The organism is Streptomyces sp. NPDC059897 (assembly GCF_042730865.1).
GTDB lineage: Bacteria > Actinomycetota > Actinomycetes > Streptomycetales > Streptomycetaceae > Streptomyces.
In genome coordinates this window covers 1-54,294 of the sequence record NZ_JBHWKQ010000025.1, presented here as the reverse complement: position 1 = coordinate 54,294, position 54,294 = coordinate 1, and the positions used below count along the sequence as shown (strand labels likewise).

56 protein-coding genes are annotated in these 54,294 nt (G+C 72.1%); 27 read left to right on the top strand and 29 right to left on the bottom strand.

Features of this window, described 5'->3' with window-relative positions:
- Both ACFV9W_RS25555 and ACFV9W_RS25550 read right to left on the bottom strand, forming a co-directional pair.
- Positions 1 to 876: a polysaccharide deacetylase family protein gene (locus tag ACFV9W_RS25555; RefSeq protein WP_385764803.1), complete on the bottom strand. Its 876-nt coding sequence runs from the start codon at positions 874 to 876 to the stop codon at positions 1 to 3.
- Positions 877 to 1,049: 173 nt separating this feature from the next.
- Positions 1,050 to 1,232: a hypothetical protein gene (locus ACFV9W_RS25550; RefSeq protein ID WP_385764801.1), complete on the bottom strand. Its 183-nt coding sequence runs from the start codon at positions 1,230 to 1,232 to the stop codon at positions 1,050 to 1,052.
- Between the two features lie 30 nt (positions 1,233 to 1,262).
- Between ACFV9W_RS25550 and ACFV9W_RS25545 the strand changes: the two genes are divergently transcribed.
- On the top strand, positions 1,263 to 2,933 hold the full coding sequence (locus ACFV9W_RS25545) for a putative glycoside hydrolase (RefSeq protein WP_385764799.1): 1,671 nt from the start codon (positions 1,263 to 1,265) through the stop codon (positions 2,931 to 2,933).
- 61 nt (positions 2,934 to 2,994) lie between these two features.
- Here the strand turns inward: ACFV9W_RS25545 and ACFV9W_RS25540 are convergent, their stop codons facing one another.
- From ACFV9W_RS25540 to ACFV9W_RS25530, 3 genes are read right to left on the bottom strand one after another with little or no spacing between them, the layout of a single operon-like run.
- Positions 2,995 to 3,423 carry a nuclear transport factor 2 family protein gene (locus ACFV9W_RS25540; protein ID WP_385764797.1) on the bottom strand — a complete coding sequence of 143 codons (429 nt, stop codon included), beginning with the start codon at positions 3,421 to 3,423 and terminating at the stop codon, positions 2,995 to 2,997.
- Between the two features lie 48 nt (positions 3,424 to 3,471).
- Positions 3,472 to 5,016, bottom strand: a complete 1,545-nt coding sequence (locus ACFV9W_RS25535) for a class I adenylate-forming enzyme family protein (RefSeq protein WP_385764795.1) — start codon at positions 5,014 to 5,016, stop codon at positions 3,472 to 3,474.
- Between the two features lie 28 nt (positions 5,017 to 5,044).
- The gene (locus ACFV9W_RS25530; RefSeq protein WP_385764793.1) at positions 5,045 to 6,163 is read right to left on the bottom strand and encodes a hypothetical protein; all 1,119 of its coding nucleotides are present in this window, start codon (positions 6,161 to 6,163) and stop codon (positions 5,045 to 5,047) included.
- A gap of 161 nt (positions 6,164 to 6,324) precedes the next feature.
- On the opposite strand from ACFV9W_RS25530, the gene ACFV9W_RS25525 reads away from it, so the two are divergent.
- From ACFV9W_RS25525 to ACFV9W_RS25515, 3 genes are all read left to right on the top strand, one after another.
- The gene (locus ACFV9W_RS25525) at positions 6,325 to 6,897 is read left to right on the top strand and encodes a VOC family protein (RefSeq protein ID WP_385764791.1); all 573 of its coding nucleotides are present in this window, start codon (positions 6,325 to 6,327) and stop codon (positions 6,895 to 6,897) included.
- A 4-nt stretch (positions 6,898 to 6,901) separates the two neighbouring features.
- Positions 6,902 to 8,407, top strand: coding sequence for a class I adenylate-forming enzyme family protein (locus tag ACFV9W_RS25520; RefSeq protein WP_385764789.1), 1,506 nt, complete (start codon positions 6,902 to 6,904; stop codon positions 8,405 to 8,407).
- An 88-nt stretch (positions 8,408 to 8,495) separates the two neighbouring features.
- Positions 8,496 to 9,164, top strand: a complete 669-nt coding sequence (locus tag ACFV9W_RS25515; protein ID WP_385764787.1) for a TetR/AcrR family transcriptional regulator — start codon at positions 8,496 to 8,498, stop codon at positions 9,162 to 9,164.
- Between the two features lie 80 nt (positions 9,165 to 9,244).
- On the opposite strand, the gene ACFV9W_RS25510 is transcribed toward ACFV9W_RS25515, so the two are convergent.
- A complete protein-coding gene (locus ACFV9W_RS25510) occupies positions 9,245 to 10,096 on the bottom strand; it encodes a ketose-bisphosphate aldolase (protein ID WP_385764785.1) in 852 nt (283 codons plus the stop codon).
- 34 nt (positions 10,097 to 10,130) lie between these two features.
- Positions 10,131 to 11,033 carry an SIS domain-containing protein gene (locus ACFV9W_RS25505; protein ID WP_385764783.1) on the bottom strand — a complete coding sequence of 301 codons (903 nt, stop codon included), beginning with the start codon at positions 11,031 to 11,033 and terminating at the stop codon, positions 10,131 to 10,133.
- 156 nt (positions 11,034 to 11,189) lie between these two features.
- Here ACFV9W_RS25505 and ACFV9W_RS25500 point away from each other — a divergent pair, with 156 nt between their 5' ends.
- The 3 genes from ACFV9W_RS25500 to ACFV9W_RS25490 all read left to right on the top strand — a co-directional run bounded on the left by ACFV9W_RS25500 (position 11,190) and on the right by ACFV9W_RS25490 (position 14,068).
- Positions 11,190 to 11,969 (top strand): DeoR/GlpR family DNA-binding transcription regulator, encoded by a 780-nt coding sequence (locus ACFV9W_RS25500; RefSeq protein ID WP_385764781.1) that lies wholly within the window; start codon positions 11,190 to 11,192, stop codon positions 11,967 to 11,969.
- A 62-nt stretch (positions 11,970 to 12,031) separates the two neighbouring features.
- A complete protein-coding gene (locus tag ACFV9W_RS25495) occupies positions 12,032 to 13,249 on the top strand; it encodes an MFS transporter (protein ID WP_385764779.1) in 1,218 nt (405 codons plus the stop codon).
- Between the two features lie 72 nt (positions 13,250 to 13,321).
- Positions 13,322 to 14,068 carry a maleylpyruvate isomerase family mycothiol-dependent enzyme gene (locus ACFV9W_RS25490; protein ID WP_385764777.1) on the top strand — a complete coding sequence of 249 codons (747 nt, stop codon included), beginning with the start codon at positions 13,322 to 13,324 and terminating at the stop codon, positions 14,066 to 14,068.
- 2 nt (positions 14,069 to 14,070) lie between these two features.
- On the opposite strand, the gene ACFV9W_RS25485 is transcribed toward ACFV9W_RS25490, so the two are convergent.
- On the bottom strand, positions 14,071 to 14,445 hold the full coding sequence (locus ACFV9W_RS25485; protein WP_385764775.1) for a DUF6223 family protein: 375 nt from the start codon (positions 14,443 to 14,445) through the stop codon (positions 14,071 to 14,073).
- 222 nt (positions 14,446 to 14,667) lie between these two features.
- Between ACFV9W_RS25485 and ACFV9W_RS25480 the strand changes: the two genes are divergently transcribed.
- Entirely contained in the window at positions 14,668 to 15,798 is a 1,131-nt protein-coding gene (locus tag ACFV9W_RS25480) for a sensor histidine kinase (RefSeq protein ID WP_385764773.1), read from the top strand.
- Positions 15,799 to 15,829: 31 nt separating this feature from the next.
- Entirely contained in the window at positions 15,830 to 16,513 is a 684-nt protein-coding gene (locus ACFV9W_RS25475; RefSeq protein ID WP_385764771.1) for a response regulator, read from the top strand.
- A 10-nt stretch (positions 16,514 to 16,523) separates the two neighbouring features.
- Here ACFV9W_RS25475 and ACFV9W_RS25470 read toward each other — a convergent pair whose 3' ends face one another.
- The 3 genes from ACFV9W_RS25470 to ACFV9W_RS25460 form a co-directional block, all read right to left on the bottom strand.
- Positions 16,524 to 17,189, bottom strand: coding sequence for a response regulator (locus ACFV9W_RS25470; protein WP_385764769.1), 666 nt, complete (start codon positions 17,187 to 17,189; stop codon positions 16,524 to 16,526).
- Positions 17,186 to 18,433 carry a sensor histidine kinase gene (locus ACFV9W_RS25465; RefSeq protein ID WP_385764767.1) on the bottom strand — a complete coding sequence of 416 codons (1,248 nt, stop codon included), beginning with the start codon at positions 18,431 to 18,433 and terminating at the stop codon, positions 17,186 to 17,188. The genes ACFV9W_RS25470 and ACFV9W_RS25465 overlap by 4 nt, the downstream gene beginning before the upstream one ends.
- Before the next feature lie 113 nt (positions 18,434 to 18,546).
- The gene (locus ACFV9W_RS25460) at positions 18,547 to 19,272 is read right to left on the bottom strand and encodes a TetR/AcrR family transcriptional regulator (RefSeq protein WP_385764765.1); all 726 of its coding nucleotides are present in this window, start codon (positions 19,270 to 19,272) and stop codon (positions 18,547 to 18,549) included.
- Positions 19,273 to 19,417: 145 nt separating this feature from the next.
- On the opposite strand from ACFV9W_RS25460, the gene ACFV9W_RS25455 reads away from it, so the two are divergent.
- Entirely contained in the window at positions 19,418 to 19,870 is a 453-nt protein-coding gene (locus ACFV9W_RS25455; protein WP_385764763.1) for a nitroreductase family deazaflavin-dependent oxidoreductase, read from the top strand.
- Between the two features lie 3 nt (positions 19,871 to 19,873).
- Here ACFV9W_RS25455 and ACFV9W_RS25450 read toward each other — a convergent pair whose 3' ends face one another.
- The gene (locus ACFV9W_RS25450) at positions 19,874 to 21,112 is read right to left on the bottom strand and encodes a geranylgeranyl reductase family protein (RefSeq protein WP_385764761.1); all 1,239 of its coding nucleotides are present in this window, start codon (positions 21,110 to 21,112) and stop codon (positions 19,874 to 19,876) included.
- A 143-nt stretch (positions 21,113 to 21,255) separates the two neighbouring features.
- Here ACFV9W_RS25450 and ACFV9W_RS25445 point away from each other — a divergent pair, with 143 nt between their 5' ends.
- Positions 21,256 to 22,617, top strand: a complete 1,362-nt coding sequence (locus ACFV9W_RS25445; RefSeq protein ID WP_385764759.1) for a dipeptidase — start codon at positions 21,256 to 21,258, stop codon at positions 22,615 to 22,617.
- A 74-nt stretch (positions 22,618 to 22,691) separates the two neighbouring features.
- Positions 22,692 to 23,447, top strand: coding sequence for an MBL fold metallo-hydrolase (locus ACFV9W_RS25440; RefSeq protein ID WP_385764757.1), 756 nt, complete (start codon positions 22,692 to 22,694; stop codon positions 23,445 to 23,447).
- Here ACFV9W_RS25440 and ACFV9W_RS25435 read toward each other — a convergent pair.
- Entirely contained in the window at positions 23,417 to 24,412 is a 996-nt protein-coding gene (locus ACFV9W_RS25435; protein ID WP_385764755.1) for an NUDIX domain-containing protein, read from the bottom strand. The genes ACFV9W_RS25440 and ACFV9W_RS25435 overlap by 31 nt on opposite strands.
- Before the next feature lie 640 nt (positions 24,413 to 25,052).
- Here ACFV9W_RS25435 and ACFV9W_RS25430 point away from each other — a divergent pair.
- On the top strand, positions 25,053 to 25,481 hold the full coding sequence (locus tag ACFV9W_RS25430; protein ID WP_385764753.1) for an STAS domain-containing protein: 429 nt from the start codon (positions 25,053 to 25,055) through the stop codon (positions 25,479 to 25,481).
- A gap of 72 nt (positions 25,482 to 25,553) precedes the next feature.
- On the opposite strand, the gene ACFV9W_RS25425 is transcribed toward ACFV9W_RS25430, so the two are convergent.
- Positions 25,554 to 26,516: an ROK family protein gene (locus ACFV9W_RS25425; protein WP_385764751.1), complete on the bottom strand. Its 963-nt coding sequence runs from the start codon at positions 26,514 to 26,516 to the stop codon at positions 25,554 to 25,556.
- Between the two features lie 105 nt (positions 26,517 to 26,621).
- Between ACFV9W_RS25425 and ACFV9W_RS25420 the strand changes: the two genes are divergently transcribed.
- Positions 26,622 to 27,704 (top strand): LacI family DNA-binding transcriptional regulator, encoded by a 1,083-nt coding sequence (locus ACFV9W_RS25420; protein ID WP_385764748.1) that lies wholly within the window; start codon positions 26,622 to 26,624, stop codon positions 27,702 to 27,704.
- 509 nt (positions 27,705 to 28,213) lie between these two features.
- On the opposite strand, the gene ACFV9W_RS25415 is transcribed toward ACFV9W_RS25420, so the two are convergent.
- The 5 genes from ACFV9W_RS25415 to ACFV9W_RS25395 all read right to left on the bottom strand — a co-directional run bounded on the left by ACFV9W_RS25415 (position 28,214) and on the right by ACFV9W_RS25395 (position 32,843).
- A complete protein-coding gene (locus tag ACFV9W_RS25415) occupies positions 28,214 to 29,512 on the bottom strand; it encodes a DUF6986 family protein (protein WP_385764922.1) in 1,299 nt (432 codons plus the stop codon).
- Positions 29,513 to 29,692: 180 nt separating this feature from the next.
- Positions 29,693 to 30,655, bottom strand: a complete 963-nt coding sequence (locus ACFV9W_RS25410) for an electron transfer flavoprotein subunit alpha/FixB family protein (protein WP_385764746.1) — start codon at positions 30,653 to 30,655, stop codon at positions 29,693 to 29,695.
- 59 nt (positions 30,656 to 30,714) lie between these two features.
- Positions 30,715 to 31,503 carry an electron transfer flavoprotein subunit beta/FixA family protein gene (locus ACFV9W_RS25405; RefSeq protein WP_385764744.1) on the bottom strand — a complete coding sequence of 263 codons (789 nt, stop codon included), beginning with the start codon at positions 31,501 to 31,503 and terminating at the stop codon, positions 30,715 to 30,717.
- Between the two features lie 260 nt (positions 31,504 to 31,763).
- Positions 31,764 to 32,270 carry a flavin reductase family protein gene (locus ACFV9W_RS25400; protein ID WP_385764742.1) on the bottom strand — a complete coding sequence of 169 codons (507 nt, stop codon included), beginning with the start codon at positions 32,268 to 32,270 and terminating at the stop codon, positions 31,764 to 31,766.
- 252 nt (positions 32,271 to 32,522) lie between these two features.
- Positions 32,523 to 32,843 (bottom strand): TlpA family protein disulfide reductase, encoded by a 321-nt coding sequence (locus ACFV9W_RS25395; RefSeq protein ID WP_385764740.1) that lies wholly within the window; start codon positions 32,841 to 32,843, stop codon positions 32,523 to 32,525.
- Positions 32,844 to 33,029: 186 nt separating this feature from the next.
- On the opposite strand from ACFV9W_RS25395, the gene ACFV9W_RS25390 reads away from it, so the two are divergent.
- Positions 33,030 to 33,758 carry a lysophospholipid acyltransferase family protein gene (locus tag ACFV9W_RS25390; protein ID WP_385764738.1) on the top strand — a complete coding sequence of 243 codons (729 nt, stop codon included), beginning with the start codon at positions 33,030 to 33,032 and terminating at the stop codon, positions 33,756 to 33,758.
- 14 nt (positions 33,759 to 33,772) lie between these two features.
- On the opposite strand, the gene ACFV9W_RS25385 is transcribed toward ACFV9W_RS25390, so the two are convergent.
- From ACFV9W_RS25385 to ACFV9W_RS25360, 6 genes are all read right to left on the bottom strand, one after another.
- Positions 33,773 to 34,372, bottom strand: coding sequence for a transglutaminase domain-containing protein (locus ACFV9W_RS25385; protein ID WP_385764736.1), 600 nt, complete (start codon positions 34,370 to 34,372; stop codon positions 33,773 to 33,775).
- A 78-nt stretch (positions 34,373 to 34,450) separates the two neighbouring features.
- Complete coding sequence (locus ACFV9W_RS25380) at positions 34,451 to 35,521, bottom strand: threonine aldolase family protein (RefSeq protein WP_385764734.1); 1,071 nt, start codon at positions 35,519 to 35,521, stop codon at positions 34,451 to 34,453.
- A complete protein-coding gene (locus ACFV9W_RS25375; RefSeq protein WP_385764920.1) occupies positions 35,518 to 36,279 on the bottom strand; it encodes an SDR family NAD(P)-dependent oxidoreductase in 762 nt (253 codons plus the stop codon). Before ACFV9W_RS25375 ends, ACFV9W_RS25380 begins: the two co-directional genes overlap by 4 nt.
- A 32-nt stretch (positions 36,280 to 36,311) precedes the next feature.
- Positions 36,312 to 37,721: a DUF6421 family protein gene (locus ACFV9W_RS25370; RefSeq protein WP_385764732.1), complete on the bottom strand. Its 1,410-nt coding sequence runs from the start codon at positions 37,719 to 37,721 to the stop codon at positions 36,312 to 36,314.
- 81 nt (positions 37,722 to 37,802) lie between these two features.
- Positions 37,803 to 38,807: an alpha/beta hydrolase gene (locus ACFV9W_RS25365; protein ID WP_385764730.1), complete on the bottom strand. Its 1,005-nt coding sequence runs from the start codon at positions 38,805 to 38,807 to the stop codon at positions 37,803 to 37,805.
- 64 nt (positions 38,808 to 38,871) lie between these two features.
- Complete coding sequence (locus ACFV9W_RS25360) at positions 38,872 to 40,002, bottom strand: LLM class flavin-dependent oxidoreductase (protein WP_385764728.1); 1,131 nt, start codon at positions 40,000 to 40,002, stop codon at positions 38,872 to 38,874.
- Between the two features lie 109 nt (positions 40,003 to 40,111).
- On the opposite strand from ACFV9W_RS25360, the gene ACFV9W_RS25355 reads away from it, so the two are divergent.
- The 6 genes from ACFV9W_RS25355 to ACFV9W_RS25330 all read left to right on the top strand — a co-directional run bounded on the left by ACFV9W_RS25355 (position 40,112) and on the right by ACFV9W_RS25330 (position 43,551).
- Positions 40,112 to 41,218 carry a hypothetical protein gene (locus tag ACFV9W_RS25355; protein ID WP_385764726.1) on the top strand — a complete coding sequence of 369 codons (1,107 nt, stop codon included), beginning with the start codon at positions 40,112 to 40,114 and terminating at the stop codon, positions 41,216 to 41,218.
- Positions 41,187 to 41,366: a hypothetical protein gene (locus tag ACFV9W_RS25350; protein ID WP_385764724.1), complete on the top strand. Its 180-nt coding sequence runs from the start codon at positions 41,187 to 41,189 to the stop codon at positions 41,364 to 41,366. Before ACFV9W_RS25355 ends, ACFV9W_RS25350 begins: the two co-directional genes overlap by 32 nt.
- A 64-nt stretch (positions 41,367 to 41,430) precedes the next feature.
- On the top strand, positions 41,431 to 41,973 hold the full coding sequence (locus tag ACFV9W_RS25345; protein WP_385764722.1) for an FABP family protein: 543 nt from the start codon (positions 41,431 to 41,433) through the stop codon (positions 41,971 to 41,973).
- A gap of 26 nt (positions 41,974 to 41,999) precedes the next feature.
- Positions 42,000 to 42,602: a helix-turn-helix transcriptional regulator gene (locus tag ACFV9W_RS25340; RefSeq protein ID WP_385764720.1), complete on the top strand. Its 603-nt coding sequence runs from the start codon at positions 42,000 to 42,002 to the stop codon at positions 42,600 to 42,602.
- 77 nt (positions 42,603 to 42,679) lie between these two features.
- Positions 42,680 to 42,805 (top strand): hypothetical protein, encoded by a 126-nt coding sequence (locus ACFV9W_RS25335; RefSeq protein ID WP_385764718.1) that lies wholly within the window; start codon positions 42,680 to 42,682, stop codon positions 42,803 to 42,805.
- 62 nt (positions 42,806 to 42,867) lie between these two features.
- Complete coding sequence (locus tag ACFV9W_RS25330; protein ID WP_385764716.1) at positions 42,868 to 43,551, top strand: glycerophosphodiester phosphodiesterase; 684 nt, start codon at positions 42,868 to 42,870, stop codon at positions 43,549 to 43,551.
- Between the two features lie 57 nt (positions 43,552 to 43,608).
- On the opposite strand, the gene ACFV9W_RS25325 is transcribed toward ACFV9W_RS25330, so the two are convergent.
- The gene (locus tag ACFV9W_RS25325) at positions 43,609 to 44,145 is read right to left on the bottom strand and encodes a GNAT family N-acetyltransferase (protein ID WP_385764714.1); all 537 of its coding nucleotides are present in this window, start codon (positions 44,143 to 44,145) and stop codon (positions 43,609 to 43,611) included.
- A gap of 80 nt (positions 44,146 to 44,225) precedes the next feature.
- Here ACFV9W_RS25325 and ACFV9W_RS25320 point away from each other — a divergent pair, with 80 nt between their 5' ends.
- Both ACFV9W_RS25320 and ACFV9W_RS25315 read left to right on the top strand, forming a co-directional pair.
- On the top strand, positions 44,226 to 44,618 hold the full coding sequence (locus ACFV9W_RS25320; RefSeq protein ID WP_385764710.1) for a VOC family protein: 393 nt from the start codon (positions 44,226 to 44,228) through the stop codon (positions 44,616 to 44,618).
- A 239-nt stretch (positions 44,619 to 44,857) separates the two neighbouring features.
- Positions 44,858 to 46,288, top strand: coding sequence for an NAD(P)/FAD-dependent oxidoreductase (locus ACFV9W_RS25315; RefSeq protein WP_385764708.1), 1,431 nt, complete (start codon positions 44,858 to 44,860; stop codon positions 46,286 to 46,288).
- A 413-nt stretch (positions 46,289 to 46,701) separates the two neighbouring features.
- On the opposite strand, the gene ACFV9W_RS25310 is transcribed toward ACFV9W_RS25315, so the two are convergent.
- On the bottom strand, positions 46,702 to 48,102 hold the full coding sequence (locus ACFV9W_RS25310; protein WP_385764706.1) for an MFS transporter: 1,401 nt from the start codon (positions 48,100 to 48,102) through the stop codon (positions 46,702 to 46,704).
- Positions 48,103 to 48,460: 358 nt separating this feature from the next.
- Between ACFV9W_RS25310 and ACFV9W_RS25305 the strand changes: the two genes are divergently transcribed.
- The 3 genes from ACFV9W_RS25305 to ACFV9W_RS25295 are packed head-to-tail and all read left to right on the top strand — an operon-like array spanning position 48,461 to position 51,257.
- Entirely contained in the window at positions 48,461 to 49,576 is a 1,116-nt protein-coding gene (locus ACFV9W_RS25305) for a Gfo/Idh/MocA family protein (RefSeq protein WP_385764704.1), read from the top strand.
- Positions 49,573 to 50,508 carry a PmoA family protein gene (locus ACFV9W_RS25300; RefSeq protein ID WP_385764702.1) on the top strand — a complete coding sequence of 312 codons (936 nt, stop codon included), beginning with the start codon at positions 49,573 to 49,575 and terminating at the stop codon, positions 50,506 to 50,508. The genes ACFV9W_RS25305 and ACFV9W_RS25300 overlap by 4 nt, the downstream gene beginning before the upstream one ends.
- Positions 50,502 to 51,257: a cupin gene (locus ACFV9W_RS25295; protein ID WP_385764700.1), complete on the top strand. Its 756-nt coding sequence runs from the start codon at positions 50,502 to 50,504 to the stop codon at positions 51,255 to 51,257. The genes ACFV9W_RS25300 and ACFV9W_RS25295 overlap by 7 nt, the downstream gene beginning before the upstream one ends.
- A gap of 30 nt (positions 51,258 to 51,287) precedes the next feature.
- Here the strand turns inward: ACFV9W_RS25295 and ACFV9W_RS25290 are convergent, their stop codons facing one another.
- Entirely contained in the window at positions 51,288 to 51,824 is a 537-nt protein-coding gene (locus tag ACFV9W_RS25290; protein WP_385764697.1) for a MarR family winged helix-turn-helix transcriptional regulator, read from the bottom strand.
- A 56-nt stretch (positions 51,825 to 51,880) separates the two neighbouring features.
- Positions 51,881 to 53,545 carry an FUSC family protein gene (locus ACFV9W_RS25285; RefSeq protein WP_385764695.1) on the bottom strand — a complete coding sequence of 555 codons (1,665 nt, stop codon included), beginning with the start codon at positions 53,543 to 53,545 and terminating at the stop codon, positions 51,881 to 51,883.
- A 179-nt stretch (positions 53,546 to 53,724) separates the two neighbouring features.
- Between ACFV9W_RS25285 and ACFV9W_RS25280 the strand changes: the two genes are divergently transcribed.
- Positions 53,725 to 54,282: a DUF5134 domain-containing protein gene (locus ACFV9W_RS25280; RefSeq protein ID WP_385764918.1), complete on the top strand. Its 558-nt coding sequence runs from the start codon at positions 53,725 to 53,727 to the stop codon at positions 54,280 to 54,282.
- The last annotated feature ends 12 nt before the right edge of the window (positions 54,283 to 54,294 follow it).

Below are 54,294 nucleotides of genomic sequence, written 5' to 3'. Positions count from 1 at the left end.
TCAGTAGGGTCGGAGCTGGTCCTTCTTCGCCGTCTTCCCCGGCCGCGCGGCCGTGTCCTTCGGGTACGAGATGTGGTTCGGGTCGCCGTCGGACGTGTAGCGCGCGAGCTTCCCCGCGGCCAGCTGGTCGAGCCAGTGCTCGGAGCTGTACTTCGCGTCCTTGCCCTTGGCGGGGGCCGAGCGGACGCGCGGGATGCCGACGGGGTCGAAGTCGTCCGCGTACGGGGACGGGGCCGGGTTCGCGCCGACGAGGTAGACGCCCCGGTTCCTGTACTTGGTGCCGGAGGCGCTGCCGGTCAGGGCGAGGTCGGCGGGTTCGGGCCGGATGCCGTACGGGAGGGCGAGGGAGCGGACCCGCGCGCCGGGGACGTCGCGCTCGATGGAGCGCTGGCCCGCGGCGATCTGGGCGCGCGCCTTGGCGGGGCCGCTCTGCGCGAGGTTCGCGTGGTCGAGGGTGTGGTTGCCGATCTCGAAACCGTTCTTGTGCAGCCAGGTCAGGGCCTTCTTCTGGCCGGTGGCTGCGAAGGCGTCGCCGTTCACGAAGAGGGTGGCGCGGGCCTTGAAGTCGGGGTGCTCGCGGGCGACGGCGCGCAGGACACCGATCGCCGAGTTCTTGGTGGGTTCGCCGTCGGCGCCGAGGCGGAACTGGCTGTCGGTGGAGTCGTCGAAGGTGAGGACGACCGGGTGGGCGCCGGCCGGGATGTCGATCCTCCCGGTTTCGAAGTCGCCCGCGGTCACGGGCACGTATCCCTCGCGCGCCAGGCGTTCCAGTTCGGCGCGGAGGTCCTTGGGTGTCCGGTCGTAGGCGCTCTTCGGCTTCTCGAGTACCTGGTGGTACATGAGCACGGGCACGGCGCCGAGCTCGTTGGCGCGCACCTTGTCCGGGGCCGGAGGTTTGGCCGGTTTCGCTGCCCCGGAAGAGTGTCCCGAGGTCGGGGAACGGGAAGCCTGCCCGTCACCGGCGGACTCAGGGGACTCGGCCCCGTCATTGGGCGCACCACTCCCGGTACCGCCGCAGGAGACCGCGGCCATCGCAAGGACCAGAGCAGCTACGACAGTTGTGCCGGACCGCCGAACCCGACGGAGACGGCGCACTCGATCGAGACGGCGAACCCGACGGAGACGGTGAACCCGACGGAGACGGTGAACCCGACGAGGGCGGTGAAGTCGGTGACGGCGGTGAACCCGGCGAAGACGGTGAGCACGAAGAAGGCGCAGTAGACCACGACCACGACGCACGAGACCTCCTGGAGGATCTGCTGATGCGGCTCGACTGGAAGAACTGGCTCCGCTCCCCCACCTCCCGCACATCCGGTTCCGTTTCCGACCCTGCGGCCAGCTCTTCCCCGGCGGGCTTCCCGTACAGACGGCCGATCATCCTCGTCTGCGTACTGCTCGCACTGGTTCTCGCCATAGGCGGCACACTCTCGCTACGCGCCGCACACGGGACCGCCCTGAACCTCGTCGGCCTGCCGAACGACGGCAGGCTGGGCGCGCAGCTCCTGCGCACTGGCGAGTTCGAGGTCACCGGCGCCGAGGGCGCCGAACTCAAGGGCACCAACGTCACCCTCGACGGCGAGCCCCTGCGGACGCGGGCCGCGCACGGCGGCGCCGGCCCCCTCACCGTCGGCCTGGGTGACATCAAGGACGGCACACACGAACTGCGTGTCACCCAGCCCGGTTCCTGGCCCGCAGGTGACACCGAGGTCGTCCGAAAACTGACGGTCGACACCGAGGCACCCCGCCTCGAGGTGGCCGACACCAAGGCGGCCGGCTTCCGCGAGCCCGTCACCGTCAAGGGCACGGCGGCCGGCGCGCGGAAGATAACCGTCGCGGGGCGTACGGCGAAGCCCGCGAAGGACGGGGCATTCGCCGTCCGGCTCCCGCGTCCACCGGGGCGTACGACGGTCACCGCGACCGACGCCGCGGGCAACACCGCCCGCCACGAGGCCGAACTCACCGTGCACCGACCGGTGTTGAAGGCCGTGCACGTCAGCGCGCAGGGCTGGGCCTCCGACGCGCTGCGCGGGCCGGTCATGAAGATGCTGAAGCAGAAGAAGATCAACGCCGTGCAGCTCGACATCAAGGACGAGCTGGGCGAGATCGGCTACGCCTCGAAGGTGCCGCTCGCGAAGAGCGTCGGCGCCACCAAGGGGTACTACGACGCGAAGAAGGCCATCAAGGAGATCCACGCCGCGGGCGGCACGGTCGTCGGCCGCATCGTCGCCTTCCGCGACCCGATCCTCGCCACCAAGTCATGGAAATCCGGCCACCGCGACCGGGTCGTACAGACCCCGGGCGGGGGCGCCTACAACGGCGGCAGCTACGGCCAGCTGTCGTTCACCAACTTCGCGGACAAGGAGGTCAGGAAGTACAACATCGACCTGGCCGCGGAGGCCGCGAAGCTGGGCTTCGACGACATCCTCTACGACTACATCCGCCGCCCCGACGGCCCGATGTCGAAGATGTCCTTCCCCGGCCTCGGTGACACCAGCCCTGAGCAGTCCGTCGCCGATGTCGTCGGCGAGACCCGCGCCGCCGTGCGCAAGTACGACGCGTTCCTCGGTGTCTCGGTGTTCGGCATCGCCGTCGACCGGCCGAAGGAGATCGCCCAGGACGTCGGCCTGCTCGCGCAGGAGTCCGACTACATCGCGCCGATGATCTACCCCTCGCACTGGGCGAAGGGCGAGTACGGCGTGTCCGACCCCAACTCCCACCCGTACCCGATCACCAAGCGCTCCCTCGCCGCGTTCGCCAAGAAGACCCGGCACACCGACGCGCAGATCGTCCCCTGGATCCAGGACTTCTCCCTCGGTGTCTCCTACGGCGACAAGGAGGTCCGCGCCCAACTCGACGCGGCCCGCTCCGACGGCATCAAGGGATTCCTGCTGTGGAATCCGGGGGTTCAGTACCACGAGGGGGCGTTGGGCTGAGGCATGCGGGGGGGGGCGGTGCGGCTGCCCGCCCCCCGCGTTCATGTGACGCCCGGCCGCCTCATCCGCCCTGCGCCTCCCGCGCCGCCCGGATCGTGGCCCGGTGGGCCGAGTCCAGGTACTCGTCGATGCGGGTGATCCGGCCGTCCTCGACGCGTACGTACATGGCGGCGTGCAGGGTCACGGGGGCGCCGCCGGGCAATGTGCCGTGCAGGACGTGCTGTTGGAGTGCGCCGTCGTCGAAGTGGGCGCGGCGGACGATCTCGTAGTGGAGGTCGGTGACCGTGCGGTGCAGGCCGCGCAGGACCTTGAGGTTGTCCTCGACGGACTGTTCCACGAGGTCGTCGTTGTGCCAGATGACCGCGTGCGGCGCGTACAGCGCGCGCACGGTGTCGATGTCGCCGGCTTCGATGGCGGCGAGGAATCGGTCGATGAGGCCGTCGAACCGCTCCGCTGTGGGCTGGTCGATGCGCTGGGTGTTCATGTTCATGGGCGCTCCTCTGGAGGGGTGAGCGGTGGTTCCGTGCCGGGCGGTGGGTCAGCGGGCGGGGCGTCTGCCGCGCAGCTCGCGTTTGAGGACCTTGCCGGTCGTCGTGCGGGGCAGTTCGGAGGTGAGCTCCACGCTGCGGGGGCACTTGAAGTGGGCCAGGTGTTCGCGGGTGAAGGCGATGATCTCCTCCGCCGTCGGCGCCCGGCCCTCGGCCGGTACGACGACGGCGTGCACCGCCTCGCCCCAGCGTGCGTCGGGGCGGCCGACGACCGCGGCCTCCGCGATGCCGGGGTGGCGCGCGAGGACCGCCTCGACCTCGGCGGGGTAGACGTTCTCCTCGCCGGTGATGATCATGTCGGTGGCCCGGTCCAGGATGGTCAGGTAGCGGTCGGCGTCGAGGCGGGCGATGTCGCCGGTGCGGTACCAGCCGTCGTCGGTGAGGGCCTCGGCCGTGGTGTCCGGGGCGTTCCAGTAGCCGTGGAACAGGCAGTCGCCGCGGATCAGGAGTTCGCCCGCGTCGCCTGTGGGCACCGGCCGTCCCCCGGGGTCGACGATCGCCACCTCCCAGCCGAAGGAGATCCGCCCGGCCGTGGCCAGGTGCGGGTTGTCCGGCTGGTGGTCCTCGGGGGCCAGCAGGCTGATCATGCTCTGGCTCTCCGTGTTGCCGTAGATCTGCCGGAACCGGCAGCCGAAGGTGGCGAGGGCCGCCTCCAGCGAGTTCGGGGTGATGGGTGCGGAACCGTAGGCGATCTCCACCAGGCTCGACAGGTCGGGCGCGGGGTCACGGTCTCGTACCTCGGCCACCAGCATGTCGACGATGGACGGTCCTGCCGTGAAGAACTGGACGCGCTCGCGCTCGACCGTGTCGATCGCCTCCGCCGGGCGGAACGCCGTGGGCACCACCAACGTGCCCGCTGTGAGGAACACTTGGAGGGCCTGGCCGAGTCCGCCCAGGTGGAACAGCGGCATCAGTTGCAGGTGGCGCGCCCCCGCGACCTGGTCCCCGATCTCCAGGGCGAAGGCGGCGACGCTGGTGATGAGGGCCCCGTGGCGCAGCGGCACCGCCTTGGGCCTGCCGGTGGTACCGCTGCTGTGGACGAGGGCCATCACGGCGTCGGTTCGCAGCCGCTCGACCGGGCGGGGCGGCGCGGGGGCGTCGAGGGTGTCGCCGTCGTGCCATCCCCCGGGGAGCGGGCCGCCGCCGATGCGGACGCGGAGGGCGAGGTCGTGCGGCGCGGTGAACTCTGCGTCGGCGGCCACCGCGACCGGCTGGAGGAGGTCGAAGAGGTCCTTCAACTCCCCTGGCGATAGGCGCCAGTTGATGAGTGCCGGGATCGCGCCGGCCCGCATCAGCGCGAAGCAGTGGACGAAGAAGTCCGCGCTGTTGCGCGCGATCACCCCGACCACGTCCCCGGGCGCGATGCCCGCCCGCGCCCAGCCACCCGCCCGTCGTTCCACCGCCTCGAGCAGCTCGGCGTAGGTGAGTCGGGTGCCCCGGTCGTCGATCAGTGCGGGGATGTCCGGGCGGGTGGTGGCCCGCCATTCCAGGACATGGATCCAGCTCTGCATCCGTGCGCCTCCGTCCGTCTCCATCCGGCTCCGTGCGGGTACGTCCGTGGTGTCACGGGGTGCGCTGCGCCACCCAGTTCGCGATCAGGTCCGCCGCCACGGACCGGGTGTCGTCCGGCTCCTGGAGATAGTGGTCGGACTTCACGGTTTCGAGGCGCTTGTCCGTCGCGGCGAGATGCCGGAAGAGCGCGTCCGCGTCGCTGTCGTACACGCAGGCGTCGGCCGTGGCATGCACCACGAGGGACGGCACGGTGATCCGGGCCAGGTGCGGGGCGGCGATGCACTGCGAGGTGCGCAGGCTCCACATGGACAGCCAGGTGCGGAGCGTGGACTGCTTGCCGATGCCGAACACGCCGTAGTTGGCACGGGCCGGCTCGCCCAGATAGCACCAGTTGGGGCGGCGGTCCGACGGCTCGATGGCCGGGTCGATCATCCGCAGGTCGGCCCAGGTGCGGTGGAGCTGGAACAGCTCGTCGCGGGCGCGGGTGCCGCGCAGCTCGTCGAGCCGTTCGAGCGCCCAGTCGGTGATCCGCTCGTTGCGGGCCCGCTGCGCCGCCCGGTAGCGCCGCTGGAACTCGTCGTCGTACGGGGCCGGATTGCGCGGGTCGAAGGGGTCGAGGTCGGGGTCCACGGAGAGGGCGTCGGTCTCGTCCGTGACCGAGGGGTCCATCCAGTTCGTGAGCACCTCCGGCCGCCCGGAGTGCGCGGCGAGGGCCACGAACAGGTCGCCGGCGTCGAGGTGTTGGATCGCCTCGACGGGCCGGGCGCCGGCGGTGGGCAGCACGTTCGGCTCGACCGCCTGCGACTGGTAGGCCGCCATCAGCGAGCCGCCGCCGGAGTTGCCGAGGAGGACGACGCGTTCGACGCCCGCGACCTCCTTCAGCCAGCGCACGCCGACGCCGATCTCCGCCAGCGCGTGGTCGAGGAGGAAGTACGGCTCGTTGCCGCGGAAGCGGGTGTTCCAGCCGAGGAAGCCGTAGCCACGCTCGGCGAGATGGGACGCCAAGTAGTGCTCGGAGAAGTCCACGTTGTAGTGGGTGGCGATGAACGCCGTGGTCGGCCGGTGCCCCTTGGGATGGTGGTAGATGCCCTGGCAGGGATGACCTCCGGCCCCCGCCCGTCCCACCAGTGGGGATGCCGACCCGACGAATTCCCTGGCGATTTCCTGCACTGCGCTGCCTCCTCTGACGAGAACGGCTGACCGGTCCGGCTGCCCGGGAGCGGGTGACCACGCACCCCCGAACGCCTGGTGCGTCGGAACCCTAGCGCAGTTCTGAATCTGAGTTTAGATTCAGAACAGGATTCACCGGCCGACGACAGGAGGTCCGGCACATGACATGGCGGAACCCGAAGTACGAGCTGGGCGGGGTCAACCATCTCGCCCTGGTGTGCGCGGACATGGAGCGCACGGTGGACTTCTACACACGCGTCCTCGGCATGCGCCTGATCAAGACGATCGAGTTCCCGGGCGGCGCCGGACAGCACTTCTTCTTCGACATGGGCGGCGGCAACGCGCTGGCGTTCTTCTGGTTCGCGGACGCGCCCGACGCGGTGCCGGGGGTGTCCCGTCCGGTGACCGTGCCCGGCATCGGCGAGTGGACCTCGGCGGTCGGCACCATGAACCACGTCGCGATCAACGTGCCCGAGGAGCGGTTCCTGGAGTACCGCGCCAAACTCAAGGAGGACGGCGTCCGGGTCAGCCCGGTCATCGACCACGACGACAGCGAGGACGGGTACGCCGAGAAGCTGCACGACGGCGTCTTCGTGCGGTCCTTCTACTTCCAGGACCCGGACGGCATCCTGCTCGAATTCGCCTGCTGGCGAAGGGAGATGGACGCGCCCGGCGACGTCGCCCACACCCCGAAGACCGCGGCCGACCGGGTCTCCCCGGCCACCGCCGGCTGACGCCGTGCCGTCCTGGCAGCACGTACTGGACTGGCGCGCCGCGCACGACGCCGACCGGGTCGCGCTCAGCGACGACCGGGGAGGCGAGCTGAGCTACGCGGGCCTCGCGGACGCGGTGGAGCGCGAGGCGGCGCGGTTCGCTGCGGCCGGGGTGACACCGGGCGACGTGGTCCCGCTGCTCGCGCACAACCGGGTGGAGTGGGCCGTGGCACTCTTCGGCCTGCTCCGGGCGGGAGCGCTGCCCGCGCCGGTGAACTGGCGGCTGGCGGCGCCTGAGGTCGCGGTGCTGCTGGGGATGGTGAAACCCCGTCATGTCGTGGCGGACGAGGCATCCGCCCAACTCGTCGACGTCGGGGGCGGGTTAGACGGCACCGTCCTCCCGCTCACACCCGACACCCCCGCCGCCGCGACACCCGCCCCCGTACGCCCGCACGAGCGCATGCGGGCCGACTCCCCCTGCGCGCTGCTGCACACCAGTGGCACGACCGGCCGGCCCAAACTGGTGCCGGTCACCCACGAGATGCTGACCTCGGCCGCCACCTTCATGTCCCTGGAGGTGCCGGAGGCCGTGCCGGGCGCCCGGCATCTGAGCGCCCTTCCGCTGTTCCACGTCGCAGGGCTCGTGAATCTGGGCTACGCCCTGTTCACCGGCGGTCATCTGCATCTCATGGACGGCTTCGCGGCGTCCCGGTTCGTGGACGAGCTGTCCGCCCGGCGCGTCCAACTCACCCAGCTCGTACCGACGTTGGTCGACGCGGTGACGTCGGAGGTCGCCTCGCGCCGCACACCGCCGGACCTGTCCGCGCTCGTCGAGGTGGTGTACGGGGCGTCGGCCATCAGGCCGGATGTGCTGGAGCGAGCCGTCGCCACGCTGGGCTGCCGGTTCCGGCAGGCGTACGCGAGCACCGAGACGGGGCCGCTGCCGATCAGCTCGCTCGCGCCCGCCGACCACGACGTGTCCCGCGGGCGCCTCGCCACGGCGGGCCGCCCCTCGCTGGGCTGGGAGATCCGGCTCGGCGAGCACGGCGAGATCCAGGTGCGCGGCGCGGCCCCCTTCCCCGGCTACTGGAACGATCCGGAGGCCACCCGCCAAGTACTCACCCCCGACGGCTTCTACCGCACAGGCGACATCGGGACGTTCGACGACGAGGGCTACCTCACGCTGGTCGACCGGCTCAAGGACATGATCGTGTCCGGCGGCGAGAACGTGTATCCGGCGGAGGTGGAGGCGGTGCTCGCGGCGCACCCCGCGGTGCGTGAGGTCGCGGTCATCGGCGTTCCGCATCCACGCTGGGGCGAGACCGTGCACGCCGTCCTCGTCCCCGCCGACACGGAGCGGGAGTTCACGCCCGAGCCGTTCCTCGGCTGGGCGCGGGAGCGGCTCGCCCACTTCAAGACACCGACCGGCATCACGGTGGCCACACACCTGCCGCGCAACGCCACGGGAAAGGTGCTCAAGGGACCTCTGCGCGAACCGTTCTGGGCCGGACACACGCGCCGGGTCTCGTAGTGCCTGCCGGACCGGCCCCGCACCCCGTCGTGCCTGGTGCGGGGCCGGTCCGGATAGCATCGCGGCGTCGAGAGGGGGAGTCCGCAGCATGAGGAGACACACCGTCAGGCCCGCGCGCAAGGCGACGACCGCGGCCCGGCCGGGCGCCGAGCGGACGGCCAAGGCGACCCGGAAGGGGCGCGAGACCGACGAGGCGTTCCGCGCCGCGGCCCGGACCGTGTTCGCCAGGGACGGCTATCTCAACGCGCGGATCAGCGACATCGCGGCCGAGGCCGGCAAGTCCGTGGCGTCGTTCTACAACTACTACGACACCAAGGCCGACCTCCTCGCGGCGCTCGCCGAGGACTTCCACCACGAGGCCTCCGAGCTCACGAAGCGGCCCTACCGCGCGGGCCTCGCGCCCCAGGAGGCGCTGCGCGAGGCGGTGGCCGCGTTCTGGCACACGTACCGCAGGCACCGCGGCGAACTCGTCGGGGTGTTCCAGGCGTCGATGCTGGAGGAGGAGTTCCGTGACCGGTGGCTGGCGATCCGCGCCGAGGGCACCGGGATGATCGCGGCCGAGATCCGGCGGGCGCAGCAGGACGGGTACTGCCCGGGGGCCGACCCCGAGCTGACGGCGTCGGCCCTTTCGGCGATGCTGGAGCACTCCTGCTACATCTGGATGGGACACGGCGAGGGCGGCACCGCGCCGGACGAGGAGAGCCCCATCGACGCGCTCGCGACGATCTGGGTCAAGTCCATCTACTGGCGCCCGTAAGAACGTCCGCAACACCAGGGACTTCTGGAACACCAGGGACTTCCGGAACACCAGGGACTTCTGGAACACCGGGGACGCCTTCAGCCGCGCACCACCCCGATCAGTTCGCTCACGGTGCGCGCCATCGCCTCGCGTGCCACCCCGAGGTACTTGCGCGAGTCGACCGCTTCCGGGTGGGCGGTGAGGAACTCGCGGATGGCGGTGGTCATCGCGATGTTCAGGGCCGTGCCCACGTTGACCTTGGCGATGCCGCCGCGGACGGCCGCCGCCAACTCGTCGTCGGGCACGCCGGACGAGCCGTGCAGCACCAGCGGTACATCGAGGCCGTCGGAGAGCCTCTTCAGCAGGTCGTGGTCGAGCGTGGCCGTACGGGTGGTCATCGCGTGCGAGGAGCCGACGGCGACGGCGAGCGCGTCGACGCCCGTGTCGGTGACGTAGGCGCGGGCCTCGCCGGGGTCGGTGCGGGCGCCGGGCGCGTGCGCGTCGAGGGGCGCCGCCCCGTCCTTGCCGCCGACCTGGCCCAGCTCGGCCTCCACCCACAGGCCGTTGGCGTGGCCCCAGTCGGCGGCGGCGCGGGTGGCGGCGAGGTTCTCGTCGTAGGGCAGCCGCGCGGCGTCGTACATCACCGAGCCGAACCCGGCGTCGGCGGCCTGCCGCAGCAGGTCGTCGCTCTGTACGTGGTCCAGGTGCAGGCCGACGTCGACGCGCGCCCCCTCGGCTGCGGCGACCGCGGCGCGGGCCAGCGGCAGGAGGCGGCCGTAGCGGTAGCGCACGGCGTTCTCGCTGATCTGGAGGATGACGGGGGCGTCCGCCGCCTCGGCGCCGGCGATCACCGCCTCGACGTGTTCGAGGGTGATCACGTTGAACGCGGCCACGGCGCCGTGCCGGTCCGCCGCCGCGCCCACGAGGGTTCCCGTTGCTGCGAGGGGCACTGCCCCTCCCTTCTCAAGAGCCTTGCGGGACGGGTCAGTTGGCGTCGAGGATCACCGAGCGGGTGAGGTGGCGCGGGCGGTCCGGGTCGAGTTCGCGGCGGGCGGCCACGGCGACCGCGAGGCGCTGGGCGCGGACGAGTTCGGCCAGCGGGTCGAGGCGGCCCTCGATCCAGAGCGCGCCGGTCGCGGCGACCTGATCGGCCAGGCCTTCGGGGGCCTCGCCGAGCATCCATGTGGCGGTGCCGGAGGTGGTGACGCTGATGGGGCCGTGCCGGTACTCCATCGCCGGGTACGCCTCGGTCCAGGACAGGGACGCCTCGCGCATCTTCAGCGCCGCCTCGTTGGCGAGGCCGACGGTCCAGCCGCGCCCCAGGAACGTGAACTGGCCGCAGTCCACGAGGCCTTCGGGCAACGGCTCGGCCAGCGCCGTGCGCGCGTCGGCGACCGCCTGCTCGGAGTGCAGGCCGAGGTGCGCGCGGAGCAGTGTGAGGGCGGTGGTGGCGAAGCGGGTCTGGACGACCGACTGCTCGTCGGCGAAGTCGAGGACGACCAGGTCGTCGGCGGCGTCCGCGATGGGCGTCGCCGGGTCGCCGGTGATCGCCGTGGTGCGGGACCTGCCGCGGTGGGCGGCGAGGAGGTCGAGGACCTCGGTGGTGGTGCCGGACCGGGTCAGCGCGATCACGTGGTCGTAGGTCCGGCCGGAGGGGAATTCCGAGGCGGCGAACGCGTCGGTCTCGCCCTGACCGGCCTGCTCGCGCAGCGCCGCGGCGGCCTGCGCCATGAACCAGGAGGTGCCGCAGCCGACGATCGCGACCCGCTCCCCCGCGGCGGGCAGCGCCGCCTTGTGCCTGGTGGCGAGCCCCGCGGCCCGCGTCCAGCACTCCGGCTGGCTCTTCAGCTCGCTCTCGACGTGGCTTTCCTTCTGGTTGCTGCTCATGCCGTGCCCCCACTCCGCGGTTGGTCACGCCTCTGGGGCGCGCTCATTGAATGCGTGTTCCTGCAAGATATAGCCAGCTTTCGCGCACAATCAAGCATTAGTGCGCATGGCAGTTAAGGTCGTGCCACCGAACCGAACGAGGAGTTGGAGCCGCCGATGTCCCGCGACGCCCGCTGGAAGTCCCTCCTGGAACTGCTCGTCGAGCGCGGGCGCCTGGACGTGGAGGACGCGGCGAGCGAACTCGGCGTCTCCGCCGCGACCATCCGCCGTGACTTCGACGGACTCGCCGAGCAGCAGATGCTGGTGCGCACGCGCGGCGGCGCGGTCGTGCACGGCGTCAGCTACGAACTCCCGTTGCGCTACAAGTCCGCGCTCGGGGCCGCCGAGAAGCAGCGCATCGCCAAGGCCGTCGCGGAACTGCTCACCCCGGGCGAGGCGGTCGGCCTCACCGGCGGCACGACCACGACGGAGGTGGCGCGGGCGCTCGCCGTGCGACCCGACCTCTCCTCAGGCACACCCGCGCTGACGATCGTCACGAACGCGCTCAACATCGCCAACGAGCTCGCGGTGCGGCCCCAGTTCAAGATCGTGCTCACCGGCGGGGTCGCGCGCCCGCAGTCGTACGAGTTGATCGGCCCGCTCGCCGACGGGGTGCTCGGCCAGGTCACCCTCGACACGGCGGTGCTGGGCGTCGTCGGCCTCGACGTCACGCACGGCGCGTCCGCGCACGACGAGGCGGAGGCGGCGATCAACCGGATGCTGTGCGAGCGTGCAGAGCGCGTGGTGGTCGCGGCCGACTCCAGCAAGCTGGGCCACCGGGCGTTCGCACGGATCTGCGACGTGGCGCAGGTGGACATCCTCGTCACGGACACGGCGGCGGACAAGGCGGCACTGGGGCGGTTCGAGGAGGCAGGGGTGCGGGTGCTCACCGTGTGACCTACACACACTTACGGGCGACCCCCTTGTTCGGTCACGGAGTCCCGCTCTAACCTGACTTTGTGCCACTACTAAACAAACTCGGGTCCGTCAGCGCCGACGACCCGCGCGCCGCGTCCCTGGCCCGGCTGCGCCTGGCCATCACCGCGTTCTTCGCGCTCGACGGCTTCGTCTTCGCCGGGTGGGTGGTGCGCATCCCCGCCGTCAAGGAGCAGACCGGGGCCTCCGCGAGCGCCCTCGGCCTCGCGCTGCTCGGCGTCTCGGCCGGCGCCGTCGTCACGATGATGCTGACCGGACGCCTTTGCCGGCGCTTCGGCTCGCACGCGGTGACCGTCGCATGCGGGGTGCTGCTCCCGCTGACCGTGATCCTGCCGCCGCTCACCCACTCACCTCTCGCGCTCGGGCTCGTGCTCCTGGCGTTCGGGGCGGCGTACGGCGGCATCAACGTGGCGATGAACAGCGCCGCCGTCGACTTCGTCGGCGCCCTTGGCAGGCCGATCATGCCCAGCTTCCACGCCGCGTTCAGCCTCGGCGGCATGGTCGGTTCGGGCCTCGGCGGCCTGGTCGCGGCGCACCTGTCCCCCACCAAGCACCTGATCGGGATCGCCGCGCTCGGCCTCGTCGTCACCGCGTGCGCCGCCCCGACACTCCTGCGGCACCCGGCGCCGGGGCCCGTGGACCGTACGCCCGCGACCGCGAACCCCGGCGAGCGGACGCGCCCCCGCATCGACAGCCGCACCCGCCTCCTCGTCCTGGTCTTCGGCCTCATCGCGCTGTGCACGGCGTACGGCGAGGGGGCGCTGGCCGACTGGAGCGCGCTGCACATGGAGCAGGACCTGCACGCACACCCCGGCGTCGCGGCCGCCAGCTACTCGTGCTTCGCGTTCGCCATGACGATCGGCCGGCTCACCGGTACCGCGCTGCTCGAACGGCTCGGCAGGACCCGGACGCTGGTGGCCGGCGGCCTGACCGGCGCGTTCGGCATGCTGCTCGGCTCGCTCGCGCCCACCGTGTGGCTCGCGCTGCTCGGCTTCGCGATCACCGGGATCGGCCTCGCGAACCTCTTCCCCGTCGCGATCGAACGGGCCGGGGCGCTCGCCGGACCCACGGGCGTCGCCGCCGCGTCCACGCTCGGCTACGGCGGCATGCTGCTCGGCCCGCCCGCGATCGGCTTCATGGCGGACTGGTTCTCGCTGTCCACGGCCCTGACGAGCGTGGCGGTGCTCGCCGCCGTGGCGGCCACGATCGGCTTCGCGACGCGGCGGGTGGCGACGACGTGACCGCGGGGCACCCCGTGACCGCGTGATCAATTGACTTGCGTACGCGGCCACTTCAGGCGGCAGACTCTGCTTATGCAGATTGCCGAACACATTCGAATCGTGGACGCCGAGGGCCAGTTGCTGGCCACGGCCGCCGAGGAGGCGGGCGTCGACGCCAAGGTGGCGACGTGCCCCGGCTGGCAGGTGCGCGATCTTCTACGACACCAGGGCGCGGTCCACCGCTGGGCGACCTCGTACGTGGCGGAGGGGCTGCAGGAGCGCCGCCCCCTGGAGGACCGTTCCGACCTGGACGGCGAGGCGCTTCTCGACTGGTACCGCGAGGGCCACCGCCGCCTCGTCGACACGCTCACGGCCGCGCGGCCCGACGTGGACTGCTGGGCCTTCCTCCCGGCCCCCTCGCCGCTGGCGTTCTGGGCCCGCCGTCAGGCGCACGAGACGGCGGTGCACCGCGTGGACGCACAGTCGGCCGTGAACCGGGCCACGCACGAGGAACCCGACCCGATCACACCGGAGTTCGCCGTCGACGGCATCGACGAACTGCTCATCGGCTTCCACGCCCGAAAGCGCAGCCGGGTCCGCTCGGACGTGCCCCGAACCCTGCGCGTGCGCGCCACCGACGCCGGCGCGGACGCCGTGTGGACGGTACGCATCACGCAGGACCCGCCGGCCGTCGAGCGCGGCTCTGCGGGCGAGGCGGAGTGCGAACTGTCCGGCCCCGCGGCGCGCCTGTACCTGGCGCTGTGGAACCGGCTGCCGTTCCCCGACGTGAGCGGGGACCGCGCGCTGGCCGCGTTCTGGCGGGAGAACTCGGGGATCTGAGGTCACCGGACCGGCTGATGCCGCGCTGCCCCGTCCCGGCGGGAACGGCGCTGCGCCAGTCGTCCGACGACCGCCGCCGCCACACCGAGCACGAGGGCGATGCCGCCGCCGACGACGCCGTTGCCGGTGCCGGGCCCGCCGTCGGCGAGGGCCAGATTCAGCACGCCGATCACCACGGCGACCAGTCCGGCCGCCTGCGCCACGAGGGCGTACCTGCGGTCGGCCCGGGCGAGCGCCAGGGCGGCGAGGATCACGCCGACGAGTCCGAGCAGCGCGGCGGACGTGGCCCACACACGGTCGGCGGTGAGGGCGGTGGAGTCGACCTCGGCCGCCCGCGCCGAGGCGAGCGCCGACCGCACTGACATCAGGCCTGACATGGGATTCTCCTTCGTCATCGCTGTGTTGAGAGTTGACGCTTCGAGCATGTCGCCGGTGCGCGGCGGCGTCGTCCAGCAGCGGCGGACTCTTCGGGCTGCGTCCGCCGCCGCAGTCCGCTACCGCGTCCGCGGTACTTCCGCCCCCGCTGCCACCGCCGCGGTAGCGGGCGGATCGTCCGCGCGCAGGGTCCGGGCGGGGCACCCTGTGGCTAGATTGCGCGCATGGGCACAGAACGGTTCGCTGTACGGGCGGGCGTCAGGGACGCGGCGATCGCGGGCTGCGTCGCGGCCATGCTGCTCGCCGCCGCACTCTCCGGCGACCGGCCCGATTCGCGGCTCGAACTCCTGGGCTGCGTCCTGCTGTTGACCGGCGGCCTCGCGCTCTTCGCGCGGCGCCGGGCCCCGGTCGCCGTCCTCGCGGTGACCGGCCTGACCGCGGTCGGCTACCAGGCTACTGGCGTCGACGTACCGGTCGTGGCCTATCTGTTCGCGGTGTACGCCGCGGTGCGCGAGGGCCACCGGGCGAGCACGGCGGTGGCATCCGTGGCCGTCCTGGCGACGCTCCCCCTCGCATATTTGGTGTCACCGCACGGCACGTCGGTCGGTGACGCGTTCTCGCACTCGCGCGGCGCCCTCGAACTCGGCTGGCTCGTCGCGGCCGCCGCCGCCGGGGAAGCGCTGCGGCAGGCGGAGCGGCGGGCGGACGAGGCGGAGCGCACGCGGGAGGAGACCGCGCGGCGGCGTGCCGACGAGGAACGGCTGCGGATCGCACGGGAGTTGCACGATTCGCTGACCCACCAGATCTCGATCGTGAAGCTGCAGGCCGAGGTCGCCGTCCATGTGGCGCTCAAGCGCGGCGAGCAGGTGCCGGAGCCCCTCCTCGCGATCCAGGAGGCGGGCCGGGAGTCGAGCCGGGAGCTGCGGGCGACCCTGGAGGCACTGCGGGACGACGACACACGTCCCCCGCACACCCTGGACGACATACCAGAGCTGGTGAAGCGGGCCGGCAGCGGTGGCCTGGAGACGAGCCTGACGGTCGAGGGCCGCCCGCTCGATGTGCCGGCCGCCGTCCAGCGCACCGCCTACCGGATCGTCCAGGAGGCACTGACGAACGTCGCCCGGCACGCCGCCGCCCGCACCGCGCAGGTCACCGTCGACCACCGCACGGACGCCCTCGTCCTGCGCGTCGAAGACGACGGCCGGGCCTCCCCCGACGCCGCCCCGCTGCCCGGGATCGGCCTGCTCGGCATGCGGGAACGTGTCACCGCACTCGGCGGCACCCTACGGGCGGAGCCCCGCGCCGACGGCGGCTTCCGCGTCCAGGCCGAACTCCCCGTGGAGCGCACACCATGAGCCATCGACACACCATCAGCGGGAGCAGACCATGAGCGCGGCACCGGGCCCGATCCGCGTCCTCCTCGTCGACGACCAGCCGCTCATCCGCAGCGGGTTCCGCGCGCTCCTCGACCTGGAGGACGACATCGAGGTGGTGGCCGAGGCCGCCGACGGCGAGGAGGGCCTGGAGCTCACCCGGCGGCACCTGCCCGACATCGTGCTCATCGACATCCGGATGCCGGTCGTCGACGGCATCGAGGCGACCCGCCGTATCGCCGCGGACCCGGCGCTCGACCAGGTGCACGTCGTCGTCCTCACCAACTACGGCCTGGACGAGTACGTCTTCGACGCGCTGCGGGCGGGCGCCGCGGGCTTTCTGGTGAAGGACATCGTGCCGCAGGACCTCCTGCACGCGGTCCGGGTCGCGGCGCGCGGCGACGCGCTGCTCGCGCCCTCGATCACCCGCAAGCTGATCGACCGGTACGTCACCCAGCCCCCGCACCCGGGCCCGGCGAAGGGCCTCGACGAGCTGACGAACCGGGAGCGCGAGGCCGTCGTCCTGGTCGCCCACGGGCTCTCCAACGACGAGATCGCCGCCCGCATGGTGATCACACCGCTGACCGCGAAGACGCACATCAACCGGGCCATGTCCAAGCTCCGCGCCCGCGACCGCGCCCACCTCGTGGTGTTCGCCTACGAATCCGGCCTGGTCGCCCCGCGGAGTCCCTCGTGAGCCGCCGCCCTCAGCCCAGCCACCCCGGCCGCACGAGCCCCGACTCGTAGGCGAGGACGACCAGTTGGGCGCGGTCGCGGGCGCCCAGTTTCACCATCGCGCGGCTCACATGGGTCTTCGCGGTGAGCGGGCTGACGACGAGGCGGCGGGCGATCTCGTCGTTGGACAGGCCGATGCCGACGAGCGCCATCACCTCCCGCTCCCGCTCGGTCAGTTCGGCGAGCGGCGCCGCGGCCGCGGGCTCCTTCGAGCGGGCTGCGAACTCGGCGATCAGGCGCCGGGTGACGCCCGGTGAGAGCAGTGCGTCGCCGTGCACCACGGCCCGCACCGCGCGCAGCAGCTCGTCCGGCTCGGTGTCCTTGACGAGGAACCCGGAGGCCCCGGAGCGGATGGCCTCGAAGACGTACTCGTCGAGTTCGAAGGTGGTGAGCATGACCACCTTCACCGCCTCCAGGTCCGGGTCCTCGCCGATCCTGCGGGTCGCCGCGAGGCCGTCGAGCAGCGGCATCCTGATGTCCATGAGCACGACGTCGGGCCGCAGTTCGCGCACCAGGCGCACCGCTTCCTCGCCGTCCGCCGCCTCGCCCGCGACCTCGATGTCGCGCTGCGCGTCGAGCAGCGCCCTGAACCCGGCGCGGACGAGCGACTGATCGTCTGCGAGCAGTACGCGGATCACTTCGGGGCCTCCCGGTGCGTGGCGGTGAAGGGGAGCCGCGCGACGACCCGGAAGCCTCCGTCGGGGCGCGGGCCCGCCTCGATCGTGCCACCGAGGGCCGCGGCGCGCTCGCGCATTCCGGCGAGCCCGTTGCCGCTGCCGCCCGCGTCGGCGTGGGTCGCGGGTCCTTCGTCGTCGACGGTGAGTGTCATCGCGGCGTCCTCGTACGCCAGTTGTACGCGCGCGTGGCGTGAGCCCGAGTGCCGTACGACGTTGGTGAGTGCCTCCTGCACGATGCGGAAGGCGGCGAGGTCGGCGCCCGGTGGCAGCGCGGCCCGCGGCCCGTCGGTGGTGACGTCGACGGTGAGGCCCGCGCCCGCCGCCTGCTCCACGAGTTCCGGGAGGCGGTCGAGGCCGGGCGCGGGGGCGCGGGGCGCCTCGCCGGGGGTCCGGAGGGTGTCGAGGACCTGCCGCACCTCTCCCAGCGCCTCCTTGCTCGCGCTCTTGATGGTGGTCAGCGCGGTGCGCGCCTGCTCCGGATCGGTGTCGAGCAGGGCGAGTCCGACGCCCGCCTGCACGTTGATCACGGAGATCGAGTGGGCGAGCACGTCGTGCAGTTCGCGGGCGATGCGCAGGCGTTCCTCGTCGGCCCGCCGCCGGGCCGCCTTCTCCCGCTCCACGCGCGCGTGCTCCCACTGTTCGCGCCGCACCCGCGCCAGTTCGGCGATCGCCGTCACGGCGAGCACCCAGGCCGCGACGATGCCCTCCTGCCCCCACGGGGCGGGTCCGTCGCCCGAGGGCGGCAGGTACGCGTACAGCCAGTGCCCGATGAGCAGGTGCCCCGCCCACAGCATCCCGGCGGCCGCCCACGCGGCCCATCTGCGCCCCGCCACGATCGCGGAGAAGCACGCCATGGCCACCAGCAGGAACACCGGTCCGTACGGATATCCGGCCCCCAGGTACACGGTCACGCACGCCGTCGTGCCGAACGCGACGAGGACGGGGTGGCGCTGCCGCCACAGGAGCAGGACGCCCCCGGCGAGCATCAGCAGCCGCGCGAACACGTCCAGGTCGGCACGCTCGCCCGCCTGCCCGTGCGCGGCGAAGTTCGTCCCCACGAGCACGAACGCGGTGACGAGCAGCGTGGAGCGCCACGGCAACCGCCGCTCGCTCCCGGCGGGCCCGTGCCCCCACCGCTCGCGCAGCCATGGTGGCCCGCCCCACTGCCGGGGCGGGCCACCGTCGCGTACGTGCTGCTCGTCCATGCCGCCACGCTAAGCGCCGGGGCCGGTCCCGGGCGTCCGCCGTGCGAGGTGATCACACGTACTTCCGCGGGAGTACGGCTGCACGAGGTGTACGACGGTGCGGGGGGGTGCGGCTACGCCGGGAGCCCGACGTCCCGGGCGAGTCGCGACACGGCGTGGGCGAAGAAGGCCGAGCGGTCCTCGACGACGCGGTTGAACTGGCCGAACAGCTCGAAGCCGACGAGCCCGAACAGCTGCGCCCACGCGGCGACCAGCGCGGCCACCACCTCCGGCGGCAGATCGGGCGCGAGGTCCGCGGCCATCCGCCCGGCCTCGGCCCGCAGCCCCTCGGAGAGCGGGGGCGGTGTCACGCCGCCGCCCTGGTGGGCGTCGCGGACGATCCCGATGAGCAGCTGTCCGACGCGCGCGGCGGCCTGGACCGTGCTGTCCGGAGCCGTGTAGCCGGGCACGGGCGACCCGTAGATGAGCGCGTACTCGTGCGGGTACGCCAGGGCCCAGTCCCGCACCGCGCCGCACACCGCGCTCCAGCGCTCGGTGGCCGGCGAGGTCCGCACGAAGCCGACGTCGGCGTGCTCGGCGGCCGCGCCCAGCGCGTCGTAGGCGTCGATGATGAGCGCGGTCAGCAGGTCGTCGCGGCTGGGGAAATAGCGGTACAGGGCCGAGGAGACCATGCCGAGTTCGCGGGCCACGGCGCGCAGCGAGAGCTTGGCCGCGCCGCCCTCGGCGAGCTGTCTGCGCGCCTCGTCCTTGATCGCCGCGGTGACCTCCTGCCGGGCGCGGGCGCGGGCACCTTGAGCGGCACTGGCGGTTCGTGGGGGTGTGCTACGGCTCGTACTCATGGTGGGAGTGTTCCACGAATACGGAGCGGCGCACACATTGCGGTGCGCTGCTCAAAAAAGAGAGCACTGCTCTTGATGTGGATCACCAAAGCGATGCACACTGCTCTCAAGCGAGAGCACCGCTCACACTTTCCTGGAGGACCTCATGTCCACATCCACGCACGTCCAGAAGCCCGGCTGGTTCACCGTGAACGTCATGAACCGGGCCGTGGCGTGGATGACCCGCCGGGGCCTCAGCGTGTGGGGCTCCCGCGTCCTCGCCGTCCGGGGCCGCAAGAGCGGCGAGTGGCGCACCACTCCGGTCAACCTCATGACCGTGGACGGCCAGGACTACCTCGTGGCCCCGCGCGGCCACGTCCAGTGGACCCACAACATGCGGGCCGCGGGCGGCGGGGAGCTGCGCCTGGGCAAGAAGGCCGACACCTTCACCGCGACCGAGGTCGCGGACGACGACAAGCCGGCCCTGCTGCGCGCCTACCTCAAGCGCTGGAAAGCCGAGGTCGGCGTGTTCTTCAACGGGGTGGGGCCCGACTCCCCCGACGCCGAACTGCGCCGGATCGCGCCGGACCACCCGGTCTTCCGCATCACCTTCAAGTGACCGTCAGCGGTCGAGCCGGGACAGCGCCCGCCCCGCCACCGGATGCGTGCGCACCAGCTCGCCGAGGGAGGACGAGCCCCGCGTGATCCTCGCGAACGCGTTCCACGCGGGGCGCACCGTGGTGAGCGCTGCGTGCAGCAGCCCCGGCTTGCGCTCGAAGACCGACAGCATGCTCTTGCCCACGGACATCTCCACGCCGAGTCCGGCCTTGACGGCGAACGCGTAGTTCAGCGCCTGGCGCCGCGCGTCCACCGCGTCGTGCGCCTCGGCGACGCGCACCGCCCACTCCCCCGCGAGCCGCCCCGACCGCAGCGCGAACGAGATGCCCTCCCGGGTCCACGGCTCCAGGAGCCCCGCCGCGTCCCCGCACACCAGGACCCGGCCGCGCGAGAGCGGCGAGTCGTCGGCGCGGCAGCGCGTCAGGTGCCCGGACGAGATGGACGGTTCGAAGCCCGCGAGCCCGAGCCGCGCGATGAAGTCCTCCAAGTACCGCTTGGTGGCGGCCCCTTCGCCCTTCGCGGAGATCACCCCGACGGTGAGGGTGTCGCCCTTCGGGAACACCCATCCGTAACTGCCGGGAATCGGCCCCCAGTCGATGAGGACCCGCCCCTGCCAGTCCTCGGCGACGCTCTGCGGGACCGGGATCTCCGCCTCCAGGCCGAGGTCGACCTGGTCCATCTCCACGCCGACGTGCGCGCCGATCCGGCTCGCGCTGCCGTCGGCGCCGACCACGGCCCGCGCCAGGACCGTCTCGCCGCCCTGCAGGCCGACCGCGACGGTGCGCCGGTCGGGCACCGCGCTGCCGTGCTGCTCGACGCTGGTCACCGTGACACCGGTGCGCAGCTCGGCGCCCGCCTTCTGCGCGTGCTCGACGAGCTGGGCGTCGAACTCGGGCCGGTTGATGAGCCCGAACAGCATCTTCTTGGAGCGCCGGGTGCGGGCGTACCGGCCGTTCAGGGAGAACGTCACCGCGTTGATCCGGTCCTTGAACGGCAGCACGAAGCCGGGCGGCAGCGCGTCCCGCGAAGGGCCGATGATGCCGCCGCCGCACGTCTTGTAGCGCGGCAGTTCGGCCTTCTCCAGGAGCAGCACGCTACGCCCCGCGCTCGCGGCCGCATACGCGGCGGAGGCGCCGGCCGGGCCCGCGCCCACGACGACGACGTCCCACACACTCCCGGAGGGCCCGCCGTCGCCCGTCTCGTTGCCGTCAGTGCCGTCCGTCGCCGGATTCTCGCTGCTCACGATGGTCTGCTGCTCCCGTTTCGGCCATCTTGGAATGCCTGCCGCACCTGTCCCAGGCATCCTACGGCGGGCGGTGCGCGAGCCCCCTGTGGGAGGATCTTGCGCACACCCTGCACAACGTCGCACCCACGAGGAGCGTGCCCATGTCGCCGCATCCGATTGCCGAAACCGTCGCCTCGCTCATGCCGAAGGCGAAGGCGGAGCTGACCGAACTGGTCGCCTTCAAGTCGGTGGCGGACTTCGAGCAGTACCCGAGGAGCGAGAGCGAGGGCGCCGCCAACTGGGTCGCCGACGCGCTGCGCACCGAGGGTTTCCAGGATGTCGCGCTGCTCGACACCCCGGACGGCACGCAGTCGGTGTACGGGTTCCTGCCGGGCTCCGCGGGCGCGCCGACGGTGCTGCTGTACGCGCACTACGACGTGCAGCCGACGCTGGACGAGGCGGCGTGGGTGACGCCCCCGTTCGAGCTGACGGAGCGGGAGGACGGCCGCTGGTACGGGCGCGGCTCGGCCGACTGCAAGGGCGGCGTGCTCCTCCACCTGCTGGCGATCCGCGCCCTGAAGGCGAACGGCGGGGTGCCGGTCAACGTCAAGGTGATCGCGGAGGGTTCCGAGGAGCAGGGCACGGGCGGCCTGGAGCGCTACGCCGAGCAGCACCCGGAGCTGCTGACCGCCGACACGATCGTGATCGGCGACGCGGGCAACTTCCGTGTCGGCCTGCCCACCGCGACGGCGACGCTGCGCGGCATGACCCTGGTCCGCGTCGAGATGGCCACGCTCGAAGGCAACCTGCACTCCGGCCAGTTCGGCGGCGCCGCCCCGGACGCGCTCGGCGCCCTGATCCGCGTCCTGGACTCGCTGCGCGCCGAGGACGGCTCGACGACCGTCGACGGCCTGGAGCCGACGGAGGCCTGGACCGGGCTCCAGTACGACGAGGACACGTTCCGGGGTGACGCGAAGGTGCTCGACGGAGTCGACCTGATCGGCTCCGGCACGGTCGCCGACCGCATCTGGGCGCGCCCCGCCGTCACCGTCCTCGGCATCGACTGCCCGCCCGTCGTCGGCGCCACGCCGTCCGTGCAGGCGGGCGCCCGCGCGCTGATCAGCCTGCGCGTCCCGCCGGGCACCGACGCCTCGGAGGCCACGAAGCTCCTGATGGCGCACATCGAGGCGCACACCCCGTGGGGCGCCCGGGTGAAGGTCGAACAGGTCGGCCAGGGCCAGCCGTTCCGCGCGAACACCGCGAGCCCGGCGTACGCGGCGATGGCCGACGCCATGAAGCAGGCGTACGACGGCCAGGAGATGAGCTACGCGGGCCAGGGCGGTTCCATCCCGCTGTGCAACACGCTCGCCTCGCTCTACCCGGAGGCGGAGATCCTCCTCATCGGCCTGAGCGAGCCGGAGGCCCAGATCCACGCGGTCAACGAGTCGGTGTCCCCCGAGGAGCTGGAGCGCCTCTCGGTGGCCGAGGCCCTCTTCCTGCAGAAGTACGCGACCTCCAACTGACGCCGCTCCGGGGCGGATCTGCCCTGGGCCAAGTCGTACGACGTCGTGCCCGCGCCCCTCGTACGGTCGCGGGCATGACGACCTACGCACCCACCGACGTCATCGACCTCACGCCCCGGCTGCGCATGCTGCGCTTCCCGGTGGGCCAGGCCTATCTCTGGCGCGACGGCGCCGAGCTGACCCTCGTCGACGCGGGCGCCCCCGGCGCGGCGCAGCCGATCGCGGACGCCGTACGGGACTGGGGGCACGACCCCGGCGACGTACGGCGGATCGTGCTCACGCACTTCCATGAGGACCATGCGGGCGGCGCCGGGGAGTTCGCGCGGCTGAGCGGGGCCGAGGTGTCCGCGCACCGCCTGGACGCGCCGTACGTGCGTGGCGAGACCACGGGCCCCGTCCCGGCCTATGAGGACTGGGAACGCCCGCTGCACGCCCAGGCGCTCACCCTGCTCCCGCCGCCTCCCACCGAACCTGTGCTCCCTTACTACGTAAGGGAGTTGGAAGACGGTGACACGCTGGGCTTCGGCGGCGGGGCGCGTGTGATCGGGGCGCCCGGTCACACCGACGGCTCGATCGGGATCCATCTCCCGGCGCACGGCGTGCTGTTCACGGGCGACGCGATCGCGGTGTCACTGCTCGACGGGCAGGTGATGCTCGGCGTGTTCAACCTGGACAAGGAACGGGCCGTCGCCTCGTACCGGCGGCTCGCCGCGCTCGACAGCGAGGTGGCGTGCTTCGGGCACGGCGACCCGGTGGTGGGCGGGGCGGGCGCCGCGCTGCGGGCGGCGGTGGCGCGCGCTCACCCCACCGGGACCCCGGCCTCCAAGTAGTGGGCGGCGCCGCGTTCGCGCGCCCTGAGGGCCCAGCGCAGCCGCTCGAAGCGCACGGGCGGCAGCAGCACGGCCGCCTCGCTCTCGGTCACGAAGCGCCAGGCGCGCAGTTCGGGCCCCGGCAGCAGCACTTCGCGGGCCCGCGCGCCCGCGAGCCGGCCGCCGTCGAAGAGCAGGCGCAGGCCGCCGTAGCCGGGCGGCACGGGCGACTCCCAGTCGACGACCAGGAGCCGCGGCACATCGTCGAGTTGGATGCCCGTCTCCTCCGCCACCTCGCGCACGCCCGCGCGCGCGGGCGCCTCACCGGCCTCGACGACACCGCCGGGAAACTCCCAGCCCGGTTTGTACGTGGGGTCGACGAGCAGCACCCGGTCCGCGTCGTCGAAGAGCAGCACGCCCGCCGCGACCGTCTCGGCGGTCGGCTCGGGCGTCTGCACGATGTCGCAGGACGGCGCGTCCCCGGTGCGCAGGGCGGCGGCTATCCGCAGCGCGGTCTCGTACGGGGACAGGGCGCCATTGTCGACCGGGTAGGCGTCGGCGGTGAGCCAGCCGGCGAGCGCGGCCCGGTACGGCTCGATGTCGGCGGGGGCATCACCGGCGGGGTCACGGGCGCGCAGGATCGTTTCCCCTGGAGCAAGGAGCACATGGCACACAGGAATCCGCCGGGCCGCGAGCCCACCGAAGACCTCGTCGCGGTACTCCTGGCGGAGCAGTCCCATCGGCACCACGAGCACACCGCCCAGCTCGGCGTGGAGCGCGGCGGCCGTGTCGACGACGAGGCGCCGCCAGATCGGCAGGTCCTGATGGGCGCTCACTTCGGCAAGGCGCTTCGCGGGCAGCAGGCGCTCCAGCTCGTCGTCGATCACCTCGGGGTCGAAGAGTGTGCTGTCGGGGATCAGGTCGATCAACTCCCGCGCCGCGGTGGTCTTCCCCGCGCGGGACGCCCCGTTGATCCAGACGATCACGGTTCCCCCTCATCCATCGGCCCCCTGTGGCTTGCCCGCAACACCCTGCCACGGAAACCAGCCGCTGATGAGGGGATCGGTGTATATGCCAGCGGCCTCGCGGGGCGCCGTGGGACCCCACGTACGACGCCCGCCCGCCGCCCAGGGAAGTCGCGGCAGGCGGGCTCTTCGTACCAGGCGGTCGCACGCCATGACACCGCCCGAGCGACTCCGGGTATCGGGGGGAGCCCCGGAGCCGCGCGCGGGAGACCGCCGGCCGGATGACGCCCACCGCTGCCCGACGGTCGGCGACCGGCCCTGATCATGGCCTCCCGCACTTTCTGCGAGCCAGTCAAGCGCGCCGCGACGCGGGGCGACACCGTGTGTGCGCGTCCGGTGACGGTGCGGAGTTCACACGGGGTGTGCACCGAACACACGGGCAGCACCCAGAGCCGAACACCTCTGGACGTCAAGCGATTTCGGGGTTATTCACCCCTTCAAGTGACGTAAGCCGCTTGGGAATCGTTACGCCACCACAACGTGGGAATCCTGCGGCTAGCGTGACCGACCAGGCACCCAGGACCCCGGTGACCTCGTTCCGCCCGCCCGGTACCCCGGTACCGCCTTCGGACCCGGCCGGGCACACGACCCGGGGGGCCAGATGCTACAAAGCGGGCAACAGGACTGCGCTTTCGGCGTTTTCGGAGCCATCGACATCACGTCCGCACCGGGGGACGACGTCCCCACACCCAGGCTCCGCACCGTCGGGGACTGCGTCGTGATCGAACTAGTCGGCGAGATCGACATCCTGACGTTCCACCGGATCTCCCCGATCCTCAACTCCGTGGCCGCGGGGCCCTACCGCGTGGTGGTCGTCGACCTGACCGGCACCACGTTCTTCGACTGCTCCGGCCTCAGACTCCTGGAGCGCGCCGCGAACAGGGCCGCCGAGCACGACGGCCGCCTCACCGTGGTCTGCCGCCACCGCCTCACGCTCCGCCTCATCGCACTGGGCGGCCTGAGCGGACTCCTCGCCCCGGCCTGGACGGTGGGCGAGGCGGTACGCAGGGACCGGCAGCTGCCCGGATAGCGGCGGCCGCAGGGACGGGGCCGGCGGCCCGGCCCGGCCCGGCCGGGCCGGGTCGCCGAGGCGCCGACCGCCTCACACCGCCTGCCGGCGCACCCCGTTCACACCCGGGCCCACGCGCAGCGCGGCGGCCGCCGCGCCCACGAGACCGGCGTCCGTGCCCGTCGACGCCGGGACCACCGTGAGGCCCTGCACGAAGGAGAGCGTGGCGTAGTCGCGCAGCGCGCGGCGCAGTGGCGTGAACAGGAGTTCGCCGGACTTCGCCACGCCGCCGCCGATCACCGCGATGTCGATCTCCACGAGCGTCGCCGTGGCGGCGATGCCCGCCGCGAGGGCCTGCGCCGCGCGCTCGAAGGAGGCGATCGCCACCGGGTCTCCGGCGCGGGCCGACCGGGCCACCGCGGCGGCCGTGGCGTCGCCGTCGGACCCTGGCTGCCAGCCCTCGGCGAGGGCACGGCGGGCGATGTTGGGGCCACTGGCGATGCGCTCGACACAGCCGCGCGCTCCGCACGGGCAGGGGTCGCCGTCGAGGTCGACGCTGATGTGGCCGATGTGCCCCGCGTTGCCCGTGGGGCCGGGGTGCAGCTCGCCGCCCAGGATCAGTCCGCCGCCGACGCCGGTCGACACGACCATGCACAGCGCGTTGTCGTGCCCCTGGGCCGCGCCCTGCCAGTGCTCGGCGGCCGTGATCGCCACGCCGTCGCCGATCAGCTCGACGGGCAGCTCACCTGTCACCGCGCGCACCCGGTCGACCAGCGGGAACCCGCGCCAGCCCGGCACGTTGACCGGACTGACCGTGCCCCGCGAGCGGTCCACGGGCCCGGCGCTGCCGATGCCCACGGCGCGCACCCGGGGCCATGCGGCGTCGGCCGTCAGTTCGCGGAGGACCTCCGCCACCGCGCCCATCACCGTGTCGCCGTCCTCCTGCGCGGGGGTGGGCCGCTGCGCGCGGACGAGGAGGTGGCCCCGGTCGTCCACAAGGGCACCGGCGATCTTGGTGCCGCCGATGTCGAGCGCGGCGACGAGGTCCATGTGCATCAGTGTCAGTTCCCCCGGAACGGCAGGTCGGATGGGCGGCTGCGAGTGGGCAACCGATCAGTGGTGGACAGTCTCTCCCGCATCTGACAACGTTGTCCAGGCCCTATGCTCGACGCCACACGCCGGGACGACAGGACAGGACAGCGCACAGTGGACCGTACCGCCCGCCGCACCGAGAACCGCTACGGCAACCGACCCACGATGAAGGACGTCGCGGCGCGGGCCGGGGTCGGCCTGAAGACGGTCTCCCGCGTCGTCAACGCGGAGCCGGGTGTCACCGAGGACACCGAGCGCCGCGTACAGGAGGCGATCGCCGCGCTCGGCTTCCGGCGCAACGACAGCGCGCGCGTCCTGCGCAAGGGACGTACGGCGAGCATCGGGCTCGTCCTGGAGGATCTGGCGGACCCGTTCTACGGGCCGCTCAGCCGCGCCGTCGAGGAGGTCGCCCGGGCGCACGGGGCGCTGCTGATCAACGGGTCGAGTGCCGAGGACCCGGAGCGGGAGCAGGAGCTGGTCCTCGCACTGTGCGCGCGGCGCGTGGACGGGCTCGTCGTGATCCCCGCGGGCTCCGACCACCAGTACCTGGCGCCGGAGATCGCGGCCGGTGTCGCGACGGTCTTCGTGGACCGGCCCGCCGGGAAGATCGACGCGGACGTGGTGCTGTCCGACAACTTCGGCGGCGCGCGCGACGGCGTCGCCCACCTCATCGCCCGCGGCCACCGCCGGATCGGCTTCATCGGCGACCAGCCCCGCATCCACACGGCGGTCGAGCGGGTGCGCGGGTACCGGGCGGCCATGGAGGAGGCCGGGCTCGCCGTCGACGACCGGTGGGTGTCGCTCGGCGTCACCGAACCGGAGCGGGTGCGGCGCGCGGCCGAGGAGATGCTCACGGGGCCCGACCCGGTCACGGCGATCTTCTCGGGCAACAACCGCGTGACGGTCACGGCCGTCCGGGTCCTGTCCGAACTCGAACGCCCGGTGGCCCTGGTCGGCTTCGACGACATCGAGCTGGGCGACCTGCTGAAGCCCGGCGTAACGGTGGTGTCGCAGGACGCGGCGCAGCTGGGCCGCACGGCGGCGGACCGCCTCTTCCTGCAACTGGACGGCGCGGCGCTGCCGCCGGAGCGCATAGAACTGCCGACGCGGCTGATCCAGCGCGGCTCGGGGGAGCTGCCGCCGGCGGACTGAGCGGGTGCCGTCGCCCGGTGTCGAACCCTGCACGCGGCACCGGCGTCGCGGCCTCGGGGCTCCGCCCCGGCCCCCGCTGCTCAATCGCCGCAGGGGCTTGAAATGCGTGCCCTTCCGCCGGGACGCCGCGGGGGCACGTCGGCCGACGCTGGTGCTCGGATACCCGAAGGGCTTGGGCATCCGGGCCTACCGCTCGGACGCCGCCACGGATTGCGCGTCCGCTCCTGGCGCCCGAACACGGGATGAGCTTGGCCGCTCGGGCCTGACGCCCGAAAGGCGCACGGCCTCGACGACCAGGCCCACCGCCGGAAGCCCGCGCCGGCCGAACACCACAGGAACGCGACAGCCCGGCCCCACCACGGGGCGGGGCCGCCGGCCGAAGGGCGCGGGGGCCCGGGTTCCCAGGGCTGTCGGGCGAAGGCCGCGGAGGGCTGGAGTGCTGCCGGAGGGAAAACACACCGCTGCCCTCCCCCGGCCGTCCCCGAGGAAGGGCAGCGACGAACTGTGTCCTACTCCGCCGTGGCCGTCAGGTCGCCGCGGCGCGGGGCCGAGTAGCCCTCCAGGTCGGCGCGGGTGAGGCCGGAGAGACGGGCGACCTCGGCGGTGTCGAGGGCGCCGCAGTCGAGGCCGCGCAGCAGGTAGCCGGCGAGGGCCTTCGCGGTGGCGGGCTCGTCGGCGATGTCGCCCTCGGCCTGCCTGGCGTAGGCGGCGAGGCGCGCGGCGGCGGCCTCGAAGCCCTCGCGGTAGAAGGCGAAGACGGCGGCGTAGCGCGTCGGGATGTGGCCCGGGTGCATGTCCCAGCCCTGGTAGTAGGCGCGGGCCAGGGCGCGGCGGGTGAGGCCGAAGTGCAGGCGCCAGGCGTCGTGGACCTTGGCGGTGGAACCGACGGGCAGCACGTTCGTCGAGCCGTCCGAGACGCGCACGCCCGTGCCGGCCGCGGCGACCTGCATGACGGCCTTCGCGTAGTCGGCGGCCGGGTGGTCGCTGGCCTGGTAGGCGGCGGAGACGCCGAGGCAGGCGCTGTAGTCGAAGGTGCCGTAGTGCAGGCCGGTCGCGCGGCCCTCGGCGGCCTCGATCATGCGGGCGACCGTGGCGGTGCCGTCGCCTCCGAGGATGGACTGGCTGGTCTCGATCTGGATCTCGAAGCCGATCCGGCCCGGCTCCAGGCCGTGCTGCTTCTCGAAGGCCTCCAGGATCCGCACCATCGCGGTGACCTGCTCCGGGTACGTCACCTTGGGGAGAGTGAGAACGAGACCCTCGGGCAGGCCGCCGTGCTCCATGAGGCCGGTGAGGAAGATGTCGAGCGTGCGGATGGCGCGGTCGCGGACCGCCTCCTCCATGCACTTCATGCGGATGCCCATGTAGGGGGCGGCCGTGCCGTTCGCGTACGCCTCGGCGATGACGCGGGCGGCGCGCGCGGCGGTCTCGTCCTCGTCGGCGTCGGAGGCGGGCCGGTAGCCGTCCTCGAAGTCGACCCGCAGGTCCTCCACGGGCTCGCGCTCCAGCTTCGCGCGTACGCGGCTGTAGACCGGCTCGGCGAGCTCCTCGCTCAGACCGAGGACGGCGGCGAAGGACGCGGCGTCCGGGGCGTGCTCGTCGAGCTGCGCGAGCGCCTTGTCGCCCCAGGTGCGGATCGTCTCGGCGTCGAACGCGTCACCGGGGACGTAGACCGTGTGGACGGGCTGACGGGTGCCGGGGTCTCCCGGGTAGCGGCGGGCGAGCTCCGCGTCGACCGGGGCGAGTGAGGCGCTGATGCTCTCGCTGACCGCGCCCGCGAGGCTCGTCGACACCTTCTCCTGCTGACCCATTCGTGCACTCTCCATATGCTCGATGTTTCCACTTCACGGAATCAACAATCCGTATAGCGAAGTTAACCGTCGGCGTGATCGGCGTCAATGGGTGTTTTTCGAGACCCGTACATCGTCCCGGTACGCGGACGGGGCCGCGCGGTGCGAACACCACGCGGCCCCGTCGGCATCGGAACTGTCTCAGCCCTTGCGGGTCTTGACCTCTTCCGTGAGGGCGGGGACGACGTCGAAGAGGTCGCCGACGACGCCGTAGTCGACGAGGTCGAAGATCGGCGCTTCGGCGTCCTTGTTGATCGCGACGATCGTCTTGGACGTCTGCATGCCCGCGCGGTGCTGGATCGCGCCGGAGATGCCGGAAGCGATGTACAGCTGCGGCGAGACACTCTTGCCGGTCTGGCCGACCTGGTTGGAGTGCGGGTACCAGCCCGCGTCCACCGCGGCGCGCGAGGCACCCACGGCCGCACCCAGGGAGTCCGCAAGGGCCTCGATGACCGAGAAGTTCTCGGCACCGTTGACGCCACGGCCACCGGAGACCACGATCGCGGCCTCGGTCAGGTCCGGACGGCCCGTCGACTCACGCGGCGTACGGCTGGTGACCTTGGTGCCCGTCGCCTGCTCGGAGAACGACACCGCAAGCGCCTCGACCTCGCCGGCGGCCGGGGCCGGCTCGACGGGGGCGGAGTTGGGCTTGACGGTGATGACCGGCATGCCCTGGCTCACGGTCGACTTGGTGGTGTACGAGGCGGCGAACACCGACTGCGTGGCCACCGGGGCGCCGTCACCGGCCTCCAGGTCCACGGCGTCGGTGATGATGCCCGACTTGATGCGCAGCGCCAGGCGGGCGGCGATCTCCTTGCCCTCCGCGGACGAGGGCACCAGCACGGCGGCCGGGGACACCGCGTCGTAGGCGGCCTGCAGCGCGTCGACCTTCGGCACGACCAGGTAGTCGGCGTACTCGGCGGCCTCGTGCGTCAGGACCTTGACGGCGCCGTGCTCGGCGAGCGCGGCGGCGGTGTCGGCGGCGCCGTTGCCCAGCGCGACGGCGACCGGGTCACCGATGCGGCGCGCGAGGGTCAGCAGCTCCAGGGTGGGCTTGCGGACGGCACCGTCCACGTGGTCGACAAAGACCAGAACTTCAGCCATGGGACTTCAATCTCCTGCAATCACAAAGAACTTGGGCGATGGGTGGGTACGGCTGAAGCTCAGATGAACTTCTGGCCCGCGAGGAACTCGGCGAGCTGCTTGCCGCCCTCGCCCTCGTCCTTGACGATCGTGCCCGCGGTGCGCGCCGGACGCTCGTCCGCGGAAGCGACCTTCGTCCAGGCACCCTCGAGGCCGACCTCCTCAGACTCGATGTCCAGGTCCTCCAGGTCCCACGCCTCGACCGGCTTCTTCTTCGCCGCCATGATCCCCTTGAACGAGGGGTAGCGGGCCTCACCCGACTGGTCCGTCACCGACACCACGGCCGGAAGGGACGCCTCGAGCTGCTCGGAGGCGGTGTCACCGTCACGGCGCCCCGTCACCTTGCCGCCGGCGACCGCGACCTCGGACAGCAGCGTCACCTGCGGCACACCCAGGCGCTCGGCGACCAGCGCCGGCACGATGCCCGCCGTGCCGTCCGTGGAGGCCATACCGGAGACCACCAGGTCGTAGCCGGCCTTCTCGATCGCCTTCGCCAAAACGAGCGAGGTGCCGATCGCGTCCGTGCCGTGCAGGTCGTCGTCCTCCACGTGGATCGCCTTGTCCGCACCCATCGACAGCGCCTTGCGCAGCGCGTCCTTCGCGTCCTCGGGACCCACGGTCAGGACCGTGACCTCCACGTCGTCATCGGAGTTCTCCGAGATCTGCAGCGCCTGCTCCACCGCGTACTCGTCCAGCTCCGACAGCAGACCGTCGACATCGTCACGGTCCAACGTCAGGTCATCGGCGAAACCCCGGTCGCCCGTGGCGTCCGGCACGTACTTCACGGTGACAACGATCCTCAAGCTCACGCCGGCTCTCCTACTGCAATCGTCTTTATCTGGGCGGCTGTCTTGCTGCCAGCTGTACTGGCCACACGCCTAGCTGTACTGCTACGGCTGAAAACGCCTTCTCGCAGGCAGCATATGCGCCTTGTGCGGACTCTTCCGGTCGGGGCGGCCCGCGCTCCGATCAAAAGGTTACTCGCCAGTACACCCAGCTTATGCCCACTAAGCAAGCGCTTTGAACTGTGACCTTGCCAACGGTGCGTAACCGTGCCGTGCAGGAACTTTCAGTCGCGAAGGCCGTTGAAGCGGCCCTGGTGGTACAGCAGCGGGCGGCCGGCGCCCGCCGGGTCGCCGGAGACCGCCTCCGCGAGCACGATCTGGTGGTCCCCCGCGGGCACCCGCGCGATGACCCTGCAGACGAGCCAGGCGAGCACACCGTCCAGGATCGGCACCCCTTCAGGGCCGTCGAACCAGCGGGTGGGCGCGCCGAAACGGTCGGCGCCGCTCTTGGCGAACGTCGCGGCGAGGTCGGCCTGGTGTTCGCCGAGTATGTGCACGCCGACGTGCTCGGCCTCGGCGACGGTCGGCCAGCTCGAGGAGCCGACGCCGATCCCGAAGGAGATGACCGGGGGCGTCGCGGAGACGGAGGCGAGGGAGGTGGCGGTGAAGCCGACGGGGCTCGCGCCGGGCGCGGTGACCACCGCGACACCGGCCGCGTGCTGCCGGAAGACGGAGCGGAACAGGTCGGGGGTCGCTGCCTGGGCGGTGCGCAGGTCGGGCGTGGCCGTCATGGAGTTGTCCTTCTGGCAGGAGGGTTCGAGCAAGGGCCGTGGCTGCGTCAGACGCGCGGACAGCGGGCGCTCGAACAGCGAGCCAGGTCCACGTGGACCCGCTCGACGAGAAGGAGTTCCGAAGGCATAAAGTCACTCTGACGATACGTGGCGCATGCAGTCAAGTGCGTTCCGTCATCTGGGAGATGCGTCACGCGTCACACCCGCACCCGAGCATCGGCGGGCCTCACCCGCACGTCCGGACCCCGCACTTCAGACCGCTTCGCCCAGCGCCGCGATGACGTCCGCCTTGCGCGGCTGTCCGGCCGCCCGGCGCACCTCGCGGCCGCGCGCGTCCAGGACGAGCACGGTCGGCGTCTTGAGCACGCCCGCGTCCCGTACGAGGTCGAGGCGGGCCTCGGCGTCGATCTCCACATGGGACACGCCGGGCACCATCGAGGCGACCTCGTCGAGGACCCGGCGCGTGGCCCGGCAGGGCGCGCAGAACGCGCTGGAGAACTGCACGAGCGTCGCCCGCTCCCCCAGCTCCTCGCCCAACTGCGCGACGTCCCACGCCTGTTCGCCGACTGCCACCCTGCTCCTCCTTCGTTCCGCCGCCTCCAGTGCAGCGTTTTCCGGCCGTTCGCATATTCCCGGCACGTGACAAGGATCTCGTACGACGCCGGAACCAGGACTGGCCACCCGGCCGTTGATGGGGCACGATCTGCGCAAGCCGGAAAACCTACGGCTGCGTAACTTACTGAAGGGCCAACCCCCTCCATGGCAGAGCTCGTCTACCCTCCGGTCATCGGCGCCGCCCGCACGATGTTCAAGGCGCTCGACCTGAAGATCGACTGCAAGGGCTCGGAGAACATTCCGCGTACCGGCGGAGCAGTCCTGGTCAGCAACCACATCAGCTACCTGGACTTCATCTTCGACGGCCTGGCGGCCCTTCCGCAGAAGCGTCTCGTCCGCTTCATGGCCAAGGAGTCGGTCTTCCGCCACAAGATCTCCGGCCCGCTGATGCGCGGCATGAAGCACATTCCGGTGGACCGCTCCCAGGGTGAGCACGCGTACCAGCACGCGCTGCGGTCGCTGCGCTCGGGCGAGATCATCGGCGTCTTCCCGGAGGCGACGATCTCGGAGTCCTTCACGCTCAAGAGCTTCAAGACGGGCGCCGTGCGGCTGGCCCAGGAGGCCGGGGTGCCGCTGATCCCGATGGCGCTGTGGGGCACGCAGCGGCTGTGGACCAAGGGCCGTCCGAAGAACTTCAAGCGGCAGCACATCCCGATCACGGTCCGGGTCGGTGAGGCCATGGAGGCGCCGAGCGACCAGTACGCCGGGGCGATCACGCGCCGTCTGCGCTCGCGCATGCAGGAGCTGCTCGAGGCCGCGCAGCGCGCCTACCCGGTGCACCCCAAGGGCCCCGACGACACCTGGTGGATGCCGGCGCACCTCGGCGGCACCGCCCCGACCCCGGAAGAGGTCAGGGCCGCCGAGGCCGGCTGAGACCCCGGGTCACGTCACGCCGGGAGCGCGTCCGGAAGGTGCTCCCACAGGTACGGACGGTCCGGCGCGCCGCGCAGCGCGTCGAGCACCGCCGGGTGCGGCGCGTCATGGAGCGCCGGGTAGTCCGCCTCCCCGGCCGCCGGGTCGGGTATCCACGCCAGCCGCTCCCCGTCCAGGGCGAATTGGGCGTCGACGCCAGGCTTGTTCCCCCGGCAGTCCTGTCGGTGCCAGGCGCCGCGCAGCCGGACCGCCACCAGGCCGTGCACACACCAGCCCGTCCCCGCGTCGTGCGTCAGCCGCTGATAGCAGAGCGCCGTCGGGATGTCCTCGGCGCGCAGCAGCGCCGCCAGCGCGTGCGCCTTCGCGTGGCAGATCCCGGTGCCCTTCTCCAGGACGTCGGACGCCCGCCAGGTGACGCGCGGGTCCCCGCTGTCGGCGGAGTGCGCGATCGTGTCCCGTACGAACTCGTAGGCGGCGCGGGCGTATGCGTATGTGTCGACGACATCGCGCGCGAGGCGCGCCGCCGTCTCGCGTACGAGCGGGTGGTGATGGTCGACGGCGTCATCGGCCGCCAAGTACGCGGACAGATCAGGGTTCTGCTGGATCAGCTCCATGCCTAGGGAGCATAGAAATGCGGCCGCCCGTAAGTCAATACATTTACGGTCGGCCGCATACCTATGCGATCCCGGTGCCTAACGCGCCATCTCTTCCTTGAGGGCCGCGACGAAGGAGTCGACGTCCTCCTCGCGCGTGTCGAAGGAGCACATCCAGCGCACGTCGCCGGCCGCCTCGTCCCAGAAGTAGAAGCGGTACTTCTTCATGAGGCGCTCGGAGACGTCGTGCGGGAGGCGGGCGAACACGCCGTTGGCCTGCACCGGGTAGAGGATCTCGACGCCGTCGACGGCGCGGGCGCCCTCGGCGAGGCGCTGGGCCATCTCGTTCGCGTGCCGGGCGTTGCGCAGCCACAGGTCCTTGGCGAACAGCGCCTCCAACTGCACCGACAGGAAGCGCATCTTGGAGTGCAGCTGCATGGACAGCTTGCGCAGGTGCTTCATGTGGCGCACCGCGTCCTGGTTGAGGACGACGACGGCCTCGCCGAACAGCGCGCCGTTCTTCGTGCCGCCGAGCGACAGGATGTCGACGCCGACCGCGTTCGTGAACGTCCGCATCGGGACGTCCAGGGAGGCGGCGGCGTTGGATATCCGGGAGCCGTCGAGGTGCACGACCATGTTGCGCTCGTGGGCGTGCTCGCAGATCGCGCGGATCTCGTCCGGCGTGTAGAGCGTGCCGAGTTCGGTGGACTGCGTGATCGAGACGACCTGCGGCATCGCCCGGTGCTCGTCGTCCCAGCCGTACGCCTGCTGGTCGATCAGCTCGGGGGTGAGCTTGCCGTCCGGGGTGGGCACGGTGAGCAGCTTCAGGCCGCCCATCCGCTCGGGGGCGCCGCCCTCGTCCACGTGAATGTGCGCGGAGTCGGCGCAGATCACCGCGCCCCAGCGGTCGGTGACCGCCTGGAGTGCGACGACGTTGGCCCCCGTGCCGTTGAACACCGGGAACGCCTCGGCGGTCGGGCCGAAGTGGCCGCGGATGATCTGCTGGAGATGGTCCGTGTACTCGTCCCCGCCGTACGCGACCTGGTGCCCGCCGTTGGCGAGGGCGAGCGCCGCCATCACCTCGGGATGGCCCCCGGCGTAATTGTCGCTGGCGAAGCCCCGGGTGTCGGGGTCGTGACGCCGGTGGGCATCGGTCTTCGGAGGATTCACGGCTTCTCGGTCAGCCACAGACGGGTCCCGTTCAGTTCGGCGGCGGGCCGCTCCCAGACGCCGGTGATGGCCTCGGCCAGCTCCGTGACGTCCGTGAAGCCCGCGAACTTCGCGTTGGGGCGTTCGGCGCGCATCGCGTCGTGCACCAGCGCCTTGACCACCAGGATCGCAGCCGCCTGCTGCGGCCCCGCCTCGCCCCCCGCCTTGCGGAAGGAGTCGCCGAGCGCGAGCGTCCACGCCTCGGCCGCGGCCTTGGAGGCGGCGTACGCGGCGTTGCCCGCGGTCGGCTTGGAGGCGCCCGCGGCGCTGATCAGCAGGTAGCGGCCGCGGTCGCTGCGGGACAGGCCCTCGTAGAACGCGAGCGAGGTGTGCTGCACCGTGCGGATCAGGAGCTTTTCGAGCAGGTCCCAGTCGGCGAGGTCGGTGTCGGCGAACGTCGCGCCGCCGCGCCAGCCGCCCACCAGGTGCACGAGGCCGTCGACCCGGCCGAAGTCCTTCTCGACGCGGCCCGCCCAGTCGCGGGTGGCGTGCAGGTCGAGCAGGTCGACGTTGTCGCCGATCACGGTGGCGCCGCCGTGCGCGTAGCGCGCCTCGTCGACGGCTTCCACCAGGCGCTCGGCGTCCGCGTCGGCCCCGATGACCGTGGCACCGGCTTCCGCGAGTCGCTTGAGGGTGGCCTTTCCGGCCGGGCCCGCGGCTCCGGCGACCGCGATCACCGCACCGTCCAGCGTGTCCCTGGTCCCGTTGGTGTCGGTCATGTCCGTCGCCTCCTGCTGCTGTTCGCCGTGGCTCACGCGGCCACCCGCTCGGTGCTCTCCGCGGTGATCCCCTTCGTGGAGGCGATCACCTTCTTCAGCTTCTTCGAAAGCGCCTCATAAAACATGCTGAGCGGAAACTCGTCGGGAAGCACCTCGTCCACGAGTTTGCGGGGCGGCAGCGACGTGTCCAGGGCGTCCGGGCCCTTGGCCCAGGTGGAGCCGGGGTGCGGGGACAGGTACGTCGACACCAGGTCGTACGCGGCGAACCAGTGCACCAGCTTCGGGCGGTCGATGCCGTCCCGGTACAGCTGCTCGATCTCGCCGCACAGCTGGTTGGTGACCTCGGGGGCGCGGTTCCAGTCGATGAACAGCTTGTTGTCGGTCCAGCGCACCACGTCGTGCTTGTGCAGGTACGCGAAGAGCAGCTGGCCGCCCAGGCCGTCGTAGTTCTTGACGCGGTCGCCGGTGACGGGGAAGCGGAACATCCGGTCGAAGAGCACGGCGTACTGCACATCGCGCGCCTGCGGGACGCCGTCCGCCTCCAGCTTCACGGCCTCCTTGAAGGCGGTGAGGTCGCAGCGCAGCTCCTCGAGGCCGTACATCCAGAACGGCTGGCGCTGCTTGATCATGAACGGGTCGAAGGGCAGGTCGCCGTGGCTGTGCGTGCGGTCGTGGACCATGTCCCACAGCACGAACGCCTGCTGGCAGCGCTCCTGGTCCCCGACCATCTCCGCGATGTCCTCGGGCAGTTCGACGCCCAGGATGTCGACGGCGGCCTCGGTGACGCGACGGAAGCGGGCCGCCTCGCGGTCGCAGAAGATGCCGCCCCAGGAGAAGCGCTCGGGCGCCTCGCGCACGGCGATCGTCTCCGGGAAGAGCACCGCCGAGTTCGTGTCGTACCCGGAGGTGAAGTCCTCGAAGGTGATGCCGCAGAACAGCGGGTTGTCGTAGCGGGTCGCCTCCAGCTCGGCGAGCCAGTCCGGCCACACCATGCGCAGCGCGACGGCTTCCAGATTGCGGTCCGGGTTGCCGTTCTGCGTGTACATCGGGAAGACCACCAGGTGCTGGAGGCCGTCTTGGCGCTGGGCCGCGGGCTGGAAGGCGAGCAGCGAGTCCAGGAAGTCCGGGACCTCGAAGCCGCCGTCCGCCCAGCGGCGCAGGTCGCGCACGAGCGCCTCGTGGTACGCGGCGTCGTGCGGCAGCAGCGGGGCGAGCTCCTCGACCGCGGATATGACGCGGCTCAGGATCCGCTCGGCGTCGGCCTTCGCCGGGGCGCCCTCGGCCTCGAAGTCGATCGACCCGTCCGCGCTCTGCAGGGGCCTGAACTCCTCCACGGCGTCCTTGAGCAACGGCCAGGCCGGGTGGTCCACCACCCTGGGTCCGACCACCTGGACCGGAGAATCCGTCTCCTCCGCGCCAGCCTGCACAAGAATTTCCGTCATGTCCCAACCTCCACGGGAGAACCTCGCGTAAGAACACCGTATGCACGCGAGGTTCCCGACCACAAGGGGGGTCTCGGGAAATTATCCTGTGCCACCCCCTAGATCACCGCTGTTTTTCCTGTGACGGGCGGTAGCCGCAATCGCCGCCACCGCGCCCGCAAGGGCCTGCCGGGAGTCCTCCAGAAGCTCGGGGAACCCGAAGAATCCGTGGAACATCGCCGGGAAGTGGCCCTCCGTGACCGCGACGCCCGCGTCGCGCAGCGCCTTGCCGTACGCCCGGCCCTCGTCGCACAGCGGGTCGCAGCCGGCGGTGACGATGTGCGCGGCGGGCAGTCCTGCGAGGTCCTCGGCGAGCAGTGGCGATACGCGCGGGTGGGCGGGGTCGCCGTCCGCGCCCAGGTACTGCTCGCGGAACCAGCCGCAGTGGGCGGCGCTGAGGAAGTAGCCCTCGGCGTTGGCCTCGAAGGAGCCGGTCTTCTGGCGGGCGTCGGTGGCCGGGTAGACGAGGACCTGGCACGCGATGGCGGGACTGTCCTCGTCGCGGGCGATCTGGGCGACGACCGCGGCGAGGTTCCCGCCCGCGCTGTCGCCCGCCACGGTCAGCGCCTCGGGGTCGGCTCCCAGTTCCGGCGCGTGGTCGGCGACCCAGCACACGGCGGCGTAGGCATCCTCGACGGCGGCCGGGAACGGGGCCTCGGGCGCGAGCCGGTAGTCGACCGACACGACGACGGCGCCGGCGTCCCGGCACAGGGCGCGGGCGGTGTGGTCGTGGCTGTCGAGGTCGCAGATGACCCAGCCGCCGCCGTGGAAGAAGACGACGACGGGGCGGGGGCCCGGTGCGGCGTCCGGTTCCGGCAGGTAGACGCGCACGGGTATCGCGGGCGCTCCCGGCGGCCCGGGTATTTCGCGGTCCTCGACGGCGCCCACCACGGGCGCGGGGAACGGCGACTCGGGTGCCGCGGCGAGGATCCGGCGGGCCTCGACGGCGTCGGTGACGGCGCCTCCGAGGTCGGGGAAGGCGGCGGTGATGGCATCGACGAGGGGGCGGGCCTCGGGGGCGAGGCGGTCGACCGGGTCGGGGGTCATGGGCGGCTCCTGGGTCGGTGTGGCGGTGCGGAACGGCGGACGGATCCCTGCCCAGCGGCGGGCATCACGCACCGCCGTCGCCGCGGAAGTGCGGGATCACCTTCTCGCCCCACTGCCGCAGCGTCTCCATGCACGCCTCCTGCGGCACCGTCCCCATCTGAATGAGGCACATGATCTCGTCGGCGCCGGCGTCACGGAGCCGCTCGACGTACGCGATGGCGTCGTCGGCGGTGCCGTACGCGTGGTCGGCGTTGAAGGTGGCCGTGGCGGTGGGGCGGACGGGGATGCGGTGCTCGTGGAGCCGGGCGACGACCTGCTCGGCGGCCCTGCGCATCTCCTCGGCCTCGTCCGCGCCCTCCACGACGGCCTCGTCGGGGATGCCCGCGCCGCCGTACCAGTGGCCGATGGACTGCGCGAAGAAGCGCTGGCCGCGGATGCCGATGCTGCGGGCCGTCTCCCGGTCGTCGAGCACGATGGTCGGGCACAGGACCGAGAAGTGGTCGTTGACGACGGACGACACGAGCCGTTCGGGGGTGCGCGCCGCGAGCGCGGCATCGTAGGCACCGCGCATGTCGGCGATCGCCTCCGGCCCCGCGAACCCCATCACGAGCGCGCCCACGCCGAGTTCGGCGGCCTGGCGCAGCGTCTCCGTGCGGCTGCACGCGAGGAAGAGCGGCGGATGCGGCGTCTGGGCCGGCCGGGGCAGGATCGGATGCGGGTCGATGTCGAGGAGCGGCCCATGGTGCTCCAACTCCTCCTTCTCCCACGCCTTCCCGATGATCCGCAGCGCCTCCTCGACCTCCTGCGTGGTCCGCTCCTTGTCGACCCCGCACAGCGACGTCTCCTGCGTGGTACCACCGCGCCCCGCCCCGAGGTCGAGCCGCCCGCCGGACAACAGGTCGAGCATCGCGGCACGTTCGGCCACGCGCGCGGGGTGGTTGAACTTGAACGGCATGCACACCACGCCGTGCCCCACGCGAATACTTGACGTACGCGCCGCGACCCACGTCAGAAAGATCTCCGGCGCCGACATGTGCGCGTACCACTTGAGCGAATGGTGCTCGACCGCCCATATCCGGTCGAACCCCATCTCCTCGGCGTACACGGCCTGTTCGACGCTGTCGTGCAGCAGCTGGTGCTCACGCTCGACGGTGGGGTCGGCGAGCTGGGCCTCGAAGATGACGGAGAACTTCACGGTTCCCTCCCGGGGCTGGACTGGGGCCATATGACTAATAGCTATATGACTGCCCGTCAGAAAAGGGAAGGGGCACGGCTCGCGCACCGTGGAATGGGAAGCTGGAGCCATGGGAGAGAGCAGCGGGGGTGCGGCGGTGCGCAGGCCGGTCGCCGGGGAGATCCAACTCCATTACGGGCAGGCCTACATCGAGAGCGGCAGTGATTTCGCGCCGGAGCTGCAGGAGACCTTTGCCGGGCAGCGGTCAGGGCTGTGCGGTGCCGCCGTGCCCGGGTTCCTGTTTCTCATCACCGGGCTGCACACCGGCGACGTGGGCTTCACCGTGGAGGTCCACGAGCGGGAGCCCGCCCTCGCCCCGGACTGGGAGGACGTCGTCGAGGTGTCGTTCCGGCCGGCATCGGAGCGGACCTGTCTGACGCAGTGGGCCGGCGAGGCCGCGTGGGAGCTCGGGCTCGACCCGGTCGACCATCGGGTGCGGTACTGCGCGTACGGCATGGACGCGGGCAGCGACCTGGACACCCGCATCGACGAACCGCAGGCCGACCGCTATCTCATCCAGTTCTGGCCCGCCCCTGCCGCGCCGGACCGCATCGTGCGGCAGACGTCCGAGGCAGCCGAGTACTGGCACGGTGTCGCCCGCAGGACGCCGCCACCGCCGACGGCCGAGGAGCGCGCCGAGCAGGAGTGCCGGGCCCGCGCGGCTCAGGAACGCGCCGAGCTGGAGCGGCACTTGGAGCACGAACGGCACGCGTGGGGCGGGCGGTCCCCCAGTGACAACCTGCGCACGGTGGAGGCAGCGGCGTGGGGTCTGCTCCGCTTCGACGCCGCGCTCGTCCATGAGCTGGACGCCGTGGACGCCGAAGCGCAACGCGCGGTCGCCGTGCACGCCGCCCGGCGTGCGTGCGCGATCGCCGGCATCGCCGAACTCTCCTGGGTGGCGCCCGCCCTCGCGGCGCTCGACGAGGGGCGGGCGCTGCCGGCGCCGTTCGACGACCGGGACGAGATGTTCCGGACTCTGGCGTCGGACCCGCGGGTCCCGGACAGGCAGGCCCGGCGGGCGGTGCCGCCCACGGAGCCCGAGCCGGGGCCCGGTGCCATGTTGGTGGTCGGCCCCGCGCGCGACGGCCTTCATGGCGGACTCCACGGAGCCCGCGGCGGAGCCGCCTCCGGTGTCCCGGCCGCACATGGCACTTCCCGCCGTTGTGGACGCCGGTGACGCCCACCCTCTGAAGGCGGCCCTCGATGCCATCAGCGCGGGAATCGCCACCTTCGGGGAGGACTGGCCCGTGCTGCTGCGCGAGGTGCGGGCCATGTGCGTGCAGGCGGGCGGCGACGGCGCGGACGCAAGCAGGGTGCGGCCCTGAGGTGGTTCGAGGGGTGACACCTTCTAGGCTTCCCGCGTCGACCCGACCACACCTGGAGCCACTCATGTTCGACCCCGCCCCCACACCCCCGTACCCCTACACCGGAACCCCCGAGCCGCACCCGCTGCTCGCGCCCGTTCTCGGTCTGATCGGGAGTTGGCGCGGGCGTGGGCAGGGCCAATACCCCACCCTGGACGGGGACTTCGCGTACGCGCAGGAGGTCACGTTCAGTCATGACGGCAGGCCGTTCCTGCACTACGAGGCGCGGGCCTGGCTGATTGATACCGAGGACGCACCCGTGCGGCCCGCCGCGCGGGAGAGCGGGTGGTGGCGGGTGCAGCCGGAGGGGCGGGTCGAGGCGCTGATCACGCAGCCCACCGGGATCGCGGAGGTTCTGGTGGGGCAGGTCGTCGATGGGGCCGTCGAGCTCGCCACGCACGCCGTCGCCGGTACCCCGACCGCCAAGCGGGTCGACGCGACGGGACGTCGTTACACGCTCGCCGATGACGGGACCCTGACGTTCAGCCACGACATGGCCGCCGTCGGGCAGCCGCTTCAGCACCACCTCTCGGCGCGGCTGCGTCGCGCGGAGGTCTTGCGTCCGTGACCTGAAGCTGGCTTCAATGCGGAGCCATGCCGACCACGCAGCTGCCGCCGACCGCCTGGGCCGTGCTCGGGCTGCTGTCCTTCCCGCCCGGCGAGCGGACCGGGTACGAGCTGAAGAAGTGGGCGGACGCGTCGCTGCGCTTCTTCTACGGCTCCCCCGCGTTCAGCCAGATCTACGCCGAGCTGCGCAGGCTGGAGGGGCTCGGCTACGCCACGTCGCGGCGCTCGGGCCCGGAGGAGCCGCGCACCAAGCGCACGTATGCCATCACGCGCGCGGGCCGGGACGCGCTCGCCGCGTGGGCGGACGGCGATCAGGACACCGCCGCCGTGTCGCTGCGGCACCCGGTGCTGCTGCGCGTCTGGCTGGGCCATCTCGCCGACCCCGAACGGCTGCGCACGCTCGTCGAGGAGCATGTGGCCCGCACCGAGGGCGAGTTGAAGGAGGTGCGGGACGCGGCCGCGCGGGCGCGGGGCGTGGAGGCGTGGGCGCACCCGCAGATCGCGCTGCGCTGGAGCGAGCGGCACCTCGCGGCCGAAGTCGAGCTGGCCCGGGACATGTTGGCGGACCTGGCCGCGCTGCCCGGCTCCCCCGAAGTCAACGCCGGCGGGGACGCGCCCACCACCGGGTGAGCGGGCTCGCGCCACGGGTGACCCGCCCGGTATGACGGGCCGTACCCCCTGCCCGTACCTCCGGAGGCGTATCCGCCATGAGTACCCGTGCCGTCCTCGTCGCCGCCGTGATCACTGGACTGATCCTCGGGGTGGTGGGCACCAGAACCGACGACTCCGGTCCTTCTCGCAGGCACGGTTCCCTCGCGCGGACGGCCCGTTAGTGTACGAGTCTGTCGCGTCCGCGCGGCAGTACCGAGCGCCAGTCGACGGAGGCGAGACGACCTTGAACTTCCTCACCATCGGGCATCGCGGAGCCATGGGTGTCGAACCCGAGAACACCCTGCGGTCCTTCGTCGCCGCCGAGCGCGGGGGCCTCGACATCATCGAACTGGACCTGCACCTGAGCAAGGACGGCGCGCTCGTCGTCATGCACGACGCCGGCGTCGACCGGACCACGGACGGCCACGGGCCGATCGCCGAGAAGACCCTCGCCGAGATCCGCGGCCTCGACGCGGGACGCGGCGAGCGCGTACCGGTCTTCGAGGAGGTGGTCGACGCGGTCGGCACCCCGCTGCAGGCCGAGATCAAGGACACGGCGGCGGCGCGGGCGCTCGCCGATGTGATGCTGCGCCGCGATCTGGTGCACCGGGTCGAGGTGATCTCGTTCCACGACGAGGCGATCGCCGAGATCGCCCGGCTGGTGCCGGGCGTGCGCACGGCGCTGGTCGCCAGCCGTTACGGCACGGGCGTCGTCGAGCGGGCCGTCACCGCGGGCGCCACGACCCTGGTGCTCAACATCCGGCGGCTCACGCAGGAGATCGTCGAGCACGCCCGCAAGGCCGACCTGCGGATCATCGGCTGGGTCGTGAACACCCAGGACGATCTGCGGCTCGTACGGGCGCTCGGCCTCGACGGCGCGACGACCGACTATCCGGAGATCAAGCGGACCGGCCGCTTCACCGCGTGACGAACGGCGTGACCGGCCGCGTGACAGGCCGCGTGACCAGTCACCCAGCGGCTCGAACTAGTCGTCGAGCGGCTTGACGAGCAGTTCGAACTTCAGGTCGTCACGCTGCGGGATGCCGAAGCGCTCATCGCCGTACGGGAACGGGGTGAACCGTCCCGTACGGCGGTAGCCGCGGCGCTCGTACCAGGCGATGAGGTCCTCGCGGGCGTCGATCACCGTCATGTGCATCTCGCTGACGCCCCACGCCTCGCGGGCCCTGCGCTCCGCCTCCGCGATGATCGCCTTGCCGAGTCCCGCGCCCTGCTGGGCGGGGCTGACCGCGAACATCCCGAAGTAGGCGTGGTCCCCGCGGTGCTCCAGCTGGCAGCAGGCGACGACCGCCCCGTCCCGCTCCACCGTGAGCAGCCGGCTGTCGGGCGCCTCGATGACCTCGAGCACGCCCTGCGGGTCGGTCCGCTGCCCTTCCAGAATGTCCGCCTCCGTGGTCCAGCCGGTCCGGCTGGAGTCCCCTCGGTAGGCCGACTCGACGAGCGCGACGAGCACGTCGACGTCCTCGGGTTCGGCGTCACGGAAGGCGAGGTCGACGATGGTCATGGGGCGGTCTCCGGGTTCTGGGGCGGCGGGGCGTACGGGGCGCCGTCGAGGTTAACGCGAGCGCACTACGCTGCGTCGGCATGGTTCACGTACTGAGCAGCAGGGTCCTGATCCGGCCGACCGACCCCGAGCGTTCGCGGGCGTTCTACGGAGCGGCGCTGGGCCTCGCGGTCTACCGGGAGTTCGGCACCGGGCCCGAGCGGGGCACCGTGTACTTCCTCGGCGGCGGGTTCCTGGAGGTCGCGGGCCGCTCCGCACAGCCCCCGGTGCCGAGTCTCAAGCTGTGGATGCAGGTGGCGGACGTGCACGCGGCGCACGCGGAGCTGGCCGAGCGGGGCGTCACCGTGACGCGCGAGCCGGTCGAGGAGCCGTGGGGCCTCGTCGAAATGTGGATCAAGGACCCGGACGGCCACGAGATCGTCCTCGTCGAGGTGCCGCAGGAGCATCCGATCCGGTACCGGCCGGGAATCTGAGCCGCTCCGGCCCCGCTCCTCGCTCGAACGGCCTATGACGCGGCGTCCCGCGTCCGCGGTCGTTCGGGTGCGGTGGGGCGCGGTTCCGGGTGTCCCGTACGGTCCCTGGTTCGCGTGCGGTGGACCGGCCAGGGGCGGAGGATGGCGTGAGTTCGGGATTCGGGCGTGCCGAATCCGGATACGCAGGGATCGACGGCGCACCAACGGTCCCACGCAGCCCACCCCAGGAGAGATCCGACATGACCACTCCGCGGAACACCAGCGCTTCCCGTTCGTCGTCCGTCCCCCGGATCCTGATCATCGGCGCGGGATTCGCCGGGATGGAGTGCGCGCACAAGCTGGAGAAGGAGCTCAAGCCCGGAGAGGCGGTGCTGCGGCTCATCAGCCCCACCGCACACCAGCTGTATCTGCCACTGCTGCCGCACGTGGCCTCCGGCGTGCTCACGCCGCAGTCGGTGGCGGTGCCGCTGCGCCGGATGCTGCGGCGCACCCAGATCGTGCCGGGCGGCGCGATCGGTGTGGACCCGCAGGCGAAGGCCGTCGTCGTACGGAAGATAAACGGCGAGGTCAGCATCGAGCACTACGACTACCTGGTGCTCACGCCGGGCAGCGTTACGCGCCAGTTCGACATCCCGGGCCTGGACAAGTACGCGGTCGGCGTCAAGACACTCGCCGAGGCGGCCTGGATCCGCGACCACGTGATCACGCAGCTGGACCTGGCGGCGGCCAGCTCCGACCCGGACGAGCGCGCGGCGCGGCTGCAGTTCGTGGTGGTCGGCGGCGGCTACGCGGGCACGGAGACGGCGGCGTATCTGCAACGCCTGACGACCGCGGCCGTCAAGCGCTATCCGGGTCTGGACCCGGCCCTCATCAAGTGGCACCTCCTCGATGTCGCTCCCAAGCTCATGCCGGAACTGGGCGAGCGGCTCGGCGACAAGGCCATGGACATCCTGGAGCGGCGCGGCCTTCACGTCTCGCTCGGGGTGTCGGTGGCGAGCGTCACCGAGGACACCGTCACGCTCACCGACGGGCGCGAGCTGCCCTGCCACACGCTGATCTGGACGGCCGGTGTCGCCCCGAGCCCGCTCGTGGCGACCCTCGGCGCCGAGACCAACCGAGGCCGGCTCGTGGTGACACCCGAGCTGACCGTGCCGGGCCTCGACGGCGTCTTCGCCCTCGGTGACGCGGCGGCCGTGCCGGACATCGTCAAGGGCGGCGACGCGATGTGCCCGCCGACGGCGCAGCACGCGATGCGGCAGGGCTGGGCGGCGGCCCGCAACATCCTCGCCTCGGTACGCGGCAACCCGCTGACGCCCTACCGGCACAAGGACCTCGGCCTCGTCGTCGACCTCGGCGGCATCCAGGCCGTGTCGAAGCCGCTGGGCATCCAACTGACGGGCCTGCCCGCCCAGGTCGTGGCGCGCGGCTACCACATCGGCGCACTGCGCACCCTGACCGCGCGCTTCCGCACGGCGGCCAACTGGACCCTCAACGCGGTCGCGGGCGACGACTTCGTCCGCACCGGCTTCCAACGCCACCGCCCCGCGACACTCCGGGACTTCGAGATGACCGACGCGTACCTCTCCCCCGAGGAACTGCGCGAGGTCATGGCGGCACGGGTGGACGGCAGGTCAATGTCCCCGGAGAAGCCACACCTTCCGATCACCTGACGCGTCGAGACGTTGCTCGCGACCCATCTCCGTGCAATCACGAGAGTCAGGGCCCGGGGCCGGCGTGGCGTCGTCGCCGAGCGACGGGCGGGTGTGACGCGGCGGCGTTCGAGGGGCACGTCGTCACCCGAGCGGACGCTGCAGCCGTCCGTCGCCGCCGCCGCGCTGAACGGGCCGTTCGCCGAGTTCCTGCTCAACGACCCGCGGGCCGCGAAGTACCCGCTGCGGTTCACCGACACCGAACTCCTCCCGTGCGCCGTACCGGATCGAGCCCACGCAGTCGTGGTTCAACACCGTGCCGGAGCCGGCGGACCCTCGCGGGCAGTGGTGCGACGAGGCGCGGGCGTGGCGCACTGAGCCCCGGGCGTGGGGCCGGTGATTTCCGACCCCACGCCCACCCGCACCGCCCCTCGCTACTTCCCCGCCGCGCGCAGCTCCTCGTACGCCTCCCGCGACAGCGGCTCCGCGTCCGGGATGCCGAGTCGGTCCAGGGGGATCCGGTACGTCTCCGGGGACTTCCACGTCGCGATCGAGGCGACGACGGTGATGGCGAGGCAGAGCGTGCCGATGGTGAGCGGCACGTTCGAGGAGCCGGGCGGCGCCACCATCGTGAAGATCGTCGGCAGGAACGCGACGATCGCCAGGCCGATGTTCTGCGCCAGCGCGAACCCGGTGACGCGCCGGGCCGCCGGGAACAGCTCCTGGAAGAAGCAGGCGAACGTGGCGTTCCAGGACTGGTAGGCGACACCCCAGGAGAGGACCGCGAGGAGGAAGGTCAGTGGCACGTTGTTCGCGCTGACCGCCCACAGGTACGGGTAGCAGAGCAGGCCTGCCGCCAGGCCACCCACGATCATGATCGGGCGGCGGCCGAACCGGTCGGAGAGGTGGCCGAAGACCGGGACGACGAACATGCCCGCCACGTTCGCGGCGATCTGGATCCAGAGGTACACGGTCGTGCTCATGCCGACGCCGTAGCCGGACTGCGTCGCGTAGGCGCCGCCGAACACCGAGACCGTGACACCGATGACGTTGACGAGCGTCATGCACACCGCGCGCAGGATCTCCCGCCAGTTCTCCCGGAACGCCTCGACGAACGGCACCTTGTGCGCCTCGGGGCCGGTCTCCTCCCGCTGCTCCTCGAAGGTCTTCGTCTCCTCGACGCGCCGCCGGATCAGGAGGCCGGCGATGACGACCGCGGCGCTGAGCACGAACGGGATGCGCCAGCCCCAGGTCTTGAAGGCCTCGTCGGACAGCAGCATCGACATGGGCAGGAAGATCGCGGCGCCGAGGATCTGGCCCGCGACCGTTCCGTGCAGGGCGAAGCTGGCGAGGAATCCGCGCCTGCCGTGCGGAGCGTGCTCGATGATCATCGCGCTGGCGCCGCTCAACTCCCCCGCCACGGCGAAGCCCTGCACGAGGCGGACGAGGGTCAGCAGAATCGGCGCGATGATCCCGACCTGGCTGTACGTGGGCAGCAGCGCCACCACGAACGTGGAGACGCCCATCAGGAGCATCGCCAGGACCAGGACGTTCTTGCGGCCCTTCTTGTCGCCCCAGTGACCGAGCACCGCGGCGCCGATGGGGCGCGCGACGTAGCCCACGGCGTAGGTGCCGAGCGACGCGAGCACGGCGATCGTCGCGTTGCCCTCGGGGAAGAAGATCCCCGGGAAGACGAGCGCCGCCGCCTGGGCGTAGATGAACCAGTCGTAGTACTCGAGGGCACTGCCGATCCAGCCGCTGGCCGCGGCCTTCCTCGACATCGCCCGCCCGGCGGCGGGCGCGTCCGCGGTACGCGACTCCTTTGACGCGGTCACGCTCATGGCTCTCCTTGGTGTGATCAGGCCACGGCACTGAGTAGAAAGCGCTTGCACGGCAGACGGTCGTCACCGTTCTTGAAACGCTCCATTAGTGGCGGCCTCGCGACTCCGTGCTCGACGGCGACAGACGGTCGATCCGCAGGCGGCTCCATACGAACCCGCGGCGTACGGGCCTGTCAATGGATTCCGGAAGCTTTCCCGGAGCGAGGTACTGGGGTGCTGATACGTTTCAAACTGTCGGTCGCACTCCCGGAACCCCCCGCCCGGACCCCCTTGTCCGGACCCGCACCCCCCGCTTAGGGTCGCCTGCAACGGAAAGCGCTTTCCCTCCGACAGCTCTCCGCGAGGAACCCGCATGCCAAGCCCCGACCGCCAGGGATCCCGTCCGCGTGCCGCCGTCGTCGGCACGGGTGGGATCGTCACCGGCAGCCATCTGCCCGCCCTCACCTCCCTGCGCGACCGCGTCGAACTCGTCGCCGCCGTCGACGTGGACCAAGGCCGCCTCGACGGATTCCGCGCCCGGGCCGCCGAGGCCGGTTTCGCGGACGTCTCCGCGCACACCGACCTGGACGCCATGCTCGAAGCGGCGCGCCCCGATCTCGTCCTCATCGGCACCCCGCCGGTGTTCCACCGCGAGCAGACCGTCGCGGCACTCAAGTCCGGCGCCTGGGTGCTGTGCGAGAAGCCGCTCACCCTGTCCCTCGCCGAGTACGACGAGATCGCCGCCGCCGAGGAGGCGAGCGGCGCCTACGCGTCCGTCGTCTTCCAGCACCGCTACGGCTCCGGCGCCGTGCACGCCCGTTCGTTGCTCACCGAGGGCACGCTCGGCCGCCCGCTGGTCGCCCACTGCCAGACGACCTGGTACCGCGACACCGCCTACTACGACGTGCCCTGGCGCGGGAAGTGGGCCAGCGAGGGCGGCGGTCCGGTGATGGGCCACGGCATCCACCAGTTCGACCTGATGCTGCACCTGCTCGGCGAGTGGACCGAGATCCGGGCGATGGCGGCCCGCCTGGTGCACGACACGGAGAGCGAGGACGTGTCGACCGCGCTCGTCCGCTTCAAGGACGGCGCCCTCGGTACGGTCGTCAACTCCGTGCTCTCGCCGGACGAGACGAGCCGCATCCGCATCGACTGCGAGAAGGCCACGGTCGAGCTGACGCACTTGTACGGGCACGGCAACGACGACTGGCGCTACACCCCCGCCCCCGGCAGCGAGCAGCCGCCCGCTCCCACCGCCGACGTGCCCAGCTCGCACACCGCGCAGCTGACCGCGCTGCTCGACGCGTACGACGCGGGCACCCGGCCGCCCGGCAGCGGCCAGAGCGCCCGCGGCACGCTGGAGTTCGCCGCCGCGCTGTACAAGTCGGCGTTCACCGGAGCGACCGTCACGGCCGGGGAGATCGGCCCCGGCGACCCGTTCTACGCCGCCATGCACGGCGACCACCCGGATTGGAGCCCGCAGCAGTGAGCAGCGCCCCGTCTTCGCTGAAGGTCACGCACACGCACGGCGACCGCATCGTGGTTCACGCGGCCGGCACGGACCTCTTCTCCTACGTCTACAAGCCCGACCCGGAGGCCTTCGAGGCCCGCAAGCCGTACGTGCATCCGCTGCGCACCCTGTCCGGCAATCTGGTCTCGGGCTATCGGCCCAACGACCACCGCTGGCACAAGGGCCTCCAGATGACGGCCAGCCATCTGTCAGGGCAGAACTTCTGGGGCGGCAACTGCTATGTGCACGGCGAGGGTTATCTGCCGCTGCACGACCGGATCGGCTCGATGCGGCACGACGGATTCGACGCCGTCGAGGCGGGCGGCGACGAGCTGTCCTTCGTCGAGCGCCTCACGTGGATCGAGAACGGCGGCGCCGAGTGGGCCCGCGAGCGGCGCGGGGTGCGGGTGCACGCGGTGGACGCCGAGTCCGGTTCGTACGCCGTCGACTGGTCGATCGAGCTGACGAACACCCGCGCGGACGGCGAGGCGCTGCGCTTCGGTTCGCCGACCACGGCGGGCCGCGAGATGGCCGGGTACACGGGCCTCCAGTGGCGCGGCCCCCGCGACTTCACGGGCGGCAAGGTCTTCGGACCCCAAGGGGACGCCTCCGACAGCGAGTTGATGGGCACGCAGGGCCCGTGGCTGGCCTTCACCGGCGAGCACGACGACGTCGACGCGCACTCCACGCTCGTGTTCGAGCACGCCCCGGAGAACGCGGACGCGATCCACGCCTCGCACTGGTTCGTGCGCTCGGAGCCGATCCCGACGGTCGCGTTCTCCTGGGCGTTCTTCGAGGAATTCGCGCTGCCGGCGGGCGAGACGTTCCGCTACCGGTACCGGATCGTGGTCGCGGACGGCGCCTGGGACGAGGAGCGGGTCGCCAGCCGACTGAAGGCGCTGGCGTGGTGAGCCGGGAAGCCTCGGGACTGGACAGGCCGCTGCCCGGGGGGATCGGCCTGTCCCACATCTCCGCCTACGACTGGGAGGCGGCGGACGGCGTCTGCGGCGGCAGCCCGCATCTGCACCTGGTGTGCACGGAGGCGTACGTGGTGACGGGCGGGCGCGGCGCCGTGCAGACGCTGAGCCCGGACGGCTACCGGGACACGCCCCTGGAGGCCGGTTCGCTCGCGTGGTTCGAGCCGGGCACGGTGCACCGCATGGTGCGGGGCGAGGATCTGCGGATCACCGTCCTGATGCAGAACAGCGGGCTGCCGGAGGCGGGCGACGCGGTGTTCACGTTCCCGCCGGAGTATCTGGCCGACCCGGAGAAGTACGCGGCCGCGGCGGCCCTGCCCGGTCCGGCGGGTCCGGAGGCGGAGGCGGCCGCGCGCCGTCGCCGGGATCTCGCGGTCGAGGGCTATCTGCCGCTGCGCGAGGCGTTGGCCGCGGGGGACGCGGAACCGCTGCGGGCGTTCCAGCGGGCGGCCGCGGAACTGGTCCGTCCGCGCGTCGCGGCCTGGCGCGAGCTGTGGCGCACCGGCGCCCTGGCCGCCGCCGAGCGCACGGGCGCCCAGCTCGACGCCTTGGAACAGGGCGACGCCGACGGGTACCTGTCCGCATCGACGGCGCACACCGCCACGCCCACGCGCCACGGTGGGCTCGGCATGTGCGGTCGGCGTGAGGAGTACGGCATCGAGGGGGCGACGGTGCCGCGCTGAGGGCGCCTCCTGAGGGCGGGCGGCGGGCCTCTACTGGGGCCCGCTGCCGAGCCGCCCCTCCAGCTGGAGCAGCAACTCCCCCAGCAGTCCGCTCAGTTGGGCGTCCTTCCCCTCGCCCAGACCCGAAAGGACCGCCCCCTCGTACGCGAGTTGACTCGGGAGCAGTTCGTCGACGAGGGCGCGGCCCTCGTCCGTCAGGCTGAGGTGGGAGACGCGGCGGTCGCGGGTGTCGCCGCGGCGGGCGATCAGGCCGCGCTCCTGGAGCTGCTTGAGGCGCTTGGTGACGGCGGCGCCGGAGGCGAACGTCTCGCGGGCGAGGTCGCCGGGGGTGAGCTCGCGTCCGGTCCTGCGCAGCGTGCCGAGCAGATCGAACTCGGCCCTGGTCAGGCCCGCGTGCCGCAGTGGTGCGTCCTCGGCCTGCTGGAGCAGGGCGGCGCACCGGTTGATGCGCCCGATGATCTCCATGGGGCCGGTGTCGATGTCGGGTCGTACGGCCTGCCACTGCCGTACGACGGACGACACGATGTCGAGCGGCGCCGTTGCCGCCGGGCCTTGCTGCGTGCTCATGCCTGCCTGACCGGACCTTCCTCATGGGCCGAACGCTGTGCGTCGGCCACTATCCGCTACTTCGGGGCGCCCGCACCACTCGGGTCGCCCGCCATCGCCTGCCTTCGGACGGTGGCGGCGAGCGTACGGTGCCCGGACTGCTCGGCGGCGAGCACCCGCTCCTCGGGCAGGGCGCGCTGCCACCATTCACCGGCCGCGGTGTCGGCGGCGGCGCGCAGCTCGACGAGGGCGCCGGTGAGGCCGCGGCGGGCCGCTTCCAGGGCGGCGTGGTCGGGGACGGGGAGCGCGAGCGTGTCCTCCGCGGCCCGGCGCGCGCCGTCGGTCGCGTCGAGGGCCTGTTCGATGCCGTCGGTGGCGCGCCGGTTGGTGACGGCGATGGCGGCGACGACGCCGAGCACGGCGCCGACGAGGGTGTCGACGACGCGGTCCCCGATCAGCTCGCCGGGCTCCTGGTAGCGGGCGAACTCGGTGACCAGGAGCGCCATGGGTGTCACGCACAGGCTGCCCAGCCAGTAGTTGCGGGAGATGAGCGCCTCGGCCCCGAAAGCGCAGGCGAGGCAGCACAGTACGAGGGCGAGCCGGCTGGCGTGGGCGAGCGGGACGACGGCGGCGAAGACGAGGACACCGGCGATGTTGCCGACGACGCGCTGGATGCCGCGGTTCCAGGACAGTGTGAGGTTGGCCTGGTAGATCGAGGCGGCGGTGACGAGCGCCCAGTAGGGGCGGCCGACGCCGAGGGCGAGCGAGCCGTATCCGGCGAGGGCGCAGCCGACGAACGTACGCAGGGCGATGGGCAGCAGCGGCGAGCCGGGGCCGATCCGCCGCCACAGCGAGGGCTTGCCGCCCGCGAGCTCGGCCTCGATGCCGAGGAGCTCGTCGTCCATCCCGGCGATGCGTGCGGGCCGCGGCACCGAGCCCGCCCCGCGCAGCCCGGCCGCCCAGGCGCGCAGCCGGTCCGCGTCGGCGTCGCCCGGCGCCGCGATGGCGACCTCGGCGCGCAGCACGAGCCGTTCCAGGGCGCGCCGCGCCTCGGTGCGCGCGCCGGTGGCGAGCAGCGACTGCCACGCGGCGTGCACGGCGGCGGCCGCCGCGCCGCGGGCGGGTGCGTGCTCGGGGCGCTCGACGTACGCGGCGGCGGCGTTCAGGGCGCGGGCGGTGGCGCGGCGCTCGGGCCCGTGCGGCCGGACGAGGGCGGGGGCCATGCCCACGATCCAGGACACGGCGCCGGCGGCGAGCGTCAGCGCGAGGTGGCCCGGCACCTGCCCGAGGGTCTGCGGCGCGAACAGTGTCGCGGAGCTGATGAACGTGAAGATCAGGTTTCCCGGCGGTCCGATCCGGGTGGCGTCGCACAGCGTCTTCTGCGCGGCGGCGAGCAGCGCGCCGACGGCGACGAGGAGGACGGTGGACGAGGTGAGCGAGGCGGAGACCAGGGCGACGCCGACGCTCGCGAGCATCCCGAGGACCACCCACGCGAGGGCACGCGCGCGTGCCGCGTACGGGAGGTTGTGCCCGTACAGGGCGCACAGGCTGCCCGCCATCGTGTACATGGCGAGGTCGAGCCGGCCGAGGGCGAGCAGCGTCATGTTCGGTATCGCGGTGGCGACGACGACGCTGGTCGCGGGCTTGAGCCAGACGTCCGACGGCTTGTTGAGGCGCAGCACTCCGGCGAGCGGGAGGCGGTGGACGGAGGGGGTGCGAGGTGACGGTGGTGTGCTGCTCATAAGAAAACTTTAGCAGGTGTTTTACCCGTGAACGATGTCGCGTGATCGGACGCACACTCCGGATGCACGCTCCGCCCGCGCGACCACCCGTGCTCCCCTGCGCCGCCATACGCCCCTGCCCGCCCGGGCATCTCCCTGACGGACACCGACGACGAGACGGACACACGATGGGGGACCCGGTGCACGGACCGCTCTCGGCCGCCTGGCTGCTGGTCGCGCTCTGCGCGGCGACCGGCGCGTACTGCCTGCTGCGCCTGCGCAGCGGCGTCGAGGAGCAGCGCCGCACGGCCGGCGGCGAGGCCCTGATGGGATTCGGGATGGCGCTGATGGCCGTCCCCGCGGCGGTGCTCACGCCCCCGCACTGGGCGTGGCTGCTGTACGCGACCGTGTTCGGGGCCGCCACGCTCCGCGCCCTGTGGGCCTCCCGGACGGGAAGCCATCACCTGCACCATCTGGTGGGCACGTTCGCCATGGCGTACATGGCGGTGGCGATGGCCGTCCGCCCGGCGGCCCACGCACACCACGGCGGCGCAGGTGTCCCGGTCCTCACGGGCGCGCTGCTCCTCTACTTCACGGTCTACGTCCTGTGGTCGGGCGCCCGCCTCGTTCCCACCACCGCGGCGGGGGCGCGCCCCCCCCCCCCCCCCCCCCCCCCGGGGGGGGCCCCCCCCCCCCCCCGCCCCCCCCCCCCCCCCCCCCCCCCCGGCCGGCGGGGGTGGGTGTGGGAGTGGTGGTAGGGGTCGCCCCCC

What these genes read in the sequence shown, in the direction of transcription:
- ACFV9W_RS25540 (WP_385764797.1), bottom strand. Translation starts at nt 3,423, where the DNA reads ATGAACATGAACACCCAGCGCATCGACCAGCCCACAGCGGAGCGGTTC.
- ACFV9W_RS25400 (WP_385764742.1), bottom strand. Translation starts at nt 32,270, where the DNA reads ATGACGGCCACGCCCGACCTGCGCACCGCCCAGGCAGCGACCCCCGAC.
- ACFV9W_RS25445 (WP_385764759.1), top strand. Translation starts at nt 21,256, where the DNA reads ATGTCGCCGCATCCGATTGCCGAAACCGTCGCCTCGCTCATGCCGAAG.
- ACFV9W_RS25425 (WP_385764751.1), bottom strand. Translation starts at nt 26,516, where the DNA reads ATGCACATGGACCTCGTCGCCGCGCTCGACATCGGCGGCACCAAGATC.
- ACFV9W_RS25480 (WP_385764773.1), top strand. Translation starts at nt 14,668, where the DNA reads ATGGGCACAGAACGGTTCGCTGTACGGGCGGGCGTCAGGGACGCGGCG.
- ACFV9W_RS25350 (WP_385764724.1), top strand. Translation starts at nt 41,187, where the DNA reads ATGGCACTTCCCGCCGTTGTGGACGCCGGTGACGCCCACCCTCTGAAG.
- ACFV9W_RS25420 (WP_385764748.1), top strand. Translation starts at nt 26,622, where the DNA reads ATGCTCGACGCCACACGCCGGGACGACAGGACAGGACAGCGCACAGTG.
- ACFV9W_RS25320 (WP_385764710.1), top strand. Translation starts at nt 44,226, where the DNA reads ATGGTTCACGTACTGAGCAGCAGGGTCCTGATCCGGCCGACCGACCCC.
- ACFV9W_RS25305 (WP_385764704.1), top strand. Translation starts at nt 48,461, where the DNA reads ATGCCAAGCCCCGACCGCCAGGGATCCCGTCCGCGTGCCGCCGTCGTC.
- ACFV9W_RS25430 (WP_385764753.1), top strand. Translation starts at nt 25,053, where the DNA reads ATGCTACAAAGCGGGCAACAGGACTGCGCTTTCGGCGTTTTCGGAGCC.
- ACFV9W_RS25500 (WP_385764781.1), top strand. Translation starts at nt 11,190, where the DNA reads ATGTCCCGCGACGCCCGCTGGAAGTCCCTCCTGGAACTGCTCGTCGAG.
- ACFV9W_RS25315 (WP_385764708.1), top strand. Translation starts at nt 44,858, where the DNA reads ATGACCACTCCGCGGAACACCAGCGCTTCCCGTTCGTCGTCCGTCCCC.
- ACFV9W_RS25345 (WP_385764722.1), top strand. Translation starts at nt 41,431, where the DNA reads ATGTTCGACCCCGCCCCCACACCCCCGTACCCCTACACCGGAACCCCC.
- ACFV9W_RS25525 (WP_385764791.1), top strand. Translation starts at nt 6,325, where the DNA reads ATGACATGGCGGAACCCGAAGTACGAGCTGGGCGGGGTCAACCATCTC.
- ACFV9W_RS25340 (WP_385764720.1), top strand. Translation starts at nt 42,000, where the DNA reads ATGCCGACCACGCAGCTGCCGCCGACCGCCTGGGCCGTGCTCGGGCTG.
- ACFV9W_RS25490 (WP_385764777.1), top strand. Translation starts at nt 13,322, where the DNA reads ATGCAGATTGCCGAACACATTCGAATCGTGGACGCCGAGGGCCAGTTG.
- ACFV9W_RS25465 (WP_385764767.1), bottom strand. Translation starts at nt 18,433, where the DNA reads ATGGACGAGCAGCACGTACGCGACGGTGGCCCGCCCCGGCAGTGGGGC.
- ACFV9W_RS25390 (WP_385764738.1), top strand. Translation starts at nt 33,030, where the DNA reads ATGGCAGAGCTCGTCTACCCTCCGGTCATCGGCGCCGCCCGCACGATG.
- ACFV9W_RS25325 (WP_385764714.1), bottom strand. Translation starts at nt 44,145, where the DNA reads ATGACCATCGTCGACCTCGCCTTCCGTGACGCCGAACCCGAGGACGTC.
- ACFV9W_RS25545 (WP_385764799.1), top strand. Translation starts at nt 1,263, where the DNA reads ATGCGGCTCGACTGGAAGAACTGGCTCCGCTCCCCCACCTCCCGCACA.
- ACFV9W_RS25515 (WP_385764787.1), top strand. Translation starts at nt 8,496, where the DNA reads ATGAGGAGACACACCGTCAGGCCCGCGCGCAAGGCGACGACCGCGGCC.
- ACFV9W_RS25475 (WP_385764771.1), top strand. Translation starts at nt 15,830, where the DNA reads ATGAGCGCGGCACCGGGCCCGATCCGCGTCCTCCTCGTCGACGACCAG.
- ACFV9W_RS25410 (WP_385764746.1), bottom strand. Translation starts at nt 30,655, where the DNA reads ATGGCTGAAGTTCTGGTCTTTGTCGACCACGTGGACGGTGCCGTCCGC.
- ACFV9W_RS25455 (WP_385764763.1), top strand. Translation starts at nt 19,418, where the DNA reads ATGTCCACATCCACGCACGTCCAGAAGCCCGGCTGGTTCACCGTGAAC.
- ACFV9W_RS25375 (WP_385764920.1), bottom strand. Translation starts at nt 36,279, where the DNA reads ATGACCGACACCAACGGGACCAGGGACACGCTGGACGGTGCGGTGATC.
- ACFV9W_RS25385 (WP_385764736.1), bottom strand. Translation starts at nt 34,372, where the DNA reads ATGGAGCTGATCCAGCAGAACCCTGATCTGTCCGCGTACTTGGCGGCC.
- ACFV9W_RS25365 (WP_385764730.1), bottom strand. Translation starts at nt 38,807, where the DNA reads ATGACCCCCGACCCGGTCGACCGCCTCGCCCCCGAGGCCCGCCCCCTC.
- ACFV9W_RS25460 (WP_385764765.1), bottom strand. Translation starts at nt 19,272, where the DNA reads ATGAGTACGAGCCGTAGCACACCCCCACGAACCGCCAGTGCCGCTCAA.
- ACFV9W_RS25535 (WP_385764795.1), bottom strand. Translation starts at nt 5,016, where the DNA reads ATGGAGACGGACGGAGGCGCACGGATGCAGAGCTGGATCCATGTCCTG.
- ACFV9W_RS25415 (WP_385764922.1), bottom strand. Translation starts at nt 29,512, where the DNA reads ATGGGTCAGCAGGAGAAGGTGTCGACGAGCCTCGCGGGCGCGGTCAGC.
- ACFV9W_RS25290 (WP_385764697.1), bottom strand. Translation starts at nt 51,824, where the DNA reads ATGAGCACGCAGCAAGGCCCGGCGGCAACGGCGCCGCTCGACATCGTG.
- ACFV9W_RS25285 (WP_385764695.1), bottom strand. Translation starts at nt 53,545, where the DNA reads ATGAGCAGCACACCACCGTCACCTCGCACCCCCTCCGTCCACCGCCTC.
- ACFV9W_RS25485 (WP_385764775.1), bottom strand. Translation starts at nt 14,445, where the DNA reads ATGTCAGGCCTGATGTCAGTGCGGTCGGCGCTCGCCTCGGCGCGGGCG.
- ACFV9W_RS25370 (WP_385764732.1), bottom strand. Translation starts at nt 37,721, where the DNA reads ATGACGGAAATTCTTGTGCAGGCTGGCGCGGAGGAGACGGATTCTCCG.
- ACFV9W_RS25505 (WP_385764783.1), bottom strand. Translation starts at nt 11,033, where the DNA reads ATGAGCAGCAACCAGAAGGAAAGCCACGTCGAGAGCGAGCTGAAGAGC.
- ACFV9W_RS25355 (WP_385764726.1), top strand. Translation starts at nt 40,112, where the DNA reads ATGGGAGAGAGCAGCGGGGGTGCGGCGGTGCGCAGGCCGGTCGCCGGG.
- ACFV9W_RS25440 (WP_385764757.1), top strand. Translation starts at nt 22,692, where the DNA reads ATGACGACCTACGCACCCACCGACGTCATCGACCTCACGCCCCGGCTG.
- ACFV9W_RS25335 (WP_385764718.1), top strand. Translation starts at nt 42,680, where the DNA reads ATGAGTACCCGTGCCGTCCTCGTCGCCGCCGTGATCACTGGACTGATC.